General features: G+C 71.8%; 55 protein-coding genes, 1 tRNA gene, 1 pseudogene and 1 riboswitch. Of the genes and pseudogenes, 38 read left to right on the top strand and 19 right to left on the bottom strand.

The features are described 5' to 3' along the window. Positions 1-1,351: MFS transporter (locus ARTHRO9V_RS05540; protein ID WP_236556939.1), on the top strand; the 1,351-nt coding region annotated here is incomplete at its 5' end. Then, the gene (locus ARTHRO9V_RS05545) at positions 1,348-1,944 is read left to right on the top strand and encodes a thermonuclease family protein (protein WP_159826026.1); all 597 of its coding nucleotides are present in this window, start codon (positions 1,348-1,350) and stop codon (positions 1,942-1,944) included. The genes ARTHRO9V_RS05540 and ARTHRO9V_RS05545, both read left to right, overlap by 4 nt. On the opposite strand, the gene ARTHRO9V_RS05550 is transcribed toward ARTHRO9V_RS05545, so the two are convergent. Beyond that, a complete protein-coding gene (locus ARTHRO9V_RS05550) occupies positions 1,869-4,064 on the bottom strand; it encodes an MMPL family transporter (protein ID WP_159826028.1) in 2,196 nt (731 codons plus the stop codon). The genes ARTHRO9V_RS05545 and ARTHRO9V_RS05550 overlap by 76 nt on opposite strands. Before the next feature lie 88 nt (positions 4,065-4,152). Between ARTHRO9V_RS05550 and ARTHRO9V_RS05555 the strand changes: the two genes are divergently transcribed. The 6 genes and pseudogenes from ARTHRO9V_RS05555 (at position 4,153) to ribH (ending at position 9,301) form a co-directional block, all read left to right on the top strand. Continuing rightward, entirely contained in the window at positions 4,153-4,668 is a 516-nt protein-coding gene (locus ARTHRO9V_RS05555) for a MarR family winged helix-turn-helix transcriptional regulator (protein ID WP_159826030.1), read from the top strand. A gap of 97 nt (positions 4,669-4,765) precedes the next feature. Beyond that, entirely contained in the window at positions 4,766-6,190 is a 1,425-nt protein-coding gene (locus ARTHRO9V_RS05560; RefSeq protein ID WP_159826032.1) for an L-serine ammonia-lyase, read from the top strand. 70 nt (positions 6,191-6,260) lie between these two features. Further along, complete coding sequence (locus ARTHRO9V_RS05565) at positions 6,261-6,953, top strand: pentapeptide repeat-containing protein (protein WP_159826034.1); 693 nt, start codon at positions 6,261-6,263, stop codon at positions 6,951-6,953. 112 nt (positions 6,954-7,065) lie between these two features. Next, positions 7,066-7,200: riboswitch (FMN riboswitch) on the top strand. Between the two features lie 180 nt (positions 7,201-7,380). Beyond that, on the top strand, positions 7,381-8,070 hold the full coding sequence (locus ARTHRO9V_RS05570) for a riboflavin synthase (RefSeq protein ID WP_159826036.1): 690 nt from the start codon (positions 7,381-7,383) through the stop codon (positions 8,068-8,070). A 50-nt stretch (positions 8,071-8,120) separates the two neighbouring features. Beyond that, a pseudogene (ribB, locus tag ARTHRO9V_RS05575) lies at positions 8,121-8,691 on the top strand (3,4-dihydroxy-2-butanone-4-phosphate synthase); the annotation flags it as partial. Positions 8,692-8,800: 109 nt separating this feature from the next. Continuing rightward, positions 8,801-9,301 carry a 6,7-dimethyl-8-ribityllumazine synthase gene (gene ribH, locus ARTHRO9V_RS05580; protein ID WP_056046630.1) on the top strand — a complete coding sequence of 167 codons (501 nt, stop codon included), beginning with the start codon at positions 8,801-8,803 and terminating at the stop codon, positions 9,299-9,301. 84 nt (positions 9,302-9,385) lie between these two features. Here ribH and ARTHRO9V_RS05585 read toward each other — a convergent pair whose 3' ends face one another. The 3 genes from ARTHRO9V_RS05585 to ald form a co-directional block, all read right to left on the bottom strand. After that, a complete protein-coding gene (locus tag ARTHRO9V_RS05585) occupies positions 9,386-10,183 on the bottom strand; it encodes a dienelactone hydrolase family protein (RefSeq protein WP_159826038.1) in 798 nt (265 codons plus the stop codon). Between the two features lie 44 nt (positions 10,184-10,227). Then, positions 10,228-10,791: a TetR family transcriptional regulator gene (locus tag ARTHRO9V_RS05590; RefSeq protein ID WP_056046627.1), complete on the bottom strand. Its 564-nt coding sequence runs from the start codon at positions 10,789-10,791 to the stop codon at positions 10,228-10,230. 133 nt (positions 10,792-10,924) lie between these two features. Then, a complete protein-coding gene (gene ald, locus ARTHRO9V_RS05595; protein ID WP_159826040.1) occupies positions 10,925-12,034 on the bottom strand; it encodes an alanine dehydrogenase in 1,110 nt (369 codons plus the stop codon). Between the two features lie 170 nt (positions 12,035-12,204). Between ald and ARTHRO9V_RS05600 the strand changes: the two genes are divergently transcribed. Then, the gene (locus ARTHRO9V_RS05600; RefSeq protein ID WP_056046623.1) at positions 12,205-12,675 is read left to right on the top strand and encodes an Lrp/AsnC family transcriptional regulator; all 471 of its coding nucleotides are present in this window, start codon (positions 12,205-12,207) and stop codon (positions 12,673-12,675) included. Between the two features lie 37 nt (positions 12,676-12,712). Here the strand turns inward: ARTHRO9V_RS05600 and ARTHRO9V_RS05605 are convergent, their stop codons facing one another. Together ARTHRO9V_RS05605 and ARTHRO9V_RS05610 are read right to left on the bottom strand one after the other, a co-directional pair. Then, on the bottom strand, positions 12,713-13,156 hold the full coding sequence (locus tag ARTHRO9V_RS05605) for a GNAT family N-acetyltransferase (protein WP_056046620.1): 444 nt from the start codon (positions 13,154-13,156) through the stop codon (positions 12,713-12,715). A gap of 52 nt (positions 13,157-13,208) precedes the next feature. After that, positions 13,209-13,994 (bottom strand): NAD(P)-dependent oxidoreductase, encoded by a 786-nt coding sequence (locus ARTHRO9V_RS05610; RefSeq protein WP_159826042.1) that lies wholly within the window; start codon positions 13,992-13,994, stop codon positions 13,209-13,211. A 277-nt stretch (positions 13,995-14,271) separates the two neighbouring features. Between ARTHRO9V_RS05610 and ARTHRO9V_RS15765 the strand changes: the two genes are divergently transcribed. Further along, positions 14,272-14,721 (top strand): DoxX family protein, encoded by a 450-nt coding sequence (locus tag ARTHRO9V_RS15765; RefSeq protein WP_159826044.1) that lies wholly within the window; start codon positions 14,272-14,274, stop codon positions 14,719-14,721. A gap of 117 nt (positions 14,722-14,838) precedes the next feature. Further along, complete coding sequence (locus ARTHRO9V_RS05620) at positions 14,839-15,771, top strand: carbohydrate kinase family protein (RefSeq protein WP_159826046.1); 933 nt, start codon at positions 14,839-14,841, stop codon at positions 15,769-15,771. Between the two features lie 121 nt (positions 15,772-15,892). Here ARTHRO9V_RS05620 and ARTHRO9V_RS05625 read toward each other — a convergent pair whose 3' ends face one another. From ARTHRO9V_RS05625 to upp, 5 genes are all read right to left on the bottom strand, one after another. Continuing rightward, positions 15,893-17,317 carry a serine hydrolase gene (locus tag ARTHRO9V_RS05625; RefSeq protein WP_159826048.1) on the bottom strand — a complete coding sequence of 475 codons (1,425 nt, stop codon included), beginning with the start codon at positions 17,315-17,317 and terminating at the stop codon, positions 15,893-15,895. Positions 17,318-17,343: 26 nt separating this feature from the next. Continuing rightward, positions 17,344-18,717: a deoxyribodipyrimidine photo-lyase gene (locus tag ARTHRO9V_RS05630; protein ID WP_159826050.1), complete on the bottom strand. Its 1,374-nt coding sequence runs from the start codon at positions 18,715-18,717 to the stop codon at positions 17,344-17,346. Beyond that, positions 18,714-19,166, bottom strand: coding sequence for a MarR family winged helix-turn-helix transcriptional regulator (locus ARTHRO9V_RS05635; RefSeq protein ID WP_056046607.1), 453 nt, complete (start codon positions 19,164-19,166; stop codon positions 18,714-18,716). The genes ARTHRO9V_RS05630 and ARTHRO9V_RS05635 overlap by 4 nt, the downstream gene beginning before the upstream one ends. A gap of 312 nt (positions 19,167-19,478) precedes the next feature. After that, a complete protein-coding gene (locus ARTHRO9V_RS05640; protein WP_159826052.1) occupies positions 19,479-20,255 on the bottom strand; it encodes a winged helix-turn-helix domain-containing protein in 777 nt (258 codons plus the stop codon). A gap of 499 nt (positions 20,256-20,754) precedes the next feature. Further along, a complete protein-coding gene (gene upp / locus ARTHRO9V_RS05645) occupies positions 20,755-21,387 on the bottom strand; it encodes a uracil phosphoribosyltransferase (RefSeq protein WP_043593011.1) in 633 nt (210 codons plus the stop codon). 93 nt (positions 21,388-21,480) lie between these two features. Between upp and ARTHRO9V_RS05650 the strand changes: the two genes are divergently transcribed. After that, on the top strand, positions 21,481-21,927 hold the full coding sequence (locus tag ARTHRO9V_RS05650) for a nucleoside deaminase (RefSeq protein WP_159828494.1): 447 nt from the start codon (positions 21,481-21,483) through the stop codon (positions 21,925-21,927). Between the two features lie 39 nt (positions 21,928-21,966). Here the strand turns inward: ARTHRO9V_RS05650 and ARTHRO9V_RS05655 are convergent, their stop codons facing one another. Continuing rightward, a complete protein-coding gene (locus ARTHRO9V_RS05655; protein WP_159826054.1) occupies positions 21,967-22,929 on the bottom strand; it encodes a cation diffusion facilitator family transporter in 963 nt (320 codons plus the stop codon). 46 nt (positions 22,930-22,975) lie between these two features. Here ARTHRO9V_RS05655 and proC point away from each other — a divergent pair, with 46 nt between their 5' ends. Then, positions 22,976-23,827 carry a pyrroline-5-carboxylate reductase gene (proC, locus tag ARTHRO9V_RS05660; RefSeq protein ID WP_159826056.1) on the top strand — a complete coding sequence of 284 codons (852 nt, stop codon included), beginning with the start codon at positions 22,976-22,978 and terminating at the stop codon, positions 23,825-23,827. Between the two features lie 6 nt (positions 23,828-23,833). On the opposite strand, the gene ARTHRO9V_RS05665 is transcribed toward proC, so the two are convergent. Further along, positions 23,834-24,505, bottom strand: coding sequence for a TrkA family potassium uptake protein (locus tag ARTHRO9V_RS05665; protein WP_043593005.1), 672 nt, complete (start codon positions 24,503-24,505; stop codon positions 23,834-23,836). Then, on the bottom strand, positions 24,498-25,946 hold the full coding sequence (locus ARTHRO9V_RS05670) for a TrkH family potassium uptake protein (protein ID WP_370516184.1): 1,449 nt from the start codon (positions 25,944-25,946) through the stop codon (positions 24,498-24,500). The genes ARTHRO9V_RS05665 and ARTHRO9V_RS05670 overlap by 8 nt, the downstream gene beginning before the upstream one ends. A 36-nt stretch (positions 25,947-25,982) precedes the next feature. On the opposite strand from ARTHRO9V_RS05670, the gene ARTHRO9V_RS15985 reads away from it, so the two are divergent. From ARTHRO9V_RS15985 to ARTHRO9V_RS05690, 4 genes are all read left to right on the top strand, one after another. Next, positions 25,983-26,519 (top strand): helix-turn-helix transcriptional regulator, encoded by a 537-nt coding sequence (locus ARTHRO9V_RS15985; RefSeq protein WP_082460318.1) that lies wholly within the window; start codon positions 25,983-25,985, stop codon positions 26,517-26,519. Between the two features lie 113 nt (positions 26,520-26,632). Next, positions 26,633-26,827 (top strand): helix-turn-helix domain-containing protein, encoded by a 195-nt coding sequence (locus ARTHRO9V_RS05680; RefSeq protein WP_043593002.1) that lies wholly within the window; start codon positions 26,633-26,635, stop codon positions 26,825-26,827. A gap of 107 nt (positions 26,828-26,934) precedes the next feature. Further along, on the top strand, positions 26,935-27,033 hold the full coding sequence (locus ARTHRO9V_RS05685; protein ID WP_003792170.1) for a 30S ribosomal protein bS22: 99 nt from the start codon (positions 26,935-26,937) through the stop codon (positions 27,031-27,033). Positions 27,034-27,123: 90 nt separating this feature from the next. Next, on the top strand, positions 27,124-27,390 hold the full coding sequence (locus ARTHRO9V_RS05690) for a glutaredoxin family protein (RefSeq protein WP_159826058.1): 267 nt from the start codon (positions 27,124-27,126) through the stop codon (positions 27,388-27,390). A 78-nt stretch (positions 27,391-27,468) separates the two neighbouring features. On the opposite strand, the gene aspS is transcribed toward ARTHRO9V_RS05690, so the two are convergent. Next, the gene (aspS, locus tag ARTHRO9V_RS05695; protein ID WP_056046595.1) at positions 27,469-28,803 is read right to left on the bottom strand and encodes an aspartate--tRNA(Asn) ligase; all 1,335 of its coding nucleotides are present in this window, start codon (positions 28,801-28,803) and stop codon (positions 27,469-27,471) included. A gap of 120 nt (positions 28,804-28,923) precedes the next feature. Here aspS and ARTHRO9V_RS05700 point away from each other — a divergent pair, with 120 nt between their 5' ends. The 5 genes from ARTHRO9V_RS05700 to ccsB are packed head-to-tail and all read left to right on the top strand — an operon-like array spanning position 28,924 to position 33,794. Beyond that, complete coding sequence (locus ARTHRO9V_RS05700) at positions 28,924-29,571, top strand: histidine phosphatase family protein (RefSeq protein WP_056046592.1); 648 nt, start codon at positions 28,924-28,926, stop codon at positions 29,569-29,571. Continuing rightward, positions 29,568-30,197, top strand: coding sequence for a TlpA disulfide reductase family protein (locus ARTHRO9V_RS05705; protein WP_236556940.1), 630 nt, complete (start codon positions 29,568-29,570; stop codon positions 30,195-30,197). The genes ARTHRO9V_RS05700 and ARTHRO9V_RS05705 overlap by 4 nt, the downstream gene beginning before the upstream one ends. Then, on the top strand, positions 30,198-30,962 hold the full coding sequence (locus ARTHRO9V_RS05710) for a cytochrome c biogenesis CcdA family protein (RefSeq protein WP_056046586.1): 765 nt from the start codon (positions 30,198-30,200) through the stop codon (positions 30,960-30,962). Next, a complete protein-coding gene (locus tag ARTHRO9V_RS05715) occupies positions 30,946-32,784 on the top strand; it encodes a cytochrome c biogenesis protein ResB (protein WP_159826060.1) in 1,839 nt (612 codons plus the stop codon). Before ARTHRO9V_RS05710 ends, ARTHRO9V_RS05715 begins: the two co-directional genes overlap by 17 nt. Further along, positions 32,784-33,794, top strand: a complete 1,011-nt coding sequence (gene ccsB, locus ARTHRO9V_RS05720; RefSeq protein ID WP_159826062.1) for a c-type cytochrome biogenesis protein CcsB — start codon at positions 32,784-32,786, stop codon at positions 33,792-33,794. Before ARTHRO9V_RS05715 ends, ccsB begins: the two co-directional genes overlap by 1 nt. Positions 33,795-33,839: 45 nt before the next feature. On the opposite strand, the gene ARTHRO9V_RS05725 is transcribed toward ccsB, so the two are convergent. Beyond that, complete coding sequence (locus ARTHRO9V_RS05725) at positions 33,840-34,856, bottom strand: o-succinylbenzoate synthase (RefSeq protein ID WP_159826064.1); 1,017 nt, start codon at positions 34,854-34,856, stop codon at positions 33,840-33,842. 42 nt (positions 34,857-34,898) lie between these two features. Between ARTHRO9V_RS05725 and ARTHRO9V_RS05730 the strand changes: the two genes are divergently transcribed. Genes ARTHRO9V_RS05730 through ARTHRO9V_RS05745 form a run of 4 tightly spaced genes read left to right on the top strand, consistent with a single transcriptional unit; the run spans position 34,899 to position 38,428 of the window. Then, the gene (locus ARTHRO9V_RS05730) at positions 34,899-35,330 is read left to right on the top strand and encodes a hypothetical protein (RefSeq protein WP_056046580.1); all 432 of its coding nucleotides are present in this window, start codon (positions 34,899-34,901) and stop codon (positions 35,328-35,330) included. 44 nt (positions 35,331-35,374) lie between these two features. Continuing rightward, positions 35,375-36,283 carry a 1,4-dihydroxy-2-naphthoyl-CoA synthase gene (locus ARTHRO9V_RS05735; protein WP_056046577.1) on the top strand — a complete coding sequence of 303 codons (909 nt, stop codon included), beginning with the start codon at positions 35,375-35,377 and terminating at the stop codon, positions 36,281-36,283. Next, positions 36,283-37,443 carry an AMP-binding protein gene (locus ARTHRO9V_RS05740; protein WP_159826066.1) on the top strand — a complete coding sequence of 387 codons (1,161 nt, stop codon included), beginning with the start codon at positions 36,283-36,285 and terminating at the stop codon, positions 37,441-37,443. The genes ARTHRO9V_RS05735 and ARTHRO9V_RS05740 overlap by 1 nt, the downstream gene beginning before the upstream one ends. Positions 37,444-37,471: 28 nt before the next feature. Beyond that, positions 37,472-38,428 carry a 1,4-dihydroxy-2-naphthoate polyprenyltransferase gene (locus ARTHRO9V_RS05745; protein WP_159826068.1) on the top strand — a complete coding sequence of 319 codons (957 nt, stop codon included), beginning with the start codon at positions 37,472-37,474 and terminating at the stop codon, positions 38,426-38,428. 57 nt (positions 38,429-38,485) lie between these two features. Here the strand turns inward: ARTHRO9V_RS05745 and ARTHRO9V_RS05750 are convergent, their stop codons facing one another. Further along, positions 38,486-38,773 (bottom strand): DUF4229 domain-containing protein, encoded by a 288-nt coding sequence (locus ARTHRO9V_RS05750; protein WP_056047790.1) that lies wholly within the window; start codon positions 38,771-38,773, stop codon positions 38,486-38,488. Positions 38,774-38,950: 177 nt separating this feature from the next. Between ARTHRO9V_RS05750 and ARTHRO9V_RS05755 the strand changes: the two genes are divergently transcribed. The 4 genes from ARTHRO9V_RS05755 to ARTHRO9V_RS05770 all read left to right on the top strand — a co-directional run bounded on the left by ARTHRO9V_RS05755 (position 38,951) and on the right by ARTHRO9V_RS05770 (position 43,810). Beyond that, positions 38,951-39,310, top strand: a complete 360-nt coding sequence (locus ARTHRO9V_RS05755; RefSeq protein ID WP_056046571.1) for a PLD nuclease N-terminal domain-containing protein — start codon at positions 38,951-38,953, stop codon at positions 39,308-39,310. Then, complete coding sequence (gene menD, locus ARTHRO9V_RS05760) at positions 39,311-41,083, top strand: 2-succinyl-5-enolpyruvyl-6-hydroxy-3-cyclohexene-1-carboxylic-acid synthase (RefSeq protein ID WP_159826070.1); 1,773 nt, start codon at positions 39,311-39,313, stop codon at positions 41,081-41,083. A gap of 53 nt (positions 41,084-41,136) precedes the next feature. Then, entirely contained in the window at positions 41,137-41,988 is an 852-nt protein-coding gene (locus ARTHRO9V_RS05765; protein WP_056046567.1) for a PPK2 family polyphosphate kinase, read from the top strand. 124 nt (positions 41,989-42,112) lie between these two features. Then, a complete protein-coding gene (locus tag ARTHRO9V_RS05770) occupies positions 42,113-43,810 on the top strand; it encodes a cell wall-binding repeat-containing protein (protein ID WP_159826072.1) in 1,698 nt (565 codons plus the stop codon). A 7-nt stretch (positions 43,811-43,817) separates the two neighbouring features. Here the strand turns inward: ARTHRO9V_RS05770 and ARTHRO9V_RS05775 are convergent, their stop codons facing one another. Both ARTHRO9V_RS05775 and ARTHRO9V_RS05780 read right to left on the bottom strand, forming a co-directional pair. After that, the gene (locus ARTHRO9V_RS05775; RefSeq protein WP_159826074.1) at positions 43,818-45,227 is read right to left on the bottom strand and encodes an MFS transporter; all 1,410 of its coding nucleotides are present in this window, start codon (positions 45,225-45,227) and stop codon (positions 43,818-43,820) included. After that, a complete protein-coding gene (locus tag ARTHRO9V_RS05780; protein WP_123570527.1) occupies positions 45,224-46,456 on the bottom strand; it encodes an isochorismate synthase MenF in 1,233 nt (410 codons plus the stop codon). Before ARTHRO9V_RS05780 ends, ARTHRO9V_RS05775 begins: the two co-directional genes overlap by 4 nt. Positions 46,457-46,508: 52 nt before the next feature. On the opposite strand from ARTHRO9V_RS05780, the gene ubiE reads away from it, so the two are divergent. The 8 genes from ubiE to ARTHRO9V_RS05820 all read left to right on the top strand — a co-directional run bounded on the left by ubiE (position 46,509) and on the right by ARTHRO9V_RS05820 (position 54,524). Then, positions 46,509-47,249, top strand: coding sequence for a bifunctional demethylmenaquinone methyltransferase/2-methoxy-6-polyprenyl-1,4-benzoquinol methylase UbiE (gene ubiE / locus ARTHRO9V_RS05785; RefSeq protein WP_233568365.1), 741 nt, complete (start codon positions 46,509-46,511; stop codon positions 47,247-47,249). Continuing rightward, complete coding sequence (locus ARTHRO9V_RS05790; protein ID WP_056046562.1) at positions 47,246-48,385, top strand: polyprenyl synthetase family protein; 1,140 nt, start codon at positions 47,246-47,248, stop codon at positions 48,383-48,385. Before ubiE ends, ARTHRO9V_RS05790 begins: the two co-directional genes overlap by 4 nt. Before the next feature lie 91 nt (positions 48,386-48,476). Continuing rightward, positions 48,477-49,859: an FAD-dependent oxidoreductase gene (locus tag ARTHRO9V_RS05795; RefSeq protein ID WP_123570526.1), complete on the top strand. Its 1,383-nt coding sequence runs from the start codon at positions 48,477-48,479 to the stop codon at positions 49,857-49,859. A gap of 105 nt (positions 49,860-49,964) precedes the next feature. Beyond that, complete coding sequence (locus ARTHRO9V_RS05800; protein ID WP_056047782.1) at positions 49,965-50,453, top strand: YajQ family cyclic di-GMP-binding protein; 489 nt, start codon at positions 49,965-49,967, stop codon at positions 50,451-50,453. 32 nt (positions 50,454-50,485) lie between these two features. Further along, positions 50,486-51,952 carry a cardiolipin synthase gene (gene cls, locus ARTHRO9V_RS05805; protein WP_159826076.1) on the top strand — a complete coding sequence of 489 codons (1,467 nt, stop codon included), beginning with the start codon at positions 50,486-50,488 and terminating at the stop codon, positions 51,950-51,952. A 138-nt stretch (positions 51,953-52,090) separates the two neighbouring features. After that, positions 52,091-52,172, top strand: a tRNA-Tyr gene (locus ARTHRO9V_RS05810). 77 nt (positions 52,173-52,249) lie between these two features. Next, positions 52,250-53,062 (top strand): inositol monophosphatase family protein, encoded by an 813-nt coding sequence (locus ARTHRO9V_RS05815; protein WP_159826078.1) that lies wholly within the window; start codon positions 52,250-52,252, stop codon positions 53,060-53,062. A 280-nt stretch (positions 53,063-53,342) separates the two neighbouring features. Then, positions 53,343-54,524, top strand: coding sequence for a M23 family metallopeptidase (locus ARTHRO9V_RS05820; protein WP_159826080.1), 1,182 nt, complete (start codon positions 53,343-53,345; stop codon positions 54,522-54,524). The last annotated feature ends 5 nt before the right edge of the window (positions 54,525-54,529 follow it).

Here is a 54,529-nt window from a genome sequence, read left to right on the forward strand (position 1 = left end):
CGTCCCCACCTCGACCCCGGTCGCCCCGACGCGCAGCGAGCGCCTCGACGAGCTGCCGTTCACCTCGAAGCACCGTCGCCTGTTGGCCGGCTCGGGCATCGGATGGGCCCTGGACGCGCTCGACGTCGGCCTGCTCTCGTTCGTCATCGCCCAACTGATGACCGTGTGGAGCGACCAGGCCGGACAACTGGCCTGGGTCGCGTCGGCCGGGTTCGCGGGCATGGCGATCGGCGCGGCCGTCGGTGGTTCGCTGGCCGACCGCTTGGGCCGCAAGACCGTCTTCGCCCTGACCCTGTTGCTCTACGGCCTCGCCACCGGCCTCTCGGCCCTGTCCTGGTCGGTCGGCGTGCTGCTCGTCCTGCGTTTCGTCGTCGGACTCGGCCTGGGCTCCGAACTGCCGGTCGCGTCGACCCTCGTCAGCGAGTTCTCACCCCGGCGCATCCGGGGCCGGGTGGTCGTCCTGCTCGAGGCGTTCTGGGCCGTCGGCTCGATCGGGGCCGCCCTCGTCGGCTACCTCGTGATCCCGACGAGCGACGACGGCTGGCGCTGGGCCCTGCTGATCGGTGCCGCTCCCGCGCTCTACGCCGTGTTCGTCCGCCTCAGGATGCCCGAGTCGGTGCGCTTCCTCGAGTCGAAGGGGCGTCACGACGAGGCCGAGCGCACCGTCCGCGGCTTCGAGCAGGCGGCCGGCGTCGCCGCCCCGACCGTGGTCACCGAGGAGGCGCGGGTCGTCGAGAAGCCGGCCCGCGCCTCCGTCGGCCGGCTCTTCGGTGCCGGCATGGCTCGCCGCACGGTCGCGATCTGGGTGGTCTGGTTCATGACCAACTTCTCGTACTACGGCGCCTTCGTCTGGCTGCCGTCGTTGCTCGTCGCGGCCGGGTTCCCGCTCGTGCGCTCGTTCGGGTACGTGCTGATCATCACCCTGGCGCAGCTGCCGGGCTACGCGGCCTCGGCCTGGTTGATCGAGAAGTGGGGACGCCGGGGGACGCTCGCGACCTTCCTGCTCGGGTCGGCCGTCGCGGCCGTCTTCTTCGGCTTCGGGGCGGTCAGCGGCAGCGTCGCGCAGATCCTCGTCGCGGGCATGGCCCTGTCGTTCTTCAACCTCGGCGCGTGGGGGGCGCTCTACGCCGTGACGCCCGAGCTCTACCCGACCCCGCTGCGGGGCACGGGCGCGGGGTGGGCCGCCGGCGTCGGGCGCATCGCCTCGATCGCCGCGCCGCTGTCGGTGCCCCCGCTGATCGCCCTCGGGGGGCCGCCCACCCTGTTCGTCGTCTTCGGCGCGGTCTTCGTCGTAGGGGCCGTCGCCGCCACGATGCTGCCCGAGCTCCGCGGCACGCGGCTCGCCGAGTGAGCGCGCGTCGCCGTCCGTCGCGTCGTCGCCTCACGCCCCGCCGGCTGCTCGGAGTCCTCGTGGTGCTCGTGGCGGGGGCCGTCCTCGTGGCCTTCCCGCGCCTCCTCGGCGACGGGTCGGCGGGTGGCGGCCCGGGAGGCGCGGGTGCGGTCCCCGTGCCCACGAGCGTCCCGGCCGCGGCGGTCGAGGCCGTGGTCGACCGGGTCGTCGACGGGGACACCGTCGTCGTCCTGGTGGCGGGGGAGCGCGAGCGCATCCGCCTGATCGGCGTGGACACCCCCGAGACCGTGAAGCCCGACGCGCCCGTCGACTGCTTCGGACCCGAGGCGAGCGCCTTCACGACGGCCGCCCTGCCCGAGGGGGCCACGGTCTGGCTCGAGGACGACGCCTCGCAGGGCGACGCCGACCGCTACGACCGGCTGCTGCGCTACGTCTGGTCGCCGGACGGCACGATGCTCAACGAGCGGCTCGTCGCCGAGGGCTACGGGCGCGAGGACACCTACGACGACGCGTACCGCTACCGCGACCGGTTCGTCGCGGCCGAGGCGTCGGCCGAGGCGTCGCGGGTCGGGCTCTGGGACGCCTGCGGCTGAACCGACGGACGCCGGCTCGGCCACCAGAACGCGTCACCGGTGAGGAAGACGAGCGCGGGCACCAGCACGGTGCGCACGACCAGGGTGTCGAGCAGCACGCCGAGGCAGACGATCACGCCGACCTGGGTCAGGGCGACGACCGGCAGCACGCCGAGGACGGCGAAGACGGCCGCCAGCAGGATGCCCGCACTCGTGATGACGGCGCCGGTCGAGGCCAGGGCTCGCACCATCCCCTCGCGGGTGCCGTGCACGAGGCCCTCCTCGCGGGCCCGGGTGGTGAGGAAGATGTTGTAGTCCACCCCGAGGGCGACGAGGAACAGGAACGCGTACAGCGTCACCGCCGTGTCGAGCGCGGGGAACCCCAGCACGTTCTGGAACAGCCAGGTCGAGGCCCCGAGGCTCGCGAAGAACGTGGCGAGCACCGAGGCGATGAGCAGGACGGGGGCCACGAGCGAGCGCAGCAACAGGGCCAGGACGGCGAACACGATCGCCAGGATGATCGGCGCGATCAGGTCGATGTCGGCCTGCGCCGCCACCTTCGTGTCGTAGGCGGTGGCGTCGCTGCCCCCGACGAGCGCGTCGGCGAGGCCGCCGCCGGCGTCGGCGTACCCGGCACGCAGACGCTCGACGGTGGCGAACGCGGCGTCGCTCTCGGGTTCGGCGGACAGCTGCAGGTCGACGCGCGTCAGTCCGCCCTCGGTCTCGCCGGTCGTGGCCGTGTCGACGCCGTCCGTGCCCGACGCGAGCGCGGTGGCCTCGTCGGCGACCGTCGAGGGGACGATCACGGTGGTGCGGCTGGTCAGCCCCGCCGAGAACGAGTCGTCGATCACCTGTTGCGCGGTGACCGAATCGGGGTCGCCGAGCAGCTGGTCGGTCTGCGAGAGGCCGACGGCGTAGCCGCTCAGGCCGAGGCAGAGGACGCCGATGCCCGCGACGGACGCCACGGCCACGACGGCCGGACGGCGTCGGACGCCGCGCCCGAGACGATCCCAGAAGCCGCGTCGCGGTGCCGCGTGGTGCGCCGCGCCTCCTGCGGTGGCGTCGGCCGTCCGCGCCGCGTCGGCCCCGTCGGGCACGCGGTCGCGCCCGGACGAGGAGGCGCGGGGCACGAAGGGCCAGAACAGCCCGCGACCGCAGACCACCAGGGCCGCCGGCAGGGCGACGAGGGCGAACACGATCGCGACGCCGACGCCGATCGCACAGGCGAGGCCGAGGGCCCGGTTGCCCGTGAGCGACGCGAGCAGCAGCGTGAGGAGGCTCAGGGCGACCGTGCCGCCGCTGGCCGCGATGGCGGGCCCGGCACTCGTCACGGCCGTGCGCATCGCGCGGTGGCGGTCGGGCTCGAGCAGCAGTTCTTCGCGGTAGCGCGCGACGAGCAGCAGGGCGTAGTTGGTGCCCGCGCCGAAGACGAGCACCGAGAGGATGCCCGAGATCGAGGCGTCGAGCGGGATGCCCAGGGGTTCGGCGACGGCGGCCGCGACCCGGCCGGCCAGGGCGTCCGCGGCACCGACGACGGCCAGCGGCACGATCCACAGCACGGGGCTGCGGTAGGTGACGATCAGCAACACGGCCACGACGACCACCGTGACCAGCAGGAGCCGGAAGTCGGCCCCGGCGAAGGCGTTCGCGATGTCGTCCTGGAACCCGATCGGCCCGGTGAGCAGGGCGTCCAGCCCGGCGGGCAGGTCGGCCGAGGCCGCGTCCCGCAGGCTCGTCGCCGTGCCCGCGACGTCGGCGTCGACCGTCGTGGCGTCGAGCGGGACGGCCACGATCGCCGCGGTGCCGTCGTCGCTGATCTGCGGCCGGACGGCCTGCGGGGTCGTGGCGAGTTCGGCGAGGGCGGCGGCCCGCTCGTCGACGGCGGTCAGGTCGGCGGCGTCGAGCCGGTCGCCGTCGTGGCTGAAGACCAGGATGCCCACCGTCGTCTCGGCACTCGGGAAGGTCGTGAGCAGCTCGGCCACCTGGGCCGACTGGCTCGTGTCGGGGACGCCCGACGGCGGGGCCGCGTCGCCCTCGCTCTGCGGCAGGACCGTGAAGAGCAGGGCGACGGCGACGGCCGTCGCGGCGAGCACCGCCCAGGCGGTGCGGTGGCCGCTGACGATGCGGGCGAGGGTGCGCATGGTGATCCTTCAGTCGCTGAATGTCTTAGGAGCTAAGAGTATTGCAGATCACAGGAGCATCGACCAGACTCGTCACGCAGGAGGTTCCATGCCCACCCCGAGAGACCCGGGCCCCACGGCCCCGTCGACCCGTCCGTCGCGCTCGCCGCAGGCCGACGAGATCGTCACCCACATGCAACGGCTGACCACCGAGTCCCAGAAGCTCGCCCAGGCCTTCGCCTCGCGACACGGTCTCGGCCACATCGACCTCGAGGCGCTGCTGCACGTCATGCAGGCCGAGCGCGACGGCGACCCCGTCACCGCCGGCGGTCTCGGCGAGCTCCTGGGCGTCACGTCGGGGGCGGCGACCGGAGTCATCGACCGCCTCGAGAAGGTCGGGCACGTGCACCGCAGCCGCGACGACGCCGACCGGCGCCGGGTGCTCCTCCGCTACTCGGATCGCGCCCGCGAGGTCGCGGGCGCGTTCTTCGGGCCGCTCGGCGTGATGAGCGACCGGGTCATGGCCGAGTTCGACGAGGCCGAGCTCGAGACCGTCCGACGGTTCCTCGAGGGCATGTCGGGCGCGATGGCGGAGCGGGCCCGCGAGGTGGGGCGACCCGCCTGAGGTGACCCGCGCCTCCCCGGGGTGGCGCACGGCCCCGACCTCCTGCGCGTCGGCGGGAGCGGGTAACGTCGTGGTGACCCCGGAAGGCAGGTTCTCCGTGACCGACCACGTCTCGGCCCTCGATCTCTTCTCGATCGGCATCGGCCCCTCGAGCTCGCACACCGTCGGCCCCATGAGGGCCGCCCGCGAGTTCCTGCTCGGTCTCGACGTCGACGGCCGGCTGACCGACGTCGTGCGGGTCGAGGCCGTGCTCTACGGCTCGCTCGCCGCCACCGGCCTCGGCCACGGCACTCCGTCGGCCGTCCTCGCCGGCCTCGCGGGCATGCGACCCGAGACCTGCGACCCCGAGGTCGTCTCGGGCATGCAGCAGGCGGTCGAGCAGGGCGGCGGCCTGCGGCTGCTCGGCCGGCACCAGATCGCCTTCGCCCCCAACGACCTGCGCATGGCGCCGCTGACGCGCATGCCCCGGCACCCCAACGCGATGAGCGTCGAGGCCTTCGACGCTCACGGCGAGAGCCTCGCCCGCGAGGTCTACTTCTCGGTCGGCGGGGGCTTCGTCGTGCGCGACGGTGACGACGAGCGGGCCGTGCCCACCGCCGAGGCGCCGTTCGCCTTCACCGACGCGGACGACCTGCTGCGCCTCTGCGACTCCGAAGGCGCGTCGATCGCCGACCTCGCCTGGCGCAACGAGGTCGCGCTGCACGGCGAGGCGGAGGCCGCGGCGGGGCTCGACTCGCGCTGGGCGGCCATGCGGGCCTGCGTCGACGCGGGTCTCGAGGCCACGGGCGTCCTGCCCGGCTGGATGAAGGTGCCCCGGCGCGCCCGGCAGTTCGCGACCATGCTGCGCCAGCAGGACGAGAGGGCGACCGCCTTCGCCCTCGGTGGCTCGGCGATCGACCAGGGCCGCGCCTCCTCGCTGTTGGCCTCCGACCTGCCGGCCCAGTGGCTGCAGGCCTACGCGATGGCCGTCAACGAAGAGAACGCGGGAGGCGGGCGCGTCGTCACCGCCCCGACCAACGGCGCGGCCGGCATCATCCCGGCGGTCGCCTACTACGCCATGAGGTTCCACGGTGCGACCGATCACGAGCTGTCCCGCACCTTCCTGCTGACGGCGGCGGCGATCGGGTCGCTCTACAAGCGCAACGCGTCGATCTCGGGGGCCGAGGCCGGTTGTCAGGGCGAGGTCGGCTCGGCCGCGTCGATGGCCGCCGGCGCGCTGACCGCCCTGCTCGGCGGGACGCCCCGCCAGGTCGAGAACGCGGCCGAGATCGCCATGGAGCACCACCTCGGCCTCACCTGCGACCCCGTGGGCGGCTTCGTGCAGGTGCCCTGCATCGAGCGCAACGCGATCGCGGCGGGCACGGCGGTCGCCGCCACCCGCATGGCCCTGCTCGGCGACGGCAGCCACGTCGTCAGCCTCGACACCGTCATCGAGACGATGCGCCAGACCGGCCGCGACATGAAGGACAGCTACAAGGAGACCAGCCGCGCCGGGCTCGCGGTCAACGTCATCGAGTGCTGAGAAGGTCCGCGTCGGAGGCCCGCCCGGACGTTCCTCGGGTCGTGTCGCACCCCGCCGCTAGCCTCGTCGCATGACCCCGTCGCGCCGCCCCACGCCGTCCCGCCCCGCGACCCCGGGGGGCACCGACGCCCCGCGGCTCGACCCCGTCGACCCCCAGGGGCTCGTCGATCTCGGCACCGACCTGCTGGGTCCGCGCGACAGCCGTGAGCTCGAACGGTACGTCGACGCCGACCTGACCGGTCGCGACCTCGAGGGGTCCGAGTTCACCGAGTGCGTCTTCGAGTCGCCGCGGCTCGGATCGGCCCGACTGCGGGGCGCCCGCCTGGTCGAGTCGGTGCTGGCCGACTCGTTCGCCCCCGAGCTCGCCGCCTCGAGCAGCACCTGGCGTGACGTCCGCGTCGAGCGACCCCGGTGGGGGTCGGCCGAGCTGTTCGACGCCGAACTGCGGTCGGTGCACCTGGTCGGCGGCAAGATCGACTTCCTCAACCTGCGCGGGGCGCGCCTCACCGACGTCGTGATCGAGGGCTGCACGATCGGCGAACTCGACCTCGGGGGTGTGCAGGCCCTGCGGGTCGCGCTGGTCGACTGCCGCATCGGCACGCTCGACGTGACCCGCGCCTCCTTGTCGCACACCGATCTGCGCACCAGCGACTTCTCCCGCATCGACGGTTTCGAAGGGCTTCGTGGCGCGACCATCGACGACCTGCAGCTGGCGACCTTCGCCCCGACGATGGCGGCTCACCTCGGACTCGTCGTCGGCTGATCCCGGGCTTGTCGACGGCTGAGCCCGGGCCGCCCGTGCGACGCCCGGCTACGCCCTGGCCGAACACGTCGGGGCCGCACGAGGCGGCGGTGCTATCGTCGCCGACAGAGCAACGCGCTCCGGGGTCAGTGAAAATCTGAGCCGGCGGTCACAGTCCGCGACCCGCGTCGTCCCCGAGAGGTGGCGGCCGGTTGAACCGGTGGAACCCCGGTACCGACGGTCATAGTCCGGATGAGAGGTGGCGCGGGCCCGGTCGTCCCTCAGCGGACCCCCGGGCCGATGCCGACCCTCGCGTCGCGCACCCCCGGAGAGCCCTCGGCACACAGCCAGGCAGACCGGAGGACGACATGACGACGCAGGCGACCACGCCCGGGCCCGATGCACGCACGCACCGACCCACCGACCCGACGGGCCCGGTGGTGCGCTGATGTTCACCGGCCTCGTCGAAGAACTCGGACGCGTCGAGCGCGTCGCCGACCAGGGGGACAGCGTCCGCCTGACGGTCCACGGCCCCGCCGTGCTGACCGATGCCGCGCACGGTGACTCCATCTCGGTCAGCGGCGTCTGCCTGACGGTGGTCGAGCAGCAGGGGGACACCTTCACGGCCGACGTCATGCGGCAGACCCTGGCCATGAGCACCGTGGGGACGTTCGGCCCCGGGACGCCCGTCAACCTCGAACGAGCCGCCCGCGTCGGCGACCGCCTGGGCGGTCACATCGTCCAGGGCCACGTCGACGGCACGGCCACGGTCGTCGAGATCGAAGAGGGCGAGGCCTGGCGTCGGGTCCGGTTCGACCTCGCCGACGACCTCGCGCCCCTGCTCGTCGACAAGGGGTCGGTGACGCTCGACGGCGTCAGCCTCACGGTGAGCGCGATCAGCGAACCCGGCGAGCTGCCGGGCTGGTTCGAGGTCAGCCTCATCCCCGAGACGCTCGCCGTGACGACCCTGGGCGGCAAGGCCGTCGGCGACCGCGTCAACGTCGAGACCGACGTGCTCGCCCGTCACGTGCGCCGCATGCTGCGACTGGACGCGCTCGACGCCGACGGCCCGCGCGGTGCGGCCGACGCGGCCGACGCGGCGGACCCGCGGGACGCCGCCGTGACGGGGCGCCCGTGACCGTGTCGACGCCCCGGGAGGAGGGGCGGGTCGACTCGCGCCTCGCCCCGATCGAGCTCGCCCTCGAGCACCTGCGCCGTGGTCGCCCGGTCGTGGTGGTCGACGACGAGTCCCGCGAGAACGAGGGCGACGTCGTCCTGTCGGCCGAGTTGGCCTCGGCCGAGTGGATCGCCTGGACGGTCCGGGTGTCCTCCGGTTTCGTCTGCGCGCCGATGACGAACGAGATCGCCGACCGACTCGACCTGCCGCCGATGGTCACCCACAACGAGGACGCCCGGGGCACGGCCTACACCGTCAGCGTCGACGCGGCGGCCGGCGTGACCACGGGGATCAGCGCCTCCGACCGGGCGACGACCCTCCGCAGGCTCGCGTCGCCGACCAGTGTTCGCGACGACCTGCACCGCCCCGGGCACGTCCTGCCGCTGCGCGCCCGTGACGGCGGAGTGCGTGAGCGCGATGGCCACACCGAGGCCTCGGTCGACCTGATGAAGGCCGCGGGGCTGCGACCCGTGGCCGTCATCAGCGAGATCGTGGGCGACGACGGCGAGATGATGCGACTGCGGGCTCTGCTCGACTTCGGGGCCCGCGAGGGCGTGCCGGTCGTGACGATCGCCGCTCTCGTCTCCTGGCTGGGCGACCGCGACCTCGACCTCGACGCACCATCCCCTGCGTCCGACTCCCGGGCCACCGACACCACGACCACCACCCGCACGACCGAAGGAGACCCCGCATGAGCGGAGAAGGCGCCCCCACCGAACTCGACGTCGACGGCACGGGAATCCGTGTCACGATCGTCGCCGGGACCTGGCACGAGACGATCACCGACGGCCTGCTGGCCGGCGCGCTGTCGACGGTCGAGCGCCTCGGCGCCACGGCCACGGTCGTGCGCGTGCCCGGCAGCTTCGAACTGCCCGTCGTCGCGAAGGCCGCTCTCGAGGCCGGGGCCGACGCGGTCGTGGCCCTCGGCGTCATCATCCGCGGCGGCACGCCGCACTTCGAGTACGTGTCCGACGCCGCGACCTCGGGCCTGCTGCGGGTGACGCTCGACACGGGCAAGCCCGTCGGGTTCGGCGTGCTCACCCTCGACGACGAGCAGCAGGGCCTCGACCGGGCAGGCCTCCCCGGCTCGAAGGAGGACAAGGGTGCCGAGGCCGCCCACGCCGCCGTCGCGACGGCCGTCCAGCTGCGCGACCTGGCCCGGGCCGGCACGGCCCGCGTGGCCGGCTTCTGACGACGGAGGCGGTGCCGGGGCGACGAGCGTCCCGGCACCGCGCCTCCTGACGGTCTGGCGTCGCGCCCGTCGGGCCCGTCGGGCCTAGGCGAAGACCTCGGACAGGAACGTCTCCAGCTGCTGCCACGAGCGACGATCCGCGCGGGCGTCGTACTGGGCCCCGTGATCGGGTGCGTCCGTCCCGGGGACGGCGAAGGCGTGCATGACGCCGCTGTAGCTCAGCACCTGCCAGTCGGGTGCCTCGGCGGCGCGCATCTCGTCCTCGAAGCCGACCACCGCCTCGTCGGGCACCACCGGGTCGGCGGCACCCGTCATCACGAGCAGCGGGGCCGTCACGGCACCCTTCTCGGCGGGCATCCCCGTCCCGAGCCCTCCGTGGAACGACACGACGCCGGCGACGTCGGCACCCGCGCGGGCCAGCTCGAGGGCACCCGAGCCGCCGAAGCAGTAGCCCATCACCGCGATCCGCGACGGGTCGACGCCCGGCTCGGCGCGCAGGCGCTCGAGGTTCGCGAGCAGGCGCGACCGGAACAACGCGACGTCACCGTAGTACTTGCCCGCCTCGCCGGCGGCCTCCTCGGGCGACGGGCGGACCCCCTGCCCGTAGACGTCGCCGGCCAGCGCCACGTAGCCGAGCCGCGCGAGCATCTGCGCGCGCACCTTGACGTGGTCGACGACGCCGAACCAGTCGTGCAGCACGAGCACGCCGGGCACGAGCCCGGACGAGGAGGCACCGGCCGGCGTCGCGAGGAACCCCTCGAGATCGGCGTCGGTCGCCGCGTAGACCTCGTCCGACGTCGTGACGCCGCCCGGGTCGGGCACGCTGTCGAGGACGCGCTGAAGGTCGGGGGAGAGGGCGGGAGTGGGTTCGGTCGTGGTCACACGGGGACGCTACTCCCGGCGGGTCGGACGGTGCCGGGGGCGGTTCAGCCGGGGTCGACGATGCGGGCGACGGCCTGACGGACGACGTCGCACCGACGCTGCTGCGGGCCGGTGTGCAGGTTGGTGGCCTCGGGCGTGACGAACCAGGCCAGCACGACGCCGAAGACCATGGTCAGCAACTCGTCGGCGTCCCAGCCGGACGAGATGTCACCCGCGTCCTGGGCCGCACGCACCGAGTCACGGCGCGCCTCGAGCTGACCGTGGTCGAGCACGCCGGGGCTCGGCAACGCGACGCCCTCGATCTGGCCCCAGAGCAGGAGGCGCGCGTCGTCGGGGTTCGACGCCAGGTGGTCGTAGAGCGCGCTGGCCCAGCCCGGCAGGTCGTGGGCGTCGAAGGGGACGACCGCGACCCAGCGGCCGATGCTCTCGCCGAGGGCGGCGTCGAACAGGTCGCGCTTGGTCGAGAAGTGGGCGTAGAGCCGTTCTTTGCTCGCCTCGGCGTCGCGCGCGATCGTGTCGACGCGGGCTCCGGCGAGGCCGCGGGCCGCGAACTCGGTCCGCGCCGCCTCGAGCAGCCGCTCCCGCGGAGGGGTGGGTCGTCGTGCCATGCCCAGAGCATAGGGGCTGCACCTCTCCGGACCACCTGGTTCGGAGGGAGGTCTTCGCTTACCGGCCGGACCGGTTCGCCCCGCGTCCGGGAGGGCGCCGTCGCGGAGGGGTACCGTCGCGTCGTCGGACGGGTCAGAGCGCGCGGGCGTCCACCAGGTCGACGCCGACCGCCGCCGCGACACCAGCGTTGGTGATCTGCCCCGCGACCGCGTTGACGCCGCGGGCCAACGACGCATCCGCCGCGATGGCGTCACGCCACCCCCGGTCGGCGAGGGCGAGTGCGTAGGGCATGGTCGCGTTCGTCAGGGCCCGGGTCGAGGTCTGGGGGACGGCGCCGGGCATGTTGGCGACGCAGTAGTAGACGCTGTCGTGGACGGCGAAGGTCGGGTCGTCGTGCGTGGTCGCGCGCGAGCCCTCGAAGCAGCCGCCCTGGTCGATGGCGATGTCGACGAGCACCGACCCGGGACGCATCGACGCCACCATCTCGTCGGTGACGAGCTTGGGGGCCTGTGCGCCGGGGATCAGAACCGAACCGATCACCAGGTCGGCGGCCGCGACCTGGGCGCCGATCTCGTAGGCCGTCGAGGCGCGGGTCTGCACCCTGCCGCCGAACTGCACCTCGAGGGCGCGGAGGCGTGGAAGCGACACGTCGATGACGGTCACGTCGGCGCCGAGGCCGAGGGCGTTCGCCGCGGCGTGTTCACCGGCGACGCCGCCGCCGATCACCACCACCTTCGCCTTCGGAGTGCCGGGGACGCCGCCGAGCAGCACGCCCGTGCCCCCGATCGGCTTCATGAGGTGGTAGGCGCCGACCATCGTGGAGAGGCGGCCGGCGACCTCGCTCATGGGCGAGAGCAGCGGCAGGCTGCGATCGTCCCGCTGGACCGTCTCGTAGGCGATCGCGGTCGTGCCGGACGCGAGGACGGCCTCGGTGCACTCGGGTGAGGCCGCGAGGTGCAGATAGGTGAAGAGGGTCTGGTCCGCCCGCATGAGCGGGTACTCGGCCGCGATCGGCTCCTTGACCTTCATCAGCAGATCGGCCTCGCCCCAGACGTCGGCCGCGTCGTCCACCACCGTCGCACCCGCGGCGACGAACTCGGCGTCGGTGAACCCCGACCCCCGTCCGGCGCCGGCCTGCACGATCACGTCGTGTCCACGGCGGGAGAACTCGTGGACTCCGGCCGGTGTCGCGGCGACGCGGTTCTCGTTGTTCTTGATCTCGGTGGGGATGCCGACGCGCATGGTTCGTCCTCTCGGGGAGTGGCCTCGACGACGGGCGGCCGGTGCACGCCTCTGTTCGCCGAACTGAGGTCAGTGTGCTGTTTCGTGCCGATGCGTGCCAAGCTCTCCGCACGAGATTCTGTGCAGGCCCTGCCTGGCCGCACGATCGACGGTGAGGGACGGGACGAGGCATGGCTGCGACGAAGGACGTTCGGCTCGACGAGATCGACCGGCAGCTCGTGCGCCTGCTGCTCGCGAACAGTCGGACCCCCAACGCCACGTTGGCCGCGCAGGTCGGGATCGCTCCGTCGACCTGTCTCGCGCGCCTCCGGTCCCTCGTCGAGCGCGGCGTCGTCGCCGGCTTCGGAGCCGACGTCGACCTGTCCGCGCTCGGACTCGACCTGCAGGCGCTGATCAGCGTGACGATCCTCGCGTCGGCCCGGCAGCGGATCGCCGCGTTCTCGGCCGAGATCCGGGCCCTGCCGCAGGTGGTGCAGCTGTTCTTCCTGGGCGGGTCCGAGGACTTCATCATCCACCTGGCCGTCCGCGACACGAACGACGTCCGCGAGTTCGTCCTCGACCACCTCTCGGCGCACCCGGCCGTCGCCTCGACCCGGACCAGTCTGGTCTTCGAGCACCACCACCCCGGCCCGACCGTCTGACCGATCAGCCGGTGCCGTGCCGAGCCAGGGGCCGGCGTCAGCGCGTGGCGGCGAGCGTCATCGGCAGGTGGGGGATGCCGTCCTCGAGGAACTCGTCGCCGTCGACCACGAAGCCGAACCGGGCGTACCAGCCCGAGAGGTGGGCCTGGGCGTCGAGCCGGACCAGTCGACCGTCGCACTCGACGACGGCCGACCGCATGAGGTCGGCGGCGAGCCCACGACCGCGAGCCGACGACGCCGTCGCCACCCGGCCGATGCGACGGTCGTCGCCGTCGTGCAGCACCCGGAGCGTCGCCAGGATCCGGGCGTCGTCGTCGGTGGACCAGAGGAGGCGCGCGGTCGGCTCGAGGTCGCGCCCGTCGAGCTCGGGGTAGGGGCACTCCTGTTCGACGACGAAGACGTCGACCCGGAGGCGGAGGATCTCGTAGAGGACGACGGGGTCGATCTCGGCGACGGACGACGAGTGCTGGGTGGGGGTCACACGGCCACGCTATCGGCCTCGCGCGCGTGACCGGATGCCGCCTTCGGGCGGGTCACCGGGTCTCGCCCAACGGCATGGTCGTGAAGTCCCCGCCGACGGGTGCGTCGGGGGGCAGGACCTGACCGGCGAAGCGGTCGGCGAACGCCTCGGCGTCGTCCTCGGGGTGGTAGCCGATGGCCTCGCCCGCCGCGAGCGACACGACGCGACGGGTGTTGCGACTGACGCCCCAGACGACGTGGTGCCCGGCCGGTGCGGTCGTCAGGGTGGCCAGGATCAGCCGGGTCGCGTCGGCCGGGGACAGCCAGGTGCCGAGGCTGCGGACGTCGTGCGGCTCGACCTCGGCCGTCATGATGCGCGCCGACACGACGGTCGAACCGAAGCGGTCGGCGTACAGGCTGCCGACCGCCTCGAGCAGCACCTTGCTGACGCCGTAGAAGGTGTCGGGCCGGGGGGCCGGCACGTCGTGGTCGGCGGCGCTCGAGCCCGGTTCGAACCCGACGGCGTGCACCGAGCTGGCCGCGAGCAGCCGGGTCACGCCGGCCCGACGGGCGGCCTCGTGCGCCACGTAGGCGCTCTCGACGTTGAGGTCGCGGATCTCGTGCCACGTGCGTTCGCTGGCGTGCGACGCGAGGTGGACGACCAGGTCGGCCCCGGCGAACGCCACGGTGAGGGAGTCGAGATCGGTCACGCCGACGTGCTCGAAGGTCTCTCGTCGTCGGAGGTCGCCGGGTGGCGTGACCACGTCGAGCAGCCGCAGGTCGTGGCCGGCCTCGAGCAGAAGAGGGCGGACCCAGGTCGCGATGCGGCCCGAGCCTCCCGTGATCGCGATGGTCGCCATGTGTGCCGCCTCTCGTCGGGGGCTCGTCGGCCCGCCCGTGGTCCTGCCCCGATCCTGCCCCGGACCACCGACAGCGCTCGCGGGGCACGCCACGCGTCCGCCGAAGCGCCCTCGCGACGCGTCCCCGCGTCCCCCGGATGCCCCACCCGAGCCTGACAAGGCTCTGGCGAAGGCCTGGCAGGGATCTCCACGACCCCGGTCGGTGACGCGTCACCTCCTACCGTGGCGGGGGGCCCGACGACGTGCCACGACCCCGTCCCCGACCGAAAGGCACCTCGTGTCGTCAGCTCTCTCGTCCCTCGGCCTCCTCCTCGTCCGCGTCGTCCTCGGGGTCGTGTTCGTCGCCCATGGCTGGCAGAAGGTCGCCGTCGACGGCCTCGCCGCGACGCAGGGCGCCTTCGGGGGCATGGGCATCCCGCTCGCCGAGGTCGCCGCCCCGGTCGCGGCCGTCACCGAGCTCGCCGGTGGCGTCGCGCTCGTGGTCGGCGTCGCCACCCGTGTCGCCGCCGCGCTCCTGGCGGTGACGGCGGTCGTCGCCCTGGTCGCCGTCCACCTGCCGAACGGCTTCTACTCGACGACGGGTGGGTTCGAGTACGTCCTCGTCCTGGCGGTCGTCTCCGTCGCGGTCGTGCTCACGGGGCCGGGCCGCTTCGCCCTCGACGCCCTGGTCGTCCGGGGCCGGCGCGCCCGTCGCGAGGCCCCGGCCCCGCTGCCCGCCACCGTCTGAGTCGGGGCCGAGCGGGTCGGGCGCGAGGCCGGGACGGGTGAACGTGACGCACCCGCGAGGGTGATTTGCGCCTCCTCGTCCCGTCCCGGCCCCCGATCCGTGGTCGGCTGGATGCCGATGATCCCCGCCAGCGACCGCTTCCGCCGCTCCGGCGGCCGACCCCTCGCCGGGTCGCCCGTCCTCGTCTTCGGGGACGTCCTCGACGACATCATCGTCACCCCCCGGGCGGAGGACGGCACCGGGACCGAGACGGCCGCCACCATCCGGCACCGGGCCGGGGGTTCGGCGGCGAACACGGCGGCGTGGCTCGGGTCGTTGGGGGTCGAGGTCTCGTTCGTCGGTCGGGTCGGCACGGCCGACCTGCAACGCCACGCGCAACTGCTCGCCAACGCGGGGGTCGTGGCCCGTCTGTCCTACGACGCCCACGACCCGACGGGCACGGTCGTCATCACCGTCGACGGCTCGTCGCGCATCATGTTCACCGATCAGGGGGCCGGTGCCTCGCTGAGCCCCGACGACGTCCCCGACGACCTGGTCGCCGGGGCCGGTCTCGTGCACTTCACGGGCTACACCGTCGCCCAGTCCCGCAGCCCCGTCGCCCTCCGACGCCTCGTGGGACGGGCTCGGGAGGCGGGTGCGCTCGTCTCGGTCGCCCCGGGCAGCGCCTCGATCGTCCGCCGCTTCGGAGCGTCGGCGTTCCTCGCGGCCGTCCACGGAGCCGACCTGTTCTTCCCGTCGGACGAGACCGCCCGCGAGCTCACCGGGTTGGACGACCCGGTCGCGTCGGCGACGGCGCTCGCCGAGCAGGTCGGCGTGGTCGCGCTCGTCGCCGACGACGGGGGTGCCGTCGTGGTCTCGCGGGGGCAGCAACCGGTCGTGGTCGACGGGGTCGTCTCGCGCTGGGTCGACTCGGTGGGCCTCGTGGACGCGTTCTCGGCCGGGTTCATCGCCGCGTGGGCGACGACGGGCAGCCTCGGGGTCGCGGGTCGGAGTGGAGCCCGTGCCGCCGCCCGTGCCGCCGGGGTCGCCGGAGGTCGGCCGCCCGCGTGACCGCGTCGGGCCCGCCTGACAGTGTCGGGCCCGCGTGACCGCGTCGGGCCCGCCTGACGACGCCTGGCCCGCGTGACGACGCCTTGCCCGACTGACGACGCCTGTCCCGGCGAGCCCTCGGCTACCGTGCGCTCTCGGCGCTCACCAGCACGGTCTGGACCCGGGGCGGACGCTCGGGGGTGAGCCGGATCTCGAACCGGACGACGCCCCGGGCTCCCCGTCGTCGCCACACCAGGTGCGAGGGAGCGGACGACTCGTCGGGCGGCGATGCCTCGCCGTCGTCGTCCCAACCGCCCACGGACTCGACGGCGGCGGCCCAGGAGGCGCGGCGTCGGTCGAGCGGCAGGTCCGCCTCGACGTTCTCGCTGAACAACCCGTCGGGCACGGCGCCGCCGAGGACGACGGCCTCGACCGCCTCGCGGGCCGCCGACGTCTCGGGCCACGGCCGCACGACGACGCGGGCGTCGGGACGCTCGGCCATCAGGCCGTCGAGCGCGAGCCCGATCGGCTCGGAGACCTTCGAGTAGGTCGCGTTCTCGAACCCGACCGCGCCGAGGCCGGTCGCGGTCTGCCAGCGCATGTGGGCCGAGAACCCGGGGTAGCCCCCACTGTGCGACACGACGGGGCCGTGGTCGGGATAGTGCTCGACGAATAGACCGAACCCGTAGCCGCCGGGGTGCCCGACCCGGGCGGGGACGAAACGCTGCACCTGCTGCATCTCGCGTCGGGAGGCGCGCGAGAGGATGCCGTCGAGGTCGCCGCGGCCCTCGGGGTCGAAGGCGGAACCCAGCCAGCGCGCCCAGCGCGCCAGGTCGGTCACGGTGCTGAACAGGCCGCCGATCGGTGAGAACGCGCCCGGGCCTGAGAACGGCAGGGGGTCACCCCCGTCGGAGGTGCGGCGATGGCCGATCGCGACGCCGCCCATCGCCCGCACGGTCGCCTCGAAGCCGGTGGCCGTCAGGCCGAGCGGTTCGAGGATCGTCGACTCGACGACCTCACGGTAGGGCTTGCCGGCGACGGCCGCGATCGCCCGGCCCACGAGGGCGAAGCCGAGGTTGGAGTAGGCAAAGGTGGTGCCCGGCACGCTGTCGAAGCTGAGCCCGGCCCGCAGCAGGGCGTCGAGTCCGTCGTCGGTGAGGGATTCTTGCCGGTCGCCCCACGGATCGTCCGTGGGGAAGCCGGCCGACATGGTCAGGAGCATGCGCAGGGTCGGCACGGGGGAGTCGGCGGTGGGCAGGGCCACGTCGGCGAAGGCGGGCACGAAGTCGGTGATCGGTGCGTCGAGGGACACGAGCCCGGCGTCGCGCTGGGCGAGCAGGGCGGTGGCGGTGAAGCTCTTCGTGCACGAGGCGATGCGGTACGCCGTGTCGACGCCGGGCGCGGTGCCGGGGGCGACCTGGCCGTAGGAGCCGTCGTGCGTGACGCCCGAACGGTCGAAGGTCGCCCACACGGCGCTCGGGCCGCGCCGCTCGGGAGCGCGTGCGGCGAACACGGCGTCGATCCCCGTGGGTGGTTCGGTGCGGTCGGGTCGTGATGACGTCGTCACGGAGGCGATCCTCTCGAGGGGCGGGGTCATTCGGTGCGCGTGGTGCGGCGCATGGCTTCGTAGGCGTCGAGCGCGGCCCGGCGGGAGGCCTTGAGGTCGACCATGGGCTCGGGGTACGAGTCGGTGTCGACCTCGGGGACCCAGCGCCGCACGTAGTCGCGGTGCTTGTCGAACTTGTCGGCCTGCAGGACGGGGTTGAACACTCGGAAGTACGGGGCCGCGTCCGCACCCGAGCCGGCCGTCCACTGCCAGTTCGCGGGGTTGTTCGCCTCGTCCGCGTCGACCAGGGTGTCCCAGAACCACTGCTCGCCCACCCGCCAGTCGGCCAGCAGGTTCTTGACCAAGAAGCTCGCCGTGACCATGCGAACCCGGTTGTGCATGTACCCGGTCGTCCACAGCTCTCGCATGCCCGCGTCGACCAGCGGGATGCCGGTCGTGCCCTGCTGCCACGCCTCGAGTTCGCCGGGTTCGAGTTCGTGCCACGGGAAGTCGTCGAACTCTGGCCGGTAGTTCTTCGTGGCGAGGTGCGGGTTCGCGAAGAGGACGGTGTGGTTGAACTCGCGCCACACGAGTTCGCGCAGGAAGCCCGAGGCCTGTTCTCGGGCGTCGGGTGCCAGGTTGCCGCGCATGCGGTGCCAGACCTGGAACGGGCTGACCTCGCCGAAGCGGAGGTGCGGCGAGAGGTGGCTCGTCGCCTCTTGGGCCGGCTCGTCGCGCAGGCCGTAGTCGGCCAGGTGGCCGGTGGCGAAACGTTCGAGGGTGTCGAGGGCCGACGCCTCGCCCGGGGTCCAGGCGTCGCGCAGGCCGGCCGACCAGTCGGGGGTCGTGGGCAGCAGCGCCCACGAGTCGAGGTCGTCGCTGTCGGGCGTCGCGTGGGGGACGTGCAGCTCGTCGGGTGCCGCCTCGGGGTGGCGGGGTTCGGGCCGGTCGAGGCAGGCGCGCCAGAACGGCGTGAAGACCTTGAACGGCTGGCCCTGCCCGGTCTGGATGGTCCACGGTTCGAACATGAGGTTCGCCTGGAAGCTGCGAACGTCGAGCCCACGCTCGCGCAGCGACGACTTGAGCCCGGCGTCGGCGTCGCGGGCGGCCAGGCCGTACCGGCGGTTCCAGAAGACGGCGCCCGCGCCCACCTCGTCGACGAGACGGGGGAGTTCGCGGGCTTGCGGGCCCCGGCGCAGCGTGAGTCGCCCACCGACGGCCTGCAGCGATTCGGCGAGGGCGGCGAGGCTGTGGTGCAGCCACCAGCGTGAGGCCCCGCCGAGGGGGCGCAGGCCGTCGGTCTCGTCGTCGAGCAGGAAGAGGACGACGACCGGTTCGCCGCGCTCGACGGCGGCCACGAGGGCGGGGTTGTCGGCGAGGCGCAGGTCGTCGCGCAACCAGACGATGGAAGGGGAGGTCATGCGTTCGTCCCGACCGGCGTGCCGAGCCGCAGCTTGGTGCACAGATCGGCGAGCGAGGCCAGTTCGTCGTCGTCGAGTGCTCCGCCCACGCGACGACGGATGGCCTCGGCGTGGCTGACCGCCGTGCGCCGGTAGAGGTCGTAGCCCTCGTCCGTCATGGTCACGATGATGCCCCGGCCGTCGCCGGGGTCGGAGGCCTTCTCGACGATGCCCTTCGACGCCAGTCGGTCGACGAGACGGCTGATGCTCGGCTGCGTCAGCAACAGGTGGCGGGTCAGGTCGCGGATGCGGGCCCGCCGATCGGGCTGGTTGGACAAGTTGAACAACACGTCGTACTCGTTGAACGAGATCTCGTGGGTCGGGAAGCACTCGGTCAGTTCACGCATGACGCTGACCTGGGCCCGGAACAGGGCTTCCCAGGCCCCCACGGCCATCGATGTCTCGCTCATGTCGTCCCTCACGTTCGTCGAGGTCGAGTCTACGAAAGGCCACCGACCTCGGGCCGACGCGCGGGGGCGGCGACGAGCGAGCGTGTACCCGGGGGTACACGACAGAGGGCCGGTCGCCCGATGGCGACCGGCCCTCTTCCCTTGCACCAGGAGTGTCCTGCAATCACATTCCGCCTCGGCCGCCACAGCAAACGACGTCGGCGAGACACAATCTATAACGGATCGGTAACGGTGGTCCAGGGGTGGACCCGAGGAATTCCTGGGAACTCGCACCGAGCCGTCGCCGCGGCCGGCGCGTGTGTCGGACGGGGTTCAGAACACGTCGGGCGACGGGGTCGACGCGTGACGGATCGAGACGTCCGCGTGGCGGTCGAACCGGTAGCCGACCCCGCGGACGGTGCGGACGATGTCCTCGAAGGCGCCGAGTTTCGACCGCAGTCGACGGACGTGCACGTCGATGGTGCGTTCGTTCGGCACCTCGTCGTCGCCGTCGGCCCAGAGGCTCGAGATCAGCTCTGCTCGTTCGATGGTGCGGCCCTCGCGCAGGACGAGGTACTGCAGCAGCTCGAACTCCTTGTAGGTCAGGGGAGCCACGTCGCCGTCCAGCAGCAGGCGCTTGCGCGAGATGTCGACGACGACGCCGCCGCGGGCACCGGGCTCGTCGTCCTCGGTGACCTGCCGGCGCTTCGCCAGGGCGGCCGGGTCCTGCAGGGCCAGGCGGACGACCTCGACGTCTCGGCCGCCGGCCCCCTCGGGGGCGAGGGCCACGGCGGCGTGCGTCTCGGCCGACGGGGCGATCCGTCCGACGAGTTCCTTGATCTGCGAGACGACGTCGCCGAGCGAGGTGCCGTCGGCGGCGGCCTTGAGCTCGTCGAGCCCGACGTAGAGGACGAAGCCGCGGGCCTCGGTGCCCTCGGGCACGGCGCGGGGTCGAGGTGCCGCGGGAGCAACGGAACTCGCGACGACGGACGCGTCGCTGGGGGCGGCCGAGAGGGCGGGCGCGACCTCGCGGAGGGGCGTCGGGGCGGCGGAACGGGCGGGCGAGACGGTGCGGGTGGCGGTGACGGGGCGGTCGAGGATGAGGGACATGACAGGCGGGGTCCTTGCGTGACGGCGGCGGTCCCTCGGGCCGACGGGTCGCCGGGTGCGGAGGGACTGCTCGATGTGTGTCGGTGCTCGATCCCGCCGGCGATGGTGCCGTACGTCACGAGCAGTCGGTGCGATGCACCGTTCGGGATGCGCGTCGAGGGTGGCGACGCGGGGCATCCTGGAGTCGGTGGCTCAGTGACCGGGTGGGGTCACGAGCTCAGCTGGCGGTGTCAGCAGCTTCGACTCGGCGAGGTGTGTGACCGGATCAGGCACACATTCGACACATGACAGCGTGCATCGGCATCATCATGCCGGTGCTCCCGAGGGCCTCACGAGAGGTCGGGGTGAGCACACTGTTAGTCATGGGGTTGATCTTGTTACACCCCGCGTCGCGATGTCAAGCGACGTTCGCGTTCCGGCACCGTGAGCGGCCCGGAAACGCCGGACCGCGCCTCCTGCGGTCGAGGAGGCGCGGTCCGGGGCGTCGGGGCGACGGGGGTCAGGCGAGCCCGTAGAGGCGGTCGCCCGCGTCGCCGAGGCCCGGCACGATGTAGCCCTGCTCGTTGAGCTTCTCGTCGACGGCGCCCAGCACGACGTGGACGTCGCGGCCCTCCATCGCCTTCTCGACGGCGGCGAGGCCCTCGGGCGCGGCCAGGATGCAGACCGCCGTGACGTCGACGGCGCCGCGGTCGAGCAGGTAGTCGATCGCCGCGATGAGCGAACCGCCGGTGGCGAGCATCGGGTCGAGCACGAAGCACTGACGGTTCGAGAGGTCGTCGGGCAGACGCTCGGCGTAGGTCGTGGGCTGGAGGGTCTCTTCGTCGCGCACCATGCCGAGGAATCCGACCTCGGCCGTGGGGACGAGCTTGGTCATGCCCTCGAGCATGCCGAGGCCGGCGCGCAGGATCGGCACGACGAGCGGACGCGGCTGGCTGATCTCGAGACCCGTGGTCGGACCGACCGGGGTCTCGATGTCGACGGGGCTGGTGCGGACGTCGCGCGTGGCCTCGTAGGCCAGCAGCGTGACGAGTTCTTCGGTCAGCGCCCGGAAGGTGGGGGAGGGTGTGCTCTTGTCGCGGAGCACGGTCAGCTTGTGGGTGATCAGGGGGTGGTCCGCTACGTGCACTCGCATAGGCTCAACGGTAGCGGAGTCGACCGGTTCCGTGAGCCGTCCCGACCCCGCAGAGGCCCCGTGATCGCCGTCCCGCCTGAGTTCGACGACTGGATGTCGCTCGCCCTCGCCGAGGCCGACGCGTGCCACGTCTCGGCCGACGTGCCGGTCGGTGCCGTGGTGGTCGACGCCGACGGCCTGGTCATCGCGACCGGCCGCAACGAACGCGAGTTGCGGCAGGACCCGACCGCCCACGCCGAGGTGATCGCGCTGCGGGCCGCCGCGGCGCACACCGGCGACTGGCACCTCACCGGCACGACGCTCGTGGTCACCCTCGAACCGTGCCCCATGTGCGCCGGGGCCCTGCTCGCCGCCCGGGTCCCGCGGCTCGTCTACGGGGCCTGGGACGACAAGGCAGGAGGCGCGGGCAGCGTCTACGACATCGTCCGCGACCGCAGGCTCCCGCACCGCGCCGAGGTGTACGCCGGCGTGCGCGAGGCCGAGTGCCGGGCTCGGCTGGACGACTTCTTCGCCGCGCGGCGCGTCGCCGAGGGGCACTGAGGCGGGCCGACCCCGAGGGCCGATCCGCGCCTCCTCGGGTCAGTCGGCCGCGCGGATGACGATCGCGTCGGTCGGCGGGTCGACCTGGCCCGGCTTGACCCAGACGTCGGGTTCGACGTAGATGACGCGGGCGATCGGCACGGCCTCGCGGATGCGCGACTCGACGGCGTTGATGGCGCTCGCGACGTCGGCCAGCACCGTGCGGCCGGGCATCGCGACCTTGACGCCGACGAGCAGCTCGTCGGGACCGAGGTAGAGGGTCTTCATGTGGATGATCGACTCGACCTCGGGCCCGCCCGTGATCGCGGCGCGGATCTTCTGGACGTCGTCGGCCGAGGCGCCCTCGCCGACGAGCAGGCTCTTCGTCTCGATGCCGAGGATCACGGCCACCGCGACGAGCAGCACGCCGATCGCCAGGGTGCCGATCGCGTCGAAGACGCCGTCACCGGTGATCCAGGTGAGCACGACGCCGATCATGGCGAACGACAGGCCGAGCAGCGCGGCGGCGTCCTCGAGCAGCACGACCGGCAGCTCGGGGGCCTTGGCCCGGCGCACGAACGCGACCCAGCTCTGCTGACCCTTGCTCGGGCGGGACTCGCGGATCGCGGTGCGCAGCGAGAACCCTTCGAGGGCGAGTGAGATGGCGAGCACGAGGACGGGCAGCCAGGGCACCTCGAGGGGGTGCGGCTCGCGCAGCTTCTCGACGCCCTCGTAGAGCGAGAACACGCCACCGACGCTGAACAGGATGATCGAGACGACGAACGCATAGACGTAGCGTTCGCGCCCGTGGCCGAAGGGGTGGTCGGCGTCGGCGGCCTTCTTCGCCTTGCGGCCACCGAGCAGCAGCAGGAGCTGGTTGCCCGAGTCCGCCAGGGAGTGGACGCCCTCGGCGAGCATGGACGACGACCCCGAGAACGCCCAGGCGATGAACTTCGTCACCGCGATGCCCAGGTTCGCGCTGAGTGCGGCGATGATCGCCTTGTTGCCGCCGTGACTGCTCATCGGTTCGATCCCCTCGTGTGGTCCTGGTCGATCCTAGGATGGCCGGATGGTCACCACCCTCCCCACCACAGCGATTCTCGGAGCCGGCTCGATGGGCGGCGCGATCCTGCAGGGCCTGCTGCGCCCCGAGGTGTCCGTCGACGGGGGCGTGCGGGTGACGAACCGCACCGAGGTCAAGGCCCGCGCGCTGCGGCACGGCGGGGTCACCTCCCTCGCCACCGAGACCGACCCGAGCGCCAACTCCTCCGCGGTCGTCGGTGCGCGGCTGGTGCTGATCGGCGTGAAGCCGCACATGGTGGTCGACCTGCTGCACGAGATCGGTCCCGTGCTCGACGCGGGCGCCGTCGTCGTGAGCCTGGCCGCCGGCGTGACGACGGCCACGATGGAGGCGGCGCTGCCCGAGTCCGTGTCGGTGCTGCGCTCGATGCCGAACACGCCGTCGCACGTCGGTCTGGGGGTGACCGGCCTGAGCGCCGGGTCACGCTCGACCGATGCCGACCTGGCCCTGGCCCGGTCGCTCTTCGCCGTCGTCGGCGACGTCGTGGTCGTCCCCGAGGCGCAGATCGACGCGCTCAGCACGATCTCGGGTTCGGGCCCCGCGTACGTCTTCTACCTCGTCGAGCAACTGCAGGAGGCGGCGGTCGCGTTGGGCTTCACCCGCGCGCAGGCCGCCACCCTGGTGCAGGGCACGTTCCGTGGCGCGAGCGAGCTGCTCGCGAGAAGCGACGTCCTGCCGGCCGACGCCGCACCGGCCGAACTCCGTCGCCGTGTCACGAGCCCTGGCGGAACGACCGAGCGCGCCGTGGCCGAACTCGCCGACGGTGGTCTGCTCGAGCTGTTCGAGCGGGCGACCCAGGCCGCCCTGGCCCGCAACCGCGAGATCGCCGAAGGGCGCTGAGGGCGATCAGCCCTCGAGGGCGGCGAAGCGCTCGATGGCGCGGCTGTCGCCCGACACGATGATCAGGTCGTGGTTGCTGATGACCGTCTCGGGGGTCGCCTCGACGAACGCGCCACCGGGGCTCTTGACGCCGACGATCGTGATGCCGTACTTCTTGCGGATGTTCGACGCGGCCAACGAGGCACCGCGGACGGGCTTCGGCGGATACATCTTGACGATGGCGAAGGCGTCGTCGAACTCGATGTAGTCGAGCATCCGGCCCGAGACGAGGTGCGCGACGCGCTCGCCGGCCTCGCGCTCGGGGTAGATGACGTGGTTTGCGCCGATGCGGGCGAGGATCTTGCCGTGCGACTGGCTGATCGCCTTCGCCCAGATCTGCGGCACCTTCAGGTCGACCAGGTTGGCCGTGATGAGCACGCTGGCCTCGATGGACGAGCCGACGGCGACGACCGCGATCGAGAAGTCCTGCGCGCCGATCTGCTTGAGGGCGTCGATGCTCCGGGCGTCGGCCTGCACCGCGTGCGTCACGCGGTCGGCCCATTTCTGCACGAGCCCGGCGTCGGTGTCGACGGCGAGCACGTCACGGTCCTGCCGTTCTAGCTGTCCGGCGGTCGCGGCGCCGAAGCGTCCGAGGCCGATGACGAGCACCGGGGCGTCGTGCTTGATCTTGTCAACCAACGATCGGTCGCTCCTCGGCTCGGGTGAACAGCTGGCGTCGTTGGCTGGCGGCCAGGGCGACGGAGAGTGTCACTGTACCAACGCGGCCCATCCACATCGTGACCGCCAGGATGTACTTCGCCGAGTCCGGCAGGCGGTCGGTCAGGCCGGTGCTGAGCCCCGAGGTGGCGAACGCCGAGATGGACTCGAACAGCACGTGGTCGAGGGGCTCCTTCGTGATGTGCATGATCAGGATGCTCGACACGGCGACGATCGTGGCGCCCCAGAGGACGACGCTGACGGCCAGGCGCAGGACGTCGCTGGGGATGCGGCGGCCGAACGCCTCCATCGACCGCTGGCCGCGCGCCTCCGCGAAGGCCGCCAGGAACAGCACCGCGAGCGTCGTGACCTTGATGCCTCCGGCGGTCGACGCCGAGCCGCCGCCGATGAACATCAGCATGTCGGTGACGAGGAGCGACGAACCGTTCAGGTCGGAGATCTGGATGGTCGAGAAACCGCCCGACCTCGTCATCATGCTGAGGAACAGGGACTGGAACACCGTCGGGCCGGCCTCGATGCCGCCGAACGTCTTCGGGTTGTCGAACTCGAGGACGATGTAGAGCACCATGCCGAACACGATGAGGATCGCCGTCGTCAGCAGGGTCAGCTTGACGTGGACGGACCAGCGCCGGGGGTTGCGGGGGTTCCGGGCCAGGGCGTAGATCACCGGGAACCCGATGCTGCCGAGGAAGACCCCGACCATGATCAGGCTGAGGAACCAGTAGTCGTTCTCGAACGCGGCCAGACCCTCGGCATTGGGCGTGAACCCGGTGTTCGTGAAGGCCATCGCCGAGTAGTAGAAGCTGTCGAGCACCGCGTCGCCGACGGGGATGCCGTCGATCAGCATGCGGGGGATCATCAGCACTGCGATGACGAGCTGGATCACGAACGAGCTGAGGGCCACCGTCGTCAGCAGCCCACCGATCTCGCCGAGTCGCACGGCCTGCCCCTCGGGCACCGGGCCGGCGTGCACCCGCAGCGGGTTCTGGTCGCCGGCGGCCATCAGCCGGGCGCGGAGGCCGAGCTTGCGCGAGACGACGAGGCCCATGATCGACGCGAGCGTGAGCACGCCGATCGCCCCGATCTGCACGCCGACGAAGATGACGACGTGGCCGAACAGGGACCAGTGGGTGGCCATGTCGACCGTCGCGAGGCCGGTCACGCAGATGACCGAGACGGCCGTGAACACGGAGTCGGCCAGCGGGGTGATCGTCCGGTCGGCCGACGCGATCGGCAGCGAGAACAGCAGGGTGAAGACGACGATGAGGCCGGTGAAGATCAGGATGGCGAAGCGCGCGGGCGACTTGCGACCGATGTCGTCGATCGCGTCGCTGAGTCTGCGCCAGGGCGAGCGGCCGGGGTCCGAGGGGCGGCGTCGACCGGCGACGGGGGCGCGAGTCACGACGGTCATGCTATCCCGGGTCACTACGCTGGTCGCATGCCGGACATCTTCGCCGTGATCGCCGACGCCACCCGCCGAGACCTCTTGAAGGTGCTGCTCGACGCCTCGCTGTCGACCGACTCCGCCAATGCCGACATCAGCGTGGGCGAGATGGTCACGTCCCTCGGCGTCAGCCAGCCGACCGTCTCGAAGCACCTCCGGGTGCTGCGCGAGGCCGGTCTGGTGCGCGTCCGCGAAGAAGGGCAGCACCGCTACTACTCGCTCGAGTCGGGGCCGCTCGAGGTGGTCGAGGACTGGTTGATCCCGTTCGTCAGTGCCGACTCGCTGACCTCCGAGGCGTTGGCCAGCACGCCCTTCGCCGCCTGGGCCGGGGCCTCCGTCCCCGCCCCGCTCCGGCGGGCGGCCGAGAACCTGCCCGACGCCGAGGACGTCGGGAGCACGCTGGGTCGCTACGCGGCCGGGGCCCAGCACCGCGCCTCCTCGGCCCTGCACGACGCCCAGAGCGCGCTCGGGGCCCTGGACGAGCGCGTCATCGACCCCGTCCGCAAGCGGTGGGGACGCACCGGCCAGTAGCGGCCCGGGCGCCTTTACACCGAGTCACACGCGCCCCTAGAGTTGCCCCCAGGCACATGGGGAACACCCGTCTGCTCCACAGCCCCGCCCGGGGCCCGAGACGAGGCAGGGTCATGTCGCAGGATCTGTCGGATGTGCGGTTCCTCACGGTCGCCGAGGTGGCCGACATGATGCGCGTGTCGAAGATGACGGTCTACCGCATGGTCCACTCGGGCGAGCTGCCGGCGATCCGCTTCGGGCGGTCCTTCCGCGTGCCGGAATCGGCCGTCGCGGCCGTGCTGCGAATCGGCATCGCCGACGTCGGGTAGGCCCACTTCGACTTTCTCGGGCCGTCCTAGTAGACTGACCCGAGGCATTTTTCCGCGGTTCTGTTTCGGACCCGGTCGGTCCAATCCAGAAATCAGTGAGGTCCTCTATGGGTTCTGTCATCAAGAAGCGTCGCAAGCGCATGGCGAAGAAGAAGCACCGCAAGCTGCTTCGCAAGACTCGTCACCAGCGTCGCAACAAGAAGTAGTCGCTCGACGCGAAGGCCCCCGCCGACCACCGGTCGCCGGGGGCCTTCGTCGTGACCGGGCGCCATCCGGCCCTCGCTACCCTTGAGGGCATGGCCGAACCGCGAATCACCCTCCTGACCAAGCCGGGCTGCCACCTGTGCGACGACGCCCGTTCCGCGGTGCACGGCGTGCTGGCCGAAGCCGAGTTCGTCGATGCCGGCGTGGCCGTCGACGAGCAGAACATCCTCGACGACGCCGAGCTCACCGCCGAGTACGCCGAAGAGATCCCGGTCGTCCTGATCGACGGTCGCGTGCACACCATCTGGCGAGTCGAGCCCGAGCGGCTCCGGACGGCGCTCCGCGCGGCCGTCCGCTGAGGACGGCCGACGGCGCACGACGACGAGAAGCCCCGACGAGACGCTCTCGTCGGGGCTTCTGTGATCCGTGGTGAGGAGCTACGGCTGGAGGCGCGTGGGGCCGCGGAAGAGGAAGGTCACCTCACGCAGGTTGGCCTGGTTCAGCATGAGCATCAGCACCCGGGCGAGGCCCATGCCGAAGCCGCCGTGCGACGGGGCGCCGTAGCGGAAGAAGTCGAGGTAGCTCGAGAGCTCTTCGGGCTTCATGCCCTTCTCGCGGATCTGCTGCTCGAGCACCTCGATGCGGTGCTCGCGCTGCGCACCCGTGGTGATCTCGGTGCCGCGGTAGATGAGGTCGTAGCTCTTGGTGAGCTGCGGGTCGTCGTCATGACGCATGTGATAGAACGGGCGGATCGAGGCGTCGTAGTCCGTCAGGTACACGAAGTCGTGTCCGAACTCCTCCGCGACGTACTCGGCGATGCGGCGCTCGCCCTCGGGGTCCATGTCGGCGTCCGCTCGGGGCACCTCGTAGCCGCGCTCGGCCACGATGCGCTTGGCCTCGGCCAAGGGGATGCGGGGGAACGGCACGGTCGGCACCACGACGTCGACGTCGAAGAGCTCCTTGATCTCGGCGCCGTGCTTGTCGGCCACGGCCTGGAACGCGAAGGCCAGCAGCTGCTCCTGCATCTGCATGACGTCCTCGTGGCTCTCGACGTAGCTGATCTCGGCGTCGACCCCCGTGAACTCGGTCGCGTGACGCGACGTGAACGACGGGTCGGCCCGGAACACCGGAGCGATCTCGAAGATCTTGCCGAAGCCGGCCGACTGGGCCATCTGCTTGAAGAACTGGGGGCTCTGCGCCAGGTAGGCGACACCGTCGAAGTAGTCGACCTTGAACAGCTCGGCGTTCGACTCGCTCGGGGTCGCCATGAGCTTGGGGGTGTGGATCTCGACGTAGTCACGCTCGATCCACCAGGTGCGCAGGGCGTGCTCGAAGGTCGTCTGCACGCGGAAGATCAGGGCGTTGCGGGGGACGCGCAGGTCGAGGAAGCGCCAGTCGAGGCGCTTGTCGATGCCGCTGTCGGCGGCGATGGGGGTCTCGGGGTCGGCCAGCGAGTCGATGACGAGCGTCTCGACCTTGACCTCGATGCCGCCGAGCTTGACGCGCTCGTCGTGCTTGAGCTCGCCCGTGACGGTGACGAAGCTGCCCTGCGACAGCGACGAGATCGCGTCGGCGACGTCGTCGGTCTCGCCCGCGGCCTCGAGCACGTCGGCCGCGGTACGGGGGCGGACCAGTTGAAGGGCGCCCGTCTCGTCGCGGAGGACGACGAACTGCACCTTCTTCTGGTCGCGCACGGTCTCGACCCAGCCGGTCACGGTCACGGGTCCGTCGGGCAGCGCGGACAGGTCTTTGATGAGGGTGCGTTCGATCACGAGGCCCGAGTTTACAGTCACCGCCTCGCGCGACCCGCCGGACGGCCCCGCCGGACCACGGCGAGCTTGGGGCTTCCCGTGTGGGAGGTGTGCAGGCGGTCCCGACCTAGACTCGTCCGCATGCCCGCGCAGCAGATCCACCTCGTCCGGCACGGTGAGGTGCACAACCCCGAGCACGTGCTCTACGGCCGCCTCGACGGGTTCGGCCTGAGCGACCTCGGCCACCGGATGGCGGCCGCCTCGGCCGACGCCTTCCACGAGCAGGGCGTCCCGGTCCGTGCCGTCGTGGCCTCACCGCTCCAGCGCACCCGCGAGAGCGCGGCGCCGTGGTCGTCGGCCTTCGGGCTCGAGACGCAGGTCGACGAGCGGCTGATCGAGCCGAGCAACAAGTACGAGGGTCGTCGCAGCGACTTCACCATCGCCAAACAGCTCAAGGTGCCGGCCGAGTGGCCCTGGATCGTCAACCCCCTGAAGCCGAGCTGGGGCGAGGCCTACGTGAGCATCGCCGCCCGCATGCTCTCGGCGGTCGACGAGGCCTGGTCGAGCGTCGACGAGGGCGACGTCGTGCTCGTCAGCCACCAGCTGCCCATCTGGATGGTCCACCGGAGCGTGACGGGCGCCCGCCTATTCCACGACCCGCGCCGCCGCCGCTGCACCCTCTCGAGCATCACGACGCTCGAACGCCGCGAGGGGGGCTTCGTCGAGGTCGGCTACCAGGAACCCGCTGCACACTTGAACCAGTCCGCCGTCGACCTGGGAGCAGTGTGAGCCAGAAGACCATCCGTCCGACCCGAGCCCGACTCGTGGTCCGGGGCCTCGCGCTCGCCGCCGTCCTGGGCGTCGTCGCCACGGGGTGCTCGTCCACCGCCGACGACCTCGCGAAGCAGTACGGCAACGGCACCACCGAGAACTACATCTCGGGCAACGGCACCGTGACCGAGATCGCGCCCGAGGACCGCACCGACCCGGTCGCGTTCACGGCCGAGACGGACGCCGGCGAGACCGTCTCGCGAACCGACCACGAGGGCGAGGTCGTCGTCCTCAACTTCTGGTACGCGGCGTGCCCGCCCTGCCGTCTCGAAGCACCGGAGCTGGAGAAGCTCAACCAGTCCTACGCCGACAAGGGCGTCGAGTTCCTCGGCGTCAACGTGCGCGACCAGGCCGACACCTCCCTGGCCTTCGCCCGCACCTTCGACGTCACCTACCCGTCGGTCGTCGACGCCAACGACGGCGCGGTCCAGCTCGCCCTCGCCGGCACGATCGCGCCCAACGCCGTGCCGACCACGATCGTCCTCGACAAGCAGGGCCGCATCGCGGCGCGCATCCTGGGCGGTCTCGACGGGCCCGGCATCCTCGACACCCTGATCTCCGACACCCTCGCCGAGACGTCCTAGGTGTACCAGGGCAATCCCTTCTTCGACGCGGTCGTGGGCGGTCAGCTCGCGGTCGGCCTGCCGGTTGCCCTGCTGGCGGGGCTCATCTCGTTCCTGTCGCCGTGCGTGCTGCCGCTCGTGCCGGGGTACCTCGGTTACGTCGGCGGTCTGACGACGGGGGCGACCGAGGCGAGGGCCCGGCGCCGCGACCGCCGCCGGCTCGTCCTCGGCGTCGTCCTGTTCATCCTCGGCTTCTCGGTCGTCTTCGTCGGCACCTCGCTCGCCTTCGCCTCGGCGGGGTTCTGGTTGATCCAGTGGCGCGACGTCGTCACCCGGGTCATGGGCGTCGTGGTGATCCTGCTCGGTCTCGTCTTCATCGGGCAGTTCACGTTCTTGCAGCGCACCCTCAAGCCCGGGTTCCTTCCGAAGACGGGTCTCGCCGGGGCGCCCCTGCTCGGCATCGTCTTCGGCATCGGGTGGACCCCCTGCATCGGACCCACCCTGGCCGCCGTGCAGGTGCTCGCCCTGGGCTCGGGCTCGGCCTGGCAGGGCGTCCTGCTCGGGGCCTTCTACTGCATCGGCCTCGGGGTCCCGTTCCTGCTCGTCGCGCTCGGCTTCGGGTGGGCGTCACGATCCATCTCGTTCGTCAAGCGGCACATCCGCGTCGTCAACATCGTCGGAGGGTCACTGCTCGTGCTCATCGGTCTGCTCATGGTCACGGGCCTCTGGTCCAGCCTCATGTCACACGTCGGGGCGGTGATCGCGACCTATGGCACGATCGTCTGACCGCGACGGGGGCGACGCGACCCGCGCCTCCTCGGTGGCCGCCGGGACCGACACCGGGCGGAGCGACACCGGGTTGACCGACGCGGACGCCACCGACGTCGGCGGCGACCCGTTGCGCCCGAGCGACCACATCGACTCGGTCCGCCCGGCGGCCTCCGACGGCGCGGGCATCACGCAGCCGAAGCTCGGCCCCGTCGGCTACCTGCGCTTCTTCTGGCGACAGCTGACCAGCATGAAGACCGCGCTCTTCCTACTCATGCTGCTCGCCGTCGCGGCGATCCCCGGTTCGCTCGTGCCGCAGCGCACCTCCGACCCCAACGGCGTGGTCCAGTACCGCACCGACCACCCCGACCTGTTCCCGGTGCTCGACAAGCTCGGCGTCTTCGACACCTACTCGTCGCCCTGGTTCTCGGCCGTCTACCTGCTGCTGTTCATCTCGCTGATCGGCTGCATCATCCCGCGCACACGGCACCACTTCGAGGCGCTGCGGGCCCGTCCGCCGAAGACCCCGGCGCGGTTGTCGCGCCTGGCCGGGTACCGGTCGATCACGCTCGAGACCGCAGGAGGCGCGGGTGAGGCCTCGATCACGGCCGCCCGTGCCGTCGACGCGGCCCGGGCCCAGCTGAAGCGCTCCGGCTACCGCACGCAGGTCTTCGGCGACTCGGTCAGTGCCGAACGCGGCTACCTGCGCGAGACCGGCAACCTGGTGTTCCACTCGGCGCTCGTCGGGGTCCTCCTGACCGTCGGCGTCGGCGGCGGCTTCGGTTACTCGGGCCAGCGCGTGGTCGTCGAGGGTCAGACCTTCTCGAACGTGCTCGGCTCCTACGACTCGTTCAACCCGGGCCGCTGGTTCGACGAGGCACAGCTGTCGCCTTTCTCGATCGCGCTCGACCGGTTCTCGACCGAGTACGCGCCCGACACCGCGGGCGCGGCCGGCATGGCCACCGACTTCACCGCCGACGTCACCGCGCAGGCGCGGGGTGGCGACGCCGAGAAGACGCAGATCAAGGTCAACTCGCCCCTGTCGATCGGCGGTTCGAACGTCTACCTGCTGGGCAACGGCTACGCGGTCGACGTGACGGTGCGCGACGGCGAGGGCAACGTCGCGTTCCGGGACACGGTCCCGTTCCTGCCGCAGGACACCAACCTCACCTCGCTCGGCGTCATCAAAGTGCCCGACGCGCTGCCCCGGCAGCTCGGCATGATCGGGTTCTTCTACCCCACGGCGGCGGACAACGGCACGGGGGCCCTGACGTCCACCGACCCGGACACCACGAACCCCGTGCTCAGCCTGAACGTCTACTCGGGCGACCTCGGGCTGGACGCCGGGGTGCCGACGTCCGTCTACACGCTCGACACCGACGGTCTGACCCCGCTGGCCGGCACCGACGACGACGCGCAGGAGAAAGCGGTCCAGCTGACCCCGGGCGAGACGGCGACGATCCCCGACGGTCTCGGCACGATCACCTTCGACGGGGTGAAGCGGTTCGCCTCGTTCGACATCCACCACGACCCCTCGCAGGTCTGGGTGCTGTTGTTCGCGGGGCTCTCGTTCGCCGGTCTGCTGACCGCGTTGTTCGTGCCGCGCCGCCGGGTCTGGGTCAAGGCCACCGAGACCGGCGACGGCGTCCGGCTCGAGTACGCCGGGCTCGCCCGCGGCGAGGACCCCACGCTCGGACGCGCCGTCGGCGACATCGCCAAGGCGCACCTGGGCGGCCTGGGCGTCCCGGCCGACGTCGCGCGCGAGGTCGCCGACGACCCGGCCCGTCACGACGTCGAGAAACCCGGCCCCGCCGCCGGGGGACGCGGACGTAAGATCTGATGGTGACCGCCGACCTCGCCTACTACTCGCTCGTCGCCGTGTACTCGGCGATGGCCATCTACACGATCTCGTTCGTGGCCTTCGCCCTCGACCTGGCGAAGCGGTCCGGTGACGCCCAGCAGGCGGCGGCCCGTGCGGCCAAGGCCGAGGCCCTCGCGACCACCACCGTCTCGCGCTCGTCGTCGGGCGGCAGCACCGTCGTCCTCGACCGGCCGTCGGGCGGAGCGGGCGGGGCGGTCCCCGCCGCCGGTGGGTCCGCCAAGGCCTCGAGCTTCGAGCGCGTCGCCATCGCCATGATGCTCCTGGGCTTCGTCGTCCACGTCTCCTCGGTCGTCCTGCGTGGACTGGCCGCCGGTCGCGTGCCCTGGGCGAACATGTTCGAGTTCTCGCTGACCGGCACCGCGATCATCGTCGGGGTCTACCTGGCCGTCCAGCTGGTGGTCAACCTGCGGTTCCTCGGCGCGTACGTCATGGGCCTCAACCTGGTGCTGCTCGCGATCGGCACCGTCAACTACTACGTGGCGGTCTCGCCGCTGCCACCGGCGCTCCAGTCCGCCTGGCTGGTGATCCACGTCTTCGTGGCCATCCTCGGCACGGCGTTCTTCGCCATCGCCGCCGGGCTCTCGGCCGCCCAGCTCGTGCAGACGAAGCGTGAGCAGTCCAAGCTCGCCGGCCTGCGCTTCCTCGACACCCTCCCGGGCGCCGAGCGCCTCGAAGACCTGGCCTACCGCATCGCCCTCGTCGGCTTCGTCCTCTGGACCTTCACCCTCATCGCCGGCGCCATCTGGGCCGAGCGGGCGTGGGGCCGCTACTGGGGCTGGGACACCAAAGAGGTCTGGACCTTCATCATCTGGGTGCTCTACGCCGGGTACATCCACGCGCGGGCGACCCGTGGGTGGCGCGGGGCCCGGTCGTCGTGGTTGTCGATCATCGGCTTCGCCGCGGTCATGTTCAACTTCTCGGTCGTCAACGTCTTCTTCAAGGGCCTCCACGCGTACTCCGGTCTCTGACGCACCGACGCCGTGGCGTCGCCCGGCGCCGCGTGCGACGGGGCGTCAGCCCGCGAGCACGGCGTAGGAGGCGCGCAGCCGCTCCAGCCACACGTCGCGTCGGTCGTCGTCCACCGCGTGGCGGCGGAGCAGGTCGACGTCGACCTCGACCCGTCGCACGTCGATCTCCCCGTCGACGGGCAGCAGGGGATCACGCGTGACGTCGGCCCCGAGCAGGGCGGCCGTGCCGAGCCCGCAGTCGTGGCGGAGCCCGGGCACGGCGGCGGCGAGGTGCGCCCCCATGCTGAGCCCGACCGACGTGTCGAGGGCGCTCGAGACGACGACGGGCAGCCCGGCCGCCGCGACGATGCGCAGTGCGGCGGTGACGCCGCCGAGCGGTTGGGCCTTGACCACGAGCAGGTCCGCGGCCCCGGCCCGGGCCACGGCCAGCGGGTCGTCGGCCTTGCGGACGCTCTCGTCGGCGGCGACGAGCACGCCCGACCCCGAGACGCGGCGTCGCAGCTCGGCGAGCTCGGGCACCGTGGCGCAGGGCTGTTCGGCGTACTCCAGGGCGTACGGTGCCATGCCGACCAGCGCCTCCTCGGCCGACTCGACGGACCATCCTCCATTGGCGTCGACGCGGACGCGCCCCTCGGGGCCGACCCAGTCGCGGGCCGCCGCGACGCGGGCGATGTCGTCCGCGAGGGTCTGACCGCGCTCGGCGACCTTGACCTTGACCGTCCGGCAGCCGCGGTAGCGGGCGAGCACGTCGGGCACCCGGTCGGCGGAGACGGCCGGCAGGGTCGCGTTGACCGGCACCCGGCGGGCGCCCCCCTCGGGGAGCCGGCCCCAGCCGAAGTCGATCGTGGCCGCGAGCCAGGCGGCCGCCTCGGCCGGTCCGTACTCGACGAAGGGGCTGAACTCGGTCCAGCCCGACGGGCCCTCGACCAGCAGGGCCTCGCGTGCGTCGAGTCCGCGGAACCGGGTGCGGAGGGGGAGACGGACGACGTGGGCACCCTCGACCAGGTCGGCCAGGGGAGGCAGCGGGGGAGTCGTGGACGGTGCGCGGTCGACGGTCGGCATCCGCCCAGTGTCGCACCGGGGACCCCGGTAAGGTCGTGCGTCATGGTCGACCGCGAACCCGAACCCGTACGACGACCGGAGCCCTCACCCGACGATCCCTCCGACCCGGGGCGCGACGGCCTCGGCCGCGCCTCGTCCGAGGCCGACGGCCTCCGGGTCTTCGACGGTCCCGGTCACGACGTGCTCGACCCTGCGCGCAGCCGACGCCTCGGCGTCGTCACGTTCGTCCTGGCCGTCGTGCTACTCGCACTCGACGGTGTGGCCCTGGGACTCCTGGCCGCGGACGCCGTGAGCCCGGCCGCCGTCCTCGCGTTGGTCACCCTGTTGGCCTCCGTCGTCGTCGGGGTGATCGGTCTGATGGCCGCCGTCCTGCGCCGCGGCCGGTGGTGGGGGGTGGCCGCGGTGGTCCTCAGCTCGCTGTCGAACCCGTTCGTGCTCGTCTGGCTGATCGGGCGGTTCGTCTCGACGGTCTGACCCCGCCAGGCGGCGAGGTCGGACCCCGTCGCTAGGCTGGCGACATGGCTTCCGAGGTGTCCGACCTGTTCGATCCGACCGAGTGGCGGGGGGTCGAGGGGTTCGACGCCCTGACCGACGTCACCTACCACCACAGCCTCGACGGGCGGGTGGCCCGCGTGGCCTTCGACCGCCCCGAGGTGCGCAACGCGTTCCGGCCGCACACGGTCGACGAGCTCTACCGGGTGCTCGACGACGCCCGCATGAACAGCCGCATCGGGGTCGTCCTGCTGACCGGCAACGGTCCCAGCGCGAAGGACGGGGGCTGGGCGTTCTGCAGCGGTGGCGACCAGCGCATCCGCGGTCGTGACGGCTACAAAGCAGAGGGCGACCAGGCGAACGTGCCCGACCCGGCGTCGGCGGGGCGGCTGCACATCCTCGAGGTGCAGCGGCTCATCCGGTTCATGCCCAAGGTCGTCATCGCCGTGGTGCCCGGTTGGGCGGCCGGTGGCGGCCACTCGTTGCACGTCGTCTGCGACCTGACGATCGCCAGTCGCGAACACGGTCGGTTCAAGCAGACGGACGCCGACGTGGGGTCGTTCGACGCGGGCTACGGCAGCGCCTACTTCGCCAAGCAGATCGGGCAGAAGTTCGCTCGCGAGGTGTTCTTCCTGGCAGAGGAGTACAGCGCCGACCGTGCCCACGAGATGGGTGCCGTCAACCGGGTCGTGCCACACGTCGACCTCGAACGCGAGGCGCTCGCCATGGCGCGCACCATCCTGACGAAGTCGCCGACCGCCATCCGCATGCTCAAGTTCGCCTTCAACGCGACCGACGACGGCATCGTCGGTCAGCAGGTCTTCGCGGGCGAGGCGACCCGCCTCGCCTACGGCACCGACGAGGCCGTCGAAGGACGCGACTCGTTCCTCGAGAAGCGTGCTCCCGACTGGTCGCCCTTCCCCTGGCAGTACTGATGACGCGCACCCTGCGGGCGGTCGACGCACGTGAGCCCGGTGCGGTGCTCGACGCCCTCCGGGTCGCGCTCGAGGGGGGTCCCGCGGTGGCGCCCCGGGCGGACGACCGTGTGCCCGCCGACCTCCCGGGACTCGTGCCGCAGGCGGTGTCGCTGGTCGTCGAGACCAGCGGTTCGAGCGGACGCCCGAAGCGCGTTGCCCTGTCCTCCGACGCGGTGCTCGCCGGTGCCGCCGCGGCCGACGGTGCCCTGGCCGGGCCCGGGCAGTGGGTGCTCGCCTTGCCGGCCCACTACGTCGCGGGGCTGAACGTGCTCGTCCGCTCGATCGCCTCGGGCACCGAGCCGGCCCTGCTGACGCCCGGCCACTTCGACGTCGCCGACTTCGTCGCCGCCGCCGGTCGGCTCGAGCACCCCGTGCGGTACTCGTCGCTCGTCCCCGCGCAGCTCTCGACGGCGCTCGACGCCGCCGACGAGGACGCCGACGTGGCCGACGTGCTGCGCCGCTTCGACGCCCTCCTGGTGGGCGGGCAGGCGACTCCCGGCCCCCTCGTCGAACGGGCCCGTCGGCTCGGGGTGACCGTCGTGCGCACCTACGGGTCGAGCGAGACCAGTGGCGGGTGCGTGTACGACGGCGTGCCCGTGGGCCGCACCCGCGTCGAGGTCGTCGACGGCCAGGTCGAGCTGAGCGGGCCGTCGCTGGCCGAGGGGTACCTCGACGACCCCGAGCGCACGGCTGCGGCCTTCGTCATGCGCGACGGCCTGCGGTGGTACCGCACGGGCGACGCGGGAACGGTGTCGCCCGGCGGGGTGCTGACCGTGAGCGGCCGGCTCGACGACGTGATCGTCTCGGGTGGCGAGAAGGTGTCGCTCGGCGTCGTCGAGCGGGTCGTGCGCGAGCAGCCGGGGCTCGCCGACGCCGTGGTCGTCCGCGCGGCACACGCCCGGTGGGGCGAGGTGCCCGTCGTGGTCACCGACACCGCGCCTCCTGCGCCGTCGGCCGCCGACGACCTGGCGGCCCTGCGATCCGCGGTGGCCGCCGCCGCCGGTCGAGCCGCGGCACCCGATCGCATCGTCAGGGTCGACGCGGTGCCCGTGCTCGCGAGCGGCAAGCCAGACCGGGTGGCGCTGACCCGCCTGGTCGCCGGCCTCGCGGCAAGCTGATAGCCGGCTGCGAACTAGACTCGACCACGTGGCGAAGACGAAGACCTCGACCCCCAAGCGCAACGGCCGCCCCGGTGGCCGACCGGGCGGGCGGCCCGGCAAGCAGCCGGTCCGTCGCGTGACGGCCGGCGACTGGATCGGCGGTGCCCGCCTGCGCACCCTGCCGCTGGGCATCGCCCCGGTCGCCCTCGGCACCGGCGTCGCCCGGGCGAACGGTGGCTGGGACCTCACCCTGGCGCTTCTCTGCCTCGCCGTCGCGGTGTTCCTGCAGATCGGCGTCAACTACTCGAACGACTACTCGGACGGCATCCGCGGCACCGACGACTTCCGGGTGGGGCCCTCGCGACTGACCGGCTCGGGCAGCGTCCGTCCGAAGACCGTGCTGAAGGTGGCGCTGGCGTTCTTCGCCCTCGCGGCCGTCGCCGGTGTCGTCGTCGTCGTCATCACCCAGATCTGGTGGCTGCTCGCGGTCGGCGCCGCCGCGGTCGTGGCCGCCTGGTTCTACACCGGCGGCAAACGGCCCTACGGCTACAACGCCCTGGGCGAGCTCTTCGTCTTCGTGTTCTTCGGGCTCGTCGCGACCGTGGGCACGACCTTCGTACAGCTGCGCGAGTTCCCGTTCGACGCCTGGGTGGCGGGGGTCGCCGCCGGGCTGTTCGCCTGCGCGGTCCTGATGATCAACAACGTGCGCGACATCCCGCAAGACACCGCCGCCGGCAAGCGCACCCTCGCGGTCGTCGTCGGCGACCCGGTGGCGCGCGCCCTCTACGCGCTGTTCCTGCTGCTGCCGTTCTTCATCCTCGTGTACTTCGCGTTCCTGTACCTGCACGCGCCCTACGTCTACTTCACGCTCATCGTCGCGGTGCCCGCCGCGGTGATCGGCGTCACGGGCAAGACGCCCCGTGAGCTGATCCTCGCCCTGCAGCTGTCGTCGTTGACGGCCCTGGTCTGGGCTCTCGCCTTGTCGGCCGCGCTCTTCTTCTAGGGTCCGGCCCGGGCTCGCGGCCCGGGCTCGCGGCCCGGGCTCGCGGCCCGGGGGCGGTCAGGCCTGGCCGTCGATGCGGCGTGCGCGCTCGCCGTCGTCCTCGGCGATGGCCTCGTCCTCGGCGACGGAGTCGTCGTCGAGCTTGGCCGGGCGCGACCGGCGGTCGGCGAGGTCGAGCGCGACCTTCCGGCGCAGCGGCGCGAAGAACAGGTACGAGACGCAGAAGCCGACGACCGCCGCGATCAGCGTGGCCCAGAAGGGGTCGAACCTCAGCACCAGCAGCAGGCCCAGCACGACCGCGAACAGGCCGAGGCGGACGATCGAGTACTTGAGCCAGGGTTTCACGACGAGGAGTCTACGGTCCGTGAGGTGTGCGCCCGCCCCGCGGCGGACGGGCCGTGCGGCCGCGATCCGACGGGCCGAGGAGGCGCGGTGCGGCACCGCCTCGCGCCGTACGTCACAGCTCCGCAACGGCCGACCGACCATCAGGCGTTGCACCGGATCGAGAACTAGGCTCGGTCCATGGTCAGGCTCTTCATCGTGGGCATCGTCGCCGCGGCGGCATTCGTCATCTTCGCGCTCATCGACTGCCTGTTCGCCGACGCCTCACGGTTCCGGGCCCTCAACAAGCCCCTCTGGGCCGTCATCATCGTCCTCCTCCCCGTCATCGGCGCGGTGCTGTGGTTCGTGCTCGGGCGGGCGCGCAAGAGCGGCCGCCCCGCCGCGACGCGCACCATCGCACCCGACGACGACCCCGAGTTCTCGGGGACGTCCTGGCGCACGACGAGCGACCTCGACCGCGAGACGACCGACGAGCGCATCCGTCGCCTCGAGCAAGAGCTGCTCGACCTCGACAACGACGACAAGACCGGCAAGCAGTAAGTGACCAGTCCGTCGACCGAGTACGCCCTGTCGCTGCTCGCGTCCCTCGCCGACGCGGGTGTCCGCGACGTGGTGCTCAGCCCTGGGTCCCGAAGCCAGGCCCTGGCCCTTGCGGCCGCCGAGTTCGAGATCGCCGGTCGGTTGTCGGTCCACGTGCGCATCGACGAGCGTTCGGGCGGATTCCTGGCGTTGGGTCTCGCCGCCGAGACGGGCGTCCCGAGCGTCGTGATCACCACGTCGGGCACCGCCGTGGCGAACCTCCACCCCGCCGTGCTCGAGGCGCACCACTCGGGTGTGCCCATGATCGTCGTGAGCGCCGACCGTCCCTCCGAGATGCGCGGGATCGGCTCGAACCAGACGACGGTGCAACCGGGTCTCTTCGCGAGCGCCGTCGGGTGGGTGCGCGACGTCGAGGCTCCCCGCTCCGGTCCGGTCGACCACGAGGCCGTCCGCACGCTCGCGCGCGAGGCCGTCGCCGAGGCCCTCGGCGGCGACTCCCACGGTGCCCTCGGGCGTTCGCGCGGCCCGGTCCAGCTCAACGTCGCGTTCCGCGAGCCCCTGTCGTCGGGCGAGCAGTCGCTGCCCGCCGCCCACCCCGCGCCGGTCGAGGTCGCGCCGCTCGTGGCACCATCCGCGCTCGAGGTCGACGTCGACCCCGCGACCCTCGTCGTCGCCGGGCACGCCGCCGGCCCCGAGGCCGAGGCCGCTGCCCGGGCACTGGGTGCCCCGCTCGTGGCCGAGGTCTCGAGCGGGGCCCGTTTCGGGCCGCACCTCGTCTCGTCGTACCGTGCCCTGCTCGACGACGCCGACTTCGGCGGCCGCGTCCGTCGGGTGGTGGTCTTCGGGCACCCGACCCTCAGCCGTCAGATCCCCTCGCTGCTCACCCGTGGCGGGGTCGAGGTCGTGGTCGTCCGTGCGGCGGGGGCCGAAGCCTACGACCCGGGTCGCTCCGCGCGCGTGGTCGAGGCCGTCGAGGTGGACCGCGCCTCCTCGGGGGTCGGTTCGACCGACGACGCCGCTCATCGCACGTGGGTCGGGCGCTGGGTCCACACGGGTCGTCGCCTGCTCGAGGCCGAGGCCGAGGCCGAGGCCGAGGCCGAGGCCGAGTCCGAGGACGCGGCCGACGGTCCCGGGGCCGACGGGACGGCCGAGGGCTCGGCCGGTCGCACCGAGGCGGCCGAACAGGCCGAGTTCCTGCGTCGCGAGGTGCAGCTGCTGCGGCGGCCGGTGACGCGCCGCGCCCTCGCCGAGGCTCTGTGGCGCGTCAGCTGGCCACACGACCGCCTCGTGTTGGGTGCGTCGAGGCTCATCCGCGAACTCGACCAGATCGTGCCGGGCAAGAAGATCCCCGTGCACGCCAACCGTGGGCTGGCCGGCATCGACGGCACGATCGCCACGGCCACCGGCATCGCCCTCGCCAGCCAGCGTGACGACCCCGCAGCCGGCACCACCCGGGTGCTCGTCGGCGACCTGACCTTGCTGCACGACGTCGGTTCGATGCTCCTCGGCCTCGGCGAGACCAGGCCCCGGTTGCAGGTGGTCGTCGGCAACGACGGCGGCGGCACCATCTTCGACGGGCTCGAGGTCGCGGCCACCGCGTCGCCCGAGGCGATGACCCGTGTGCAGTTCACCCCTCACGAGGTCGACCTCTCGGCACTCGCCGTGGCCTACGGCTGGCAGTACGTCGAGGCGGCCACGCGGGCGGAGCTCGACCAGGCCCTCGTCGCCCGGTACGACGGGCCGGTTCTGATCGAGGTGCCCCTCTCCCGCTGAGCGTCCGCGCCACGCCAGGGCGGATCGGGTCGCTCGGTCGTAGGGTCGAGGGCATGGCCAAGACGTGGACGACCCCGCCCTCCCAGTCCCTCCGAGCCGGTGAGGGCTTCGTGCTCGCCGACGTCGACACCTCGTCCACCCCGGGCTTCGCGGGTGACAAGGCGTATGCACAGCAGGCGCTCGAGTCGGGTCGCGAGACCCTGAGCGAGCTCCAGGAGAAGATGTTCGCGCAGAGCCGGAGCGGGGGCAGCACCGGCAACGTGCTGTTGGTCCTGCAGGCGATGGACACCGCCGGCAAGGGCGGCATCGTCCGGCACGTCGTGGGCGCCGTCGACCCCCAGGGCGTCGCGCACCATGCCTTCAAGTCGCCGACGCCCGACGAGCTCGCGCACGACTTCCTGTGGCGGGTGCGGCGCGAGCTGCCCGGCCCCGGCATGATCGGGGTCTTCGACCGCTCGCACTACGAGGACGTGCTGATCGGCAAGGTGCGCCGCCTCGCGCCGCCCGAGGACATCGAACAGCGGTACGCCGACATCGTCGAGTTCGAGGACGAGCTCGTCGCGAACGGCACCACGCTGGTCAAGGTGATGCTGCACATCTCGTCCGACGAGCAGAAGGAACGCCTCGCGGACCGCCTCGACCGCCCCGACAAGCACTGGAAGTACAACCCCGGCGACCTCGAGGAGCGTCTCGTCTGGAACGACTACCAAGACGCCTACGAGACGGCCATCCGTCGCACGTCGACCGGGACCGCCCCGTGGTTCGTCGTGCCGGCCGATCGCAAGTGGTACGCCCGGGTCGCCGTCCAGAAGCTGCTGATCGACGCCCTCGCGTCGCGCGGGCTCGACTGGCCCGTCGCGCAGTTCGACGTCGAGCTCGAGAAGACGAAGCTCGCGACGTCGTAGCGGGGGACAGTCCGCTCGGGTCGGACGCGTCCGCTCAGGTGCCTCCGGCGATCGCCGGTCGTCGAACGGTACGGTTCGGGGTACGCGTGTTGCTCACGGGTCCCCCGGTCCCTGACAATGCCTCATGCTCGTCATCTCGCCCCTCCGTGGCGGTCCTACCGCGGTGGTCTTCTCCCTCGCTCTCGTCGTCGCCGTCGTCGCGTCCTGGCTCGTCGTCACCCCGGCCGGCGCCGCCCCGCTCGGCACGACGCCGATCGGGAGCATCACCGGTCGGGTCACGGCGCAGACGGCCGACGGTTCGATGGTGCCGTCGTCCGCCGGTCGGTTGACGGCCGTTTCACCCGGGACCACCCCGGACGAGGTTCCGGTCCCCTCGCTCGAGCGTCGGCCCGACGGGACCTTCGCGTTCACCGGAGTCACGCCGGGCCGGTGGTACGTCACGCTCGAAGCGCCGTATCCCGGTCCGTACCGTTATGGGTCCCCTCGATTCTGGGTGGACGTTCCCGCCGACGGGTCGGCGGCCTCGGTCGGCGATCTCCCGCTCCTCCTGTCCCAGCTCCTGTCGGGCCAGGTGTCGGCGGTCGTCGACGGGAGGACGGTGCCGCTGCCGTACGCCCGCGTGACGATCTGGTGGAAGAACCCCACCACCGGTGGTTACAAGGACGAGGGCTCCGAGTCCACGGCGAGCGAGGACGGTCGCTGGGAGTTCCCCCTCCTGCGCCCGGGCACCTATCGCCTGAGCTTCGGAGACGGGTCCTCGCAGTCATCGAGGGTCCACGACGACCTGTACTGGCCGGCGGGTCGGCGGTTCGCCGATGCCGAGGACATCGTCATCGGTCCCGGACAAAAGATCACCGGTCTCGACGTCGTCCTCACCGAACGGACCTTCACGACGACACGAGTGGCCGGGGACGACCGGTTCGGCACCGGAGCAGCGGTCCTGTCGTCGCCCTGGGGCTTTCCTTCCACGAACGGTTCCACGCCTCGGGTCCCCGTCCTCTACGTCGCGAACGGGCTGAACTTCCCGGACGCACTCAGCGCGGGCCCTGCGGCAGCCCACGAGGGCGGGGCCCTCGCGATGACCGACCGGGATGCCCTCCCCGCAGCCACCGTGGCGGTCATCGAGCGCCTCGCCCCCGAGCGCATCGTGGTCGTGGGTGGGCCGGCCGCGGTCTCCGCCCAGGTCTACGAGCAGCTGGCCTCGTGGCAACCGGCGATCACGAGGCTCGGTGGTGTGGACCGCTACGAGACCTCGCGCCTGGTGGCGCGTCACTCGTTCCTCGGCTCGTCGACCGGCGAGAGGATCTACCTCGCCACGGGTCAGGCGTTCCCGGATGCCCTGGCCGCAGGTCCTGCCGCTCATCGGGACGACGCCCCGGTCGTCCTCGTCCGAGGTGCTCAGTCGGCCGCCGACGCTCCGACGAGGGCCCTGATGGTCGAGCTGGGCAGGGCCCGGGCCATCCTCGTCGGCGGGACGGCGAGCATCTCCCGGGCGTACGAAGCCAGTCTCGTCGAGCAGGAGCCCTTTCTCGTCACCGAGCGTCGCGCCGGAGTCGATCGCTACGAGACGGCCGCCGCACTCGTCGGTGGTGACTCCGAGACGATCTTCGTGGCGAGCGGACGGGGATTCGCCGATGCGCTGGTCGCGGGTGCGGTCGCCGCCCGCGAAGGTGCCTCGCTCGTCCTGAGCGAGCGAGACTGTGTCCCGCCGGCGACGGAGCGAGCCGTGCTCGACGCCCGCGTCTTCGAGGTCGTCCTCGTCGGGGGACCGGCGGTGCTGGGGGCCGCCAACGAGGTCCCGCTGGCCGTCTGCGGTCGCTGACCGGACGTCAGGAGGCGCGGCTCCGCAACGCGTCGCCGGTCCCCTTGGGCAGCCGCAGCCCCTCGATCAGGCTGAGCAGGGCCAGCACGGCCAGCACGATCAACGCGGCCTGGTACCCGGACGCCGCGGGTGCCGGGCCGTCGGTCGAGATCGCGAGGTCGGCCACGCGGACGGCCAGCGCCGTCGCGGCGACGCCGAGCCCCACGGCGAGTTGGCTTGTGATGGACGCGATGGCGTTGGCGGGCCCGATCATCTCGGCCGGGACGTCGGCGAACTGCAGCGTGTTGTAGGCCGTGAAGCCGACGGACCGGAAGACGCCGCTGAGCAGCAGCACCCCCGCCACGACGACCGGCGAGGTGTCGGGGCCGACCAGCGCGGCCCCGACGAAGGTCGCCGCGAGGGCCACCGTCGCGACGACGATGATCGGCACCACGCGGAAGCGCTTCAGCAGCGGCGTCGTGAACGGTTTGACGGCCAGGTTGCCGACGAACACCCACATGAGCATGAGTCCCGCCTCGACCGGCGACCAGCCGAAACCGTCCTGCAGCAGCAGCGGGACGACGAAGGGGATGCCGTTCACGACGGCCCGGTAGAGCGATCCGCTGAGGTTCGTCACGCGGAACGACCCGATGCGGAAGGCCGTGAGGTCGAGCAACGGGTGCGCCGCACGACGGAACCACCGCACGGCCACGAGGCCGAGCACCACCGCCAGGACGGCCAGCAGCACGCCCGGCACGAGCGTCGTGGGCTCGCCGAGCAGCTCGAACGCCAGCACCAGTGCCACGATCGATCCCGCGACGAGCACCAGACCGACCAGGTCGAGAGGCTGACGGTCACCGACCTCGGGGGAGGGGACGACCCTCCAGGCGACCGCGAGCAGCGCGAGGCCGACCGGGACGTTGACCAGGAACACCCACTGCCAGCCGAGGTGCTCGGTGAGCAGTCCTCCGAGCAGCGGCGCGACGACCGGAGCCACGAGCGCGGGCCAGGTGAGGTAGGCGATCGCCCGGATCAGCTCGGACTTCTCGGTGCTGCGGAGGACGATCAGTCGGCCGATCGGCACCATCATGCTGCCCGCGAAGCCCTGCACGACCCGGGAGGTCGTGAGGGCGACCAGGTCGGTGCTCGCGGCACAGGCGACCGAGGCGAGGACGAAGAGCACGACGGCCGCGAGGAACACGCGGCGGGCGCCCCAGCGTTCGGCGAGCCAGGCGCCCAGCGGGATGAACGCCGCCACGGCGACGAGGTAGCCGGTCACGGCGAGTCCGAGCTGCGCGGGCTGGACGCCGAAGTCGGTCGCGATCGTGGCGGTCGCCGTCGACAGGATGGTGGCGTCGAGGTTCTCCATGAAGAACGCGGCCGCCACGACGAGGGCGACCGGACGCGACCACGTCGTCGCGGGGGCGGGCGCGGTCATCGGCTGAAGGCGTCGACCACGGGGCGGAACTTCATTGCCGTCTCGGCCACCTCCCTCTCGGGCACGGACTCGGCGACGACGCCGGCCCCCGCGAACGCCCGCACCGAGCCGTCCCGGTCGACCTGGGCACACCGGAGGGCGATGGCCCACTCGCCGTCGCCGTCGGCACCGACCCAGCCGACGGGCCCCGCGTAGCGACCACGGTCGAACGGTTCGAGTTCTCGGATCAGGGCCAGCGCCTCCTGCGTCGGGGTGCCGGCGACGGCCGCCGTCGGGTGCAGCGAGGCGATGAGGTCGAGCGAGCTCGACCCGTCGGTCAGGCGGCCCCGCACGTCGCTGGCCAGGTGCCAGAGGTTGGGGAGGCGCAGGGTGAAGGGCTGTTCGCCCGTCACGACGTCCCGGGCGTGCGGTCCGAGCGACAGCAACAGGCTGCGCAGGGCGAAGGCGTGTTCGTCGAGGTCCTTCGGAGACGTCGCCAGGGCGAGGGCGGCCTGCTCGTCGGTGGCCGCGTCGACGCCACGGGCCGCGCTTCCGGCGAGGACCCGGGCCGACACCTCGCCCCGTTCGGACTTGACGAGCGTCTCGGGGCTGGCCCCGATCAGTCCGTCGACGGCGAAGGCGTAGCAGTCGGGGTACGCGGTGAGCAGGGTGGCGGCGACGAGGCGCAGGTCGGCCTCGGGGGGCAACGTGCCCACGAGGTCGCGTGCGAGCACGACCTTGCTGACCCGACCGGCGCCGATGGCGTCGACGGCCCGGGCCACGGCCGTCGCGTAGCCGCCGGCGTCGAGGGCGCCGTCGGCCAGCGAGAGGCGGACGGAGGCGCCGACCGGCTTCCCCGCGGGCAGCTCGGCGTCGTCCACCCTCGTGATCCAGGCGACCCCGTCGCGCCGTCCGATGACGATGCTCGGGACGATCAGCACGCTCGTCTCGGCGGACTCGTCGTCGAACGCGAACGAGCCGAACGCGACCAACCCGGTACCGGGCACGCCGACCTCGTCGTGCACCGTGGCGGCGGCCGCCACGGCACGCCAGGCGTCGGCGGCCTCGGTCATGCGGTCGGGCCCGGAGAACTCGAGACGGAGGGCCTCGCCGACGCCCGCCATGCCCGCCCCGCCGCGGACGAAGACCAGCGGACGCGCCCGGTCGACGACGTCGAGCAACGGGCTGACGTGGTCGATTCGCGTGGTGCGGACGGCGAGTGACGGAGCGCGGGACGCGGGGGACTTCACTCGTCGACCCTACTCGGGACACCCCCAGTGCTTGACGGTAGGATCCACCATCGTGACCAAGGCCGACATGAACAAGCAACCCGACGAGGTCGCCTCGATGTTCGACGGCGTCGCGCGCCATTACGACCGCACGAACGACGTGCTCTCGGCGGGCAACGCCGTCCTGTGGCGCATCGCCACCGTGAAGGCGATCGGTGCCGGTCCGGCCGACAAGGTCCTCGACATCGCAGCCGGCACGGGCACCAGCTCGGCGGCCATAGCGCAGCGGGGTGCCGAGGTCGTCGCCCTCGACTTCTCGAAGGGCATGGTCGAGGTCGGCCGCGAACGCCACCCCGAGCTCGAGTTCGTCGAGGGCAACGCCGAGTCGCTGCCCTTCGACGACGACACGTTCGACGCCGTCACCATCTCGTTCGGGCTGCGCAACGTGAACCGGCCCAAGGTCGCGCTGGCCGAGATGAACCGCGTGCTCAAGCCCGGTGGCCGCCTCGTCGTCTGCGAGTTCTCCACTCCGCCGTTCGGTCTCCTGCGCGCCGCCTACCGGGCCTACCTCAAGTACGGCATGCCCCTCGTCGCCAAGGTCACCAGCAGCAACGGCCCGGCCTACTCGTACCTGGCCGAGTCCATCGAGCAGTGGCCGGAGCAGCAGGTCCTCAGCCAGTGGATCCGCGGCGCCGGGTTCACCCGCGTCGCCCACCGCGACCTCAGCTTCGGCATCGTCGCCCTGCACCGGGGTCGCAAGCCGGCGTCGGGCGCCGCGCGCTCCTCCTCGCGGTCGAAGCGGGCCACGTCGTGAACGCCGGCGCCCCTCCTGCGCAGCGCAACTCGCTGGGTCGTTCGCTCGGCCTCGGCGAGAAGCTGTTCGCCACGCCGACCGAGCGTCGTTTCGTGGCCGCGGTCGACGACGGGCTCGAGCTCGTCGAAGAGGGGTTGCTGCGCGAGATCGCCTTCGCCGACGACATCGCCGACGCCACGACGCGCTACCTCCTCGCGGCCGGCGGCAAGCGCGTCCGGCCGACGCTGACGCTGCTCATCGCCCAGCTGGGCGACGGCGCGACCCCCGGGATCGTCGCCTCGGCGCAGGCCACCGAGATCACCCACCTCGCCTCGCTCTACCACGACGACGTCATGGACGAGGCGCAGATGCGTCGCGGCGTCCCCAGTGCCCAGACGGTGTGGGGCAACAACGTCGCGATCCTCGCCGGCGACCTGCTGTTCGCCCGGGCCAGCACCATCGTGTCGGGGCTCGGCCAAGAGGCCATCCTGCTCCAGGCCGAGACCTTCGAACGGCTCTGCCTCGGTCAGCTCCACGAGACGGTCGGCCCACGAGAAGGCGACGACCCGATCGCCCACTACATCGACGTGCTCGCCGACAAGACGGGGTCGCTCATCTCGACCGCCGCTCGCGCCGGCGTCATGTTCAGCGGGGCACCGCGTGAGTACCTCGCCCCCGTCGCCGAGTTCGGTGAGAAGATCGGCATCGCCTTCCAGCTGATCGACGACGTCATCGACCTGTCCGACCAGCCCGCGGAGACCGGCAAGAAGGCCGGCACCGACCTGCGGGCCGGCGTCGTCACGCTCCCGGTGCTGTACCTGCGGCAGCTGGCGCAGGCCGACCTCGAGGCGTCGTCGCTGTTGTCCGAGATCGACCGCATCGTCGACGCCACGCGTGCCGCGGCCCACGGGTCGAGCGGTGAACCGAACCTCGAGGGCGGCACGTCGGCGTCGCTCGCCGACGCGACGGCCCACCTCGACGACGAGTTCGCCGACCTGGTCCGACGCGTCCGTCAGCACGAGGTCACCGAACGCACCCGGGTCGAGGCTCACCGGTGGGCCCGCGAGGCCCTCGACGCCCTGTCCCCGCTGCCCGACGGGCCCGTGAAGAAGGCGCTCACCCGCTTCGCCGACCGCGTGGTCGAGCGGTCCGCCTGACCGGCGCCGCGCCTCCTCGTCCGTCTCGTCCTCGAGCACCATCGTCCAACCGGCCGGCCCCGCCGAGCCACCCCAGATCTAGGGAGAACCCGTGACCACCTTGCGACTGGCCATCGTCGGCGCCGGACCGGCCGGCATCTACGCCGCCGACATCCTCGCGAAGGCCGAAAAGGCCTTCGACGTCTCGATCGACCTCTTCGAGCAGCTGCCGGCCCCCTACGGTCTCGTGCGCTACGGCGTCGCCCCCGACCACCCCCGCATCAAGGGCATCGTCAACGCGCTGCGCGACGTGCTCGACAGCGGCGACATCAGGGTCTTCGGCAACGTCCGCTACGGCGTCGACATCGGGCTCGACGACCTCCGCAAGCACTACAACGCCGTCATCTTCTCGACCGGTGCCATCAAGGACGCCGACCTCGACATCCCCGGCATCGACCTCGAGGGCAGCTACGGCGCGGCCGACTTCGTCAGCTGGTTCGACGGTCACCCCGACTTCCCCCGCACCTGGCCGCTCGACGCGACGTCGGTCGCCGTCGTCGGCGTCGGCAACGTCGCCCTGGACGTGTCCCGCATCCTGGCGAAGCACGCCGACGACCTGTTGCCCACCGAGATCCCCGACAACGTCTACGCGGGCCTCAAGCAGTCCTCGATCACCGACGTGCACGTCTTCGGACGCCGGGGCCCGGCCCAGGTCAAGTTCACGCCGCTCGAGCTGCGCGAGCTGGGCGAGGTGCGTGACGTCGACATGATCGTCTACGACGAGGACTTCGACCACGACGAGGCGTCCAAGACGGCCATCGCGACCAACAAGCAGGTGTTCGTCATCGACAAGGTGCTGAACCAGTGGCGCCAGCGCGAGGTGGGGACGGCGTCGCGTCGCCTGCACCTGCACTTCTACGCCAAGCCCGTCGAGGTCGTCGGCGACGCCGACGGTCGCGTCGCGGCCTTCCGGTACGAGCGCACCCGGCCCGACGGGCAGGGCGGCGTCGAGGGCACGGGGGAGCTCCGCGACGTGCCGATCCAGGCCATCTACCGCGCGGTCGGCTACTTCGGCTCCCCGCTCGACGGCATCCCGTTCGACGAGCGTCGTGGCGTGATCCCGAACCACGAGGGCCAGGTGATGGACGACGACAACCAGATCGTCCCCGGCGTCTACGCCACCGGCTGGATCAAGCGCGGCCCCGTCGGCCTCATCGGGCACACCAAGAGCGACGCGATGGAGACCGTCAAGCACCTCATCAACGACCAGGCCAGCTGGTGGCAGCCGGTCGACCCGTCCGACGAGGCCATCCCGGCCCTGCTCGAGCAGCGCGGCGTCGAGTACACCGACCTCGAGGGCTGGCACCGTCTCGACGGGCACGAGATCGCCCTCGGCGGGGCCCACGAGCACGAGCGTGCCCGGGTCAAGGTCGTGGAGCGTGACGAGATGGTGCGCGTCTCGCGCGCCGTCGAGACGGAGTCGACGCCCGCCTGACGTCCTCGGTCGCCCGTAGCGCGCCTCCTCGGCTCCCCTCGACGGCGGAACCGAGGAGGCGCGCGGTCGTCACCGACCTCGTCGGTCGTCGGTATGGTGGTCCCCATGGCAGACAGTTCCTTCGACGTGGTCAGCAAGGTCGACAAGATGGAGGCCGACAACGCCCTCCACCAGGCGCAGAAAGAGATCGAGCAGCGCTACGACTTCAAGGGTGTCGGTGCCTCGGTCGACTGGAGCGGCGAGAAGCTGCTGCTCAAGGCCGCCACCGAAGAACGCGTCAAGGCCGTGCTCGACGTGCTCGAGTCGAAGTTCATCAAGCGCAGCATCAGCCTCAAGCACCTCGACGTCGGCGAGCCCTTCGCCAGCGGCAAGGAGTACCGCATCGAGGCGTCCCTCAAGCAGGGCATCGAGCAGGACGCAGCGAAGAAGATCGGCAAGATCATCCGCGACGAGGGCCCGAAGAGCGTGAAGAGCCAGATCCAGGGCGACGAACTGCGCGTGCAGTCCAAGAGCCGTGACGATCTGCAGGCGACCATGGCGCTGTTGAAGAAGGCCGACCTCGACGTCGACCTGCAGTTCGTCAACTTCCGCTAGTCACCGCGGCTCACGACTCCGAGGTCCCGTCCATGGTCGAACCCGCCTGGGTGGCGCCGACGATCGCCGTTCTCGGCATCGTGCTCGACATCGCCATCCGGGTGTTCGCGATCGTCTACGTCCCGATCAACAGGCGGCCCCAGACGGCCACCGCGTGGTTGCTCGCGATCTTCCTGATCCCGTACGTCGGGTTCGTCCTCTTCTTGTTGATCGGCAGCACCAAGCTGCCCGCGCGTCGTCGTGAGAAGCAGACCGAGATCAACAAGTACATCATCGAGACGACCGAGGGCATGGAGCGCGTCAAGCGCGACCACCCGTGGCCGGCCTGGCTCGACTCGGTGGTCGAACTCAACCGCACGCTCGGTGCGATGCCGCTCGTCGGCGGCAACACCGGTGAGATGCACACCGACTACGACGAATCCATGGCCGCGATGGTCGAGGCCGTCGACGGGGCCCACCGCTACGTCCACGCCGAGTTCTACATCACGAGCCTCGACCGCACGACCGAGCCGTTCTTCCTGGCGCTCGAGAACGCCCGTCGACGGGGCGTCACGGTCCGTCTGCTCATGGACCACATCGCCAGCCGCGGGTACCCGGGGTACCGCAAGGCCCGACGCCGGTTGGACGCGATGGGCGTGGAGTGGCAGCTCATGCTGCCCGTGCTGCCGCTGCGGGGCAAGTACCAGCGGCCCGATCTGCGCAACCACCGCAAGCTCCTCGTCATCGACGGCCGGGTGGCCTTCACGGGCTCGCAGAACATGGTCGACAAGAGCTACCAGAAACGCAAGAACAAGCGCCGCGGCCTCGAGTGGAAGGATTTCATGGTCCGCTTCGAGGGCCCCATCGTCGCCGGCATCAACGCGCTGTTCGTCACCGACTGGTACAGCGAGACCGACGAGTTGCTGCTCCGCGAGACCGACCCCGTGCACACGGCCGACCGGCTCGAGACGATCGACTGTCAGGTGGTGCCGAGCGGGCCGGGCTTCGACGGCGAGAACAACCTGCGGTTGTTCAACTCGCTGCTCTACAGCGCGCAGGAGCGCATCATCATCACCAGCCCCTACTTCGTGCCCGACGAGTCGATGCTCTACGCCGTGACGACCGCGGCCCAGCGCGGGCTCGAGGTGCAGCTCTTCGTCAGCGAGATCGGCGACCAGCCGGTGGTCTACCACGCGCAGCGTTCCTACTACGAGGCACTGCTGCGGTCGGGGGTCCGCATCTTCCTGTACCGCTCGCCGACCGTCCTGCACGCCAAGCACTTCTCGATCGACGACGAGGTCGCGGTCATCGGCTCCAGCAACATGGACATGCGGTCGTTCAGCCTCAACCTCGAGATCTCGGTCATGGTGCGTGGACGCGAGTTCGTCGAACGGCTGCGCGAGGTCGAGCAGACCTACCGCGCCTCGAGCCGCGAACTGTTCCTCGACGACTGGCTCGCGCGGCCCTTCCGCTCGAAGGTCCTCGACAACGTCGCCCGCCTCACCTCCGCCGTCCAGTAGTCCACCTGTCCGAGCGGTCCATCGTGGGCCGGCGGCCCGCGCGGCGCGGCCCTGAGGGCGAGTGGTCGTGAGGGGGCTCCCGAGGCTGTATATTTGTCTGGCGCCTCCGGTCGGTGATCACACGGGCTGGGCGTGCATGGCAAGTTACCCAAGCGGCCAAAGGGATCTGACTGTAAATCAGCCGGCGTAGCCTTCGGGGGTTCGAATCCCTCACTTGCCACGGTTGCCCCTCAAGAACGGACTCGCTCGTCGAGTCCGTTCTTGCGTTACCGGGCCACCCACCCCACAGGAGGACCCGTGTCCGTCACCCCGACCCCCGCCGAGCTGCTCGAGATCGCCGTCGCCGTCGCGGGTGAGGCCGCCGAGCTCGCGGCCCTCCGCCGCTCCGAGGGGGTCGTCGTCGCCGACACCAAGAGCAGCGCCGTCGACGTCGTGACGCACACCGACCGAGAGGTCGAGACGTACGTCCGAGGCCGTCTGGCCGAGCTGCGTCCTGGGGACGGCTTCTTCGGAGAAGAGGGCGAACCCGACGACTCGACCACGGGACTCACCTGGGTCGTGGACCCCATCGACGGGACCGTCAACTTCCTCTACGGCATCCCGCAGTGGGCCGTGAGCATCGCCGTCGTCGAGGGCGGTCCCGACCCGCTCACCTGGCGCACCCTCGCCGCAGCGGTCGTCAACCCGACGTCGGGCGAGACCTTCACCGCGTCGGTCGGCGGTGGCGCGTGGCTGGACGGGCGTCGCCTCCAGGTGAACGCTCCGGCCTCCCTCGAGACGTCCCTGCTGGCCACCGGGTTCTCGTACGACGCCGCACGTCGGGTCGAGCACGCGGAGGCGCTGGTCCGGGTGGTGGGGCGCGTTCGCGACCTGAGGCGCCTGGGGGCGGCCTCGCTCGACCTCTGCGCCGTCGCCGCGGGACGGGTCGACGCCTACGTCGAGCGAGGACTCAAGCCGTGGGACCACGCGGCGGGCGCACTCGTGGCCGCCGAAGCAGGCGCCGTCGTCCGCGGGGAGCTCGGTCAGGCCCCCAGCGAGTCGCTGACCTTCGTCGCGGCCCCTGCCATCGCCCAGGACCTCGCCGCCCTGGTCGTCGAGGCAGGGATCTGACCGGAGCACCCAGCGCAAGATGTCAACATGAGTCGTTGTGCGTTGTCATATCGTAGATCAACGGTGAATATCGGCGACGACACCCGAATGCGGGTAGCCATTCGTTCATCGACCGGCTACCCTGGTGAGGTCGTTATTGATCCGTGATCATCGCGTGACGCACTCCGCCAGGGCTCCTTCCGAAGGTTCTGCGCAGCTCGCGCCACGATCACCAGTGACGGCCGTGAAGACGACGGTGCACCCACCGTCCGATCCCGATCACCCCGAGGACCCATCACACGTGACGAAGTACCAGCAGATCGCCGAGCCCGACGGCGACGGAACCCCGTCGCGTCGCGCCACCGACGACCTCACGGGCACCGGTTCGCCGAGTGTCGCTCCGACCGTCCCCGTCGTGGCCGACGCCCCCGTCTACCTCACCCGTCGCGAAGCCCGTGAGGCCGAACGCCGCGCGGCCCGGCCCGTGACCGCGACGGCCTCCGCCGCCACCACGACCTCCGCCACCACGACCTCCGCCACCACGACGGCTGCCGCCGCTACGAGCACCGCGGCCCGCGTGGTCGCCGAGCCCGCCGCCGAGGCCCGACCCGCGACTGGCCCGTCCGCGGCGACCGAGCACGTCTCGCCGCGACGAGCCGCTCGTCTCGGTGCGGACTCCGGCACCCGTCCCGCAGCTGCCGGACGCACCGCGAAGGCCCGCGCACAGCGCCCCGCGGCTCGCCTCGAGGCGCCCGTCCGCGCGCCCCGCACCGCCGGGGCGACCTTCCGACGCACCACCAAGCGCGTCACGGTCGTCGGAGCCATGCTCTTCGCCGCGTCCATGCTCGTGGCCACCTCGGTGCCCGCCAACGCCTTCTTCGTCGACACCCCCACGCAGACGGCCGCCAAGAAGGCCGCCGACTCCCAGAGCTACACGGCGACCGCACCCTCGGCCGACGGCACGGCCGGCGTCTCGCGCGACGGTTACTCGGTCACCGAGATGAAGGCCGTCTCCGAGTACGCCTCGACGAGTGCCAGCACGTTCTCGAACGACGTCGACGGCACGGTCCAGTGGCCGTTCCAGACGGGCGTGCCGATCAGCAGCGGCTTCGGCGCCCGCCAGGTGGCCAACTGCGGCTTCTGCTCGACGTTCCACCAGGGTCTCGACTTCGTCCCCGGTGCCGGGTCGCCGATCCAGGCGATCGCCGACGGCGTCGTCAGCAAGGTCGACGGCCCCTCGGGTGCCCTGGGAAACAACGTCTGGATCGACCACGTCGTCAACGGCCAGAAGGTCACCAGCGTCTACGCGCACATGCAGACCGGTTCGGTCGAGGTCCGCGAGGGCGACACCGTCACGGTCGGCACCATCATCGGCAAGGTCGGCAGCACGGGCAACAGCACCGGGGCCCACCTGCACTTCGAGATCGTGATCGGCGGCGTGCCCGTCGACCCCTATCCCTGGCTCCAGGCCAACACGAACTGAGCCGT

This window comes from Frigoribacterium sp. 9N (assembly GCF_902506305.1).
GTDB lineage: Bacteria > Actinomycetota > Actinomycetes > Actinomycetales > Microbacteriaceae > Frigoribacterium.

Excerpts from the sequence above, each read along its gene's own strand:
- ARTHRO9V_RS05550 (WP_159826028.1), bottom strand. The coding sequence starts at position 4,064 with ATGCGCACCCTCGCCCGCATCGTCAGCGGCCACCGCACCGCCTGGGCG.
- ARTHRO9V_RS05555 (WP_159826030.1), top strand. The coding sequence starts at position 4,153 with ATGCCCACCCCGAGAGACCCGGGCCCCACGGCCCCGTCGACCCGTCCG.
- ARTHRO9V_RS05565 (WP_159826034.1), top strand. The coding sequence starts at position 6,261 with ATGACCCCGTCGCGCCGCCCCACGCCGTCCCGCCCCGCGACCCCGGGG.
- ARTHRO9V_RS05570 (WP_159826036.1), top strand. The coding sequence starts at position 7,381 with ATGTTCACCGGCCTCGTCGAAGAACTCGGACGCGTCGAGCGCGTCGCC.
- ribH (WP_056046630.1), top strand. The coding sequence starts at position 8,801 with ATGAGCGGAGAAGGCGCCCCCACCGAACTCGACGTCGACGGCACGGGA.
- ARTHRO9V_RS05590 (WP_056046627.1), bottom strand. The coding sequence starts at position 10,791 with ATGGCACGACGACCCACCCCTCCGCGGGAGCGGCTGCTCGAGGCGGCG.
- ald (WP_159826040.1), bottom strand. The coding sequence starts at position 12,034 with ATGCGCGTCGGCATCCCCACCGAGATCAAGAACAACGAGAACCGCGTC.
- ARTHRO9V_RS05600 (WP_056046623.1), top strand. The coding sequence starts at position 12,205 with ATGGCTGCGACGAAGGACGTTCGGCTCGACGAGATCGACCGGCAGCTC.
- ARTHRO9V_RS05610 (WP_159826042.1), bottom strand. The coding sequence starts at position 13,994 with ATGGCGACCATCGCGATCACGGGAGGCTCGGGCCGCATCGCGACCTGG.
- ARTHRO9V_RS05620 (WP_159826046.1), top strand. The coding sequence starts at position 14,839 with ATGATCCCCGCCAGCGACCGCTTCCGCCGCTCCGGCGGCCGACCCCTC.
- ARTHRO9V_RS05630 (WP_159826050.1), bottom strand. The coding sequence starts at position 18,717 with ATGACCTCCCCTTCCATCGTCTGGTTGCGCGACGACCTGCGCCTCGCC.
- ARTHRO9V_RS05635 (WP_056046607.1), bottom strand. The coding sequence starts at position 19,166 with ATGAGCGAGACATCGATGGCCGTGGGGGCCTGGGAAGCCCTGTTCCGG.
- ARTHRO9V_RS05640 (WP_159826052.1), bottom strand. The coding sequence starts at position 20,255 with ATGTCCCTCATCCTCGACCGCCCCGTCACCGCCACCCGCACCGTCTCG.
- upp (WP_043593011.1), bottom strand. The coding sequence starts at position 21,387 with ATGCGAGTGCACGTAGCGGACCACCCCCTGATCACCCACAAGCTGACC.
- ARTHRO9V_RS05650 (WP_159828494.1), top strand. The coding sequence starts at position 21,481 with ATGTCGCTCGCCCTCGCCGAGGCCGACGCGTGCCACGTCTCGGCCGAC.
- ARTHRO9V_RS05655 (WP_159826054.1), bottom strand. The coding sequence starts at position 22,929 with ATGAGCAGTCACGGCGGCAACAAGGCGATCATCGCCGCACTCAGCGCG.
- proC (WP_159826056.1), top strand. The coding sequence starts at position 22,976 with ATGGTCACCACCCTCCCCACCACAGCGATTCTCGGAGCCGGCTCGATG.
- ARTHRO9V_RS15985 (WP_082460318.1), top strand. The coding sequence starts at position 25,983 with ATGCCGGACATCTTCGCCGTGATCGCCGACGCCACCCGCCGAGACCTC.
- ARTHRO9V_RS05680 (WP_043593002.1), top strand. The coding sequence starts at position 26,633 with ATGTCGCAGGATCTGTCGGATGTGCGGTTCCTCACGGTCGCCGAGGTG.
- ARTHRO9V_RS05685 (WP_003792170.1), top strand. The coding sequence starts at position 26,935 with ATGGGTTCTGTCATCAAGAAGCGTCGCAAGCGCATGGCGAAGAAGAAG.
- ARTHRO9V_RS05690 (WP_159826058.1), top strand. The coding sequence starts at position 27,124 with ATGGCCGAACCGCGAATCACCCTCCTGACCAAGCCGGGCTGCCACCTG.
- ARTHRO9V_RS05700 (WP_056046592.1), top strand. The coding sequence starts at position 28,924 with ATGCCCGCGCAGCAGATCCACCTCGTCCGGCACGGTGAGGTGCACAAC.
- ARTHRO9V_RS05715 (WP_159826060.1), top strand. The coding sequence starts at position 30,946 with ATGGCACGATCGTCTGACCGCGACGGGGGCGACGCGACCCGCGCCTCC.
- ccsB (WP_159826062.1), top strand. The coding sequence starts at position 32,784 with ATGGTGACCGCCGACCTCGCCTACTACTCGCTCGTCGCCGTGTACTCG.
- ARTHRO9V_RS05725 (WP_159826064.1), bottom strand. The coding sequence starts at position 34,856 with ATGCCGACCGTCGACCGCGCACCGTCCACGACTCCCCCGCTGCCTCCC.
- ARTHRO9V_RS05730 (WP_056046580.1), top strand. The coding sequence starts at position 34,899 with ATGGTCGACCGCGAACCCGAACCCGTACGACGACCGGAGCCCTCACCC.
- ARTHRO9V_RS05735 (WP_056046577.1), top strand. The coding sequence starts at position 35,375 with ATGGCTTCCGAGGTGTCCGACCTGTTCGATCCGACCGAGTGGCGGGGG.
- ARTHRO9V_RS05740 (WP_159826066.1), top strand. The coding sequence starts at position 36,283 with ATGACGCGCACCCTGCGGGCGGTCGACGCACGTGAGCCCGGTGCGGTG.
- ARTHRO9V_RS05755 (WP_056046571.1), top strand. The coding sequence starts at position 38,951 with ATGGTCAGGCTCTTCATCGTGGGCATCGTCGCCGCGGCGGCATTCGTC.
- ARTHRO9V_RS05765 (WP_056046567.1), top strand. The coding sequence starts at position 41,137 with ATGGCCAAGACGTGGACGACCCCGCCCTCCCAGTCCCTCCGAGCCGGT.
- ARTHRO9V_RS05770 (WP_159826072.1), top strand. The coding sequence starts at position 42,113 with ATGCTCGTCATCTCGCCCCTCCGTGGCGGTCCTACCGCGGTGGTCTTC.
- ARTHRO9V_RS05775 (WP_159826074.1), bottom strand. The coding sequence starts at position 45,227 with ATGACCGCGCCCGCCCCCGCGACGACGTGGTCGCGTCCGGTCGCCCTC.
- ARTHRO9V_RS05800 (WP_056047782.1), top strand. The coding sequence starts at position 49,965 with ATGGCAGACAGTTCCTTCGACGTGGTCAGCAAGGTCGACAAGATGGAG.
- cls (WP_159826076.1), top strand. The coding sequence starts at position 50,486 with ATGGTCGAACCCGCCTGGGTGGCGCCGACGATCGCCGTTCTCGGCATC.